This window comes from Ammoniphilus oxalaticus (assembly GCF_003609605.1).
Lineage (GTDB): Bacteria > Bacillota > Bacilli > Aneurinibacillales > RAOX-1 > Ammoniphilus > Ammoniphilus oxalaticus.
Window position 1 is genome coordinate 576,564 of record NZ_MCHY01000009.1, and the last position, 57,671, is coordinate 634,234.

Consider the following 57,671-nt stretch of genomic DNA (forward strand, 5'->3'; position numbering starts at 1 on the left):
GGGACTATAACATGGACCCAAATTTAATGCAGCCTGGAATTGATTTGAGCGAGGAGCCCGCCGAACGACCTGACGCCCAGACTGTCGATGCAACCGCAACAAACGATCAAGAAGCGAAGCCAGTGACTCAAACCGAGCAAAAAGCATTATCCTGGCCTGTAGCGGAGGAAACGGAAGTCGTGATCGTGATGGATTTCTATAATGACGAAGCGACGGAAGACGTCAAAGCGGCGGCGATGATCCAATACGAGGACACGTTCTACCCGCACAGTGGCGTGGACATGGCGAAAAAAGACGGGACTGCTTTTGAAGTCATCTCGGCTCTAGACGGAAAAGTGATTCGCGCTGAAAAAGACCCAATGACGGGGTACACCGTTGAAATCGAGCATGAAAATGGCCTGCAAACGGTCTATCAAAGTTTAGAAGATCTAAAAGTAAAAGTAGGCGATGAGGTCAAGAAAGGTGACGGGCTCGGACAATCGGGCCGCAACCTATTCGAAAAAGAGCTTGGCATCCATCTCCATTTTGAAGTGAAGGAAGAGGGACAATCCGTCTCCCCAGACAAGTACCTCAGCCAAGCCGACACCGAAAAACAAGCCCAATAATCTTATTTCCAGAACCCAACCCAAAAAACCTGTTCCTCTCTATTCATAGAGAGAGCAGGTTTTTTTGTAGTTTTTTTGGAGGCAAAAGGGGGGAGCGGGAGGCGCGCGGCCAGATAGGAATGAAGTGACGATTGAGGCTGAGGAAAGCGCGTTGAAGAGAACACCGCGTTGAAGAGAACATAAAGAAGGGAAACACATAGAGGCGGAAAAGATCAGGAGGAAATGGGCTCCGCCCATGGATTGAAGAGAAGACCCGTCGTCGGACCACTGCGCGGGCACGGGACTCGTTGTAACGGGAGTTTCGACCGTTGCAGCGCTTCCTTTCATATAATCCGCTCTGTAACGGCCTTTGAGACCGTTACATTCCCTCTCCGCTGTTTTTCCTTGGGTTATTGGTTTGCAACGGGAGTTTCGACCGTTGCGCGCGTGGGCCTAGACTCTTGTGCGGATCCGCCGCGCCTACCGCGCGGGCACAGGACTCGTTGTAACGGGAGAATCGACCGTTGCAGCGTTTCTTTTCATATAATCCGCTCTGTAACGGTCTTTGAGACCGTTACATTCCCTCTCCGCTGTTTATCCTCGGGTTATCGGTTTGCAACGGGAGCTCTGACCCTTACAGCCCAACCGATTTATTTGCTTCATCTGTAACGGGAGCTCTGACCTTTACAGCCCAACCGATTTACTCGCTTCATCTGTAACGGGAGTTTCGACCGTTGCGCGCGTGGGCCTAGACTCTTGTGCGGATCCGCCGCGCCCACCGCGCGCTTGCCTCCTAGGACCTCCCTCATAGTTGTCAAAAGTCCACCTATTCCCGCCCACCCACAATATTGTTTAGTAAAAGGGGGCCCCGCCGTCTTCAAAAGGGTGTGGTTCCCTCGCGCCCCTGCCCTCAGCCCCACCCGCCCCCACACCCATCGTCCGCCCTTTGCCCCCGCCAAATTAATTTAATCTCCCTGTTTCCCGCATATATACACATCTGCCTCAATATAATGTATCAGACTATTCGTAACAGGGAGGCGAAGGGAGTGCACGACTACATCAAAGAGCGCACCATCAAGATCGGTCGGTATATCGTGGAGACACGGAACACCGTCCGCAAGATTGCCAAGGAATTCGGCGTATCCAAGAGCACTGTGCACAAAGATCTGACCGAACGACTGCCCGAAATCAACCCCGAATTAGCGACCAAAGTTAAGGAGATACTAGAATACCATAAGAGTATTCGCCACCTGCGCGGCGGAGAAGCCACAAAAATCAAGTACAAGCGCAAAAATCAAAACAAAAAACTGAACGAACAGAAAGAATCACCCACATCTTCCACAACATCATCATCGTCAGAGGAACTAGCCTAATTCGGAGATCAACAAGAAAATTGTCGAACAGAAAAAAGGAATTCCTTGTTCCGCAGCGAAATGATTAAACCATAAGCATAGATATGAACCAGTACAGGGAGGACCTTGCATGTTAGGAAAGGACATCGGAATCGATTTAGGAACGGCAAACGTACTAATTTATGTAAAAGGACGCGGGGTTGTATTAGATGAACCGTCGGTGGTGGCAATCGATAGCGACTCAAAAAAGGTGCTTGCAGTAGGAAACGAAGCCTATATGATGGTTGGACGAACACCAGGAAACATCGTAGCCATGCGCCCAATGCGCGATGGCGTCATCGCAGATTTTGACATCACCGAAGCGATGCTGAAACACTTCATTGATAAAATCGGAGTAAAAGGTTTTATGGCCCGTCCCCGAATTTTGATCTGCTGTCCGACAAACATCACATCAGTAGAACAAAAAGCAATCAGAGAAGCGGCGGAACGCAGTGGAGCAAAAACGGTGTACTTAGAAGAGGAGCCAAAGATCGCCGCAGTAGGAGCAGGGATGGACATCTTTGCGCCAAGCGGCAATATGGTAGTAGATGTAGGCGGGGGGACGACAGACGTGGCTATTTTGTCCATGGGTTCGATCGTTACCGCCTCTTCTATTAAAGTCGCGGGGGACAAGTTCGACGCGGACATCATGCGCTACATTAAAAGGCAGTATAAACTGATGATCGGAGAAAGAACGTCGGAAGACATCAAAAAGACAATCGCTACCGTTTGTCCCGATGGTCGGGATGAAAAAATGGATATTCGCGGGCGCGACCTGGTCACAGGATTGCCGCAGACGATCACGATTACTTCGAAGGAAATCAAAGGGGCATTGTCCGAATCCGTTTCGCACATCGTGTTGGCCGCGAGAAGTGTGCTCGAACGGACACCGCCCGAACTCTCCGCGGACATTATCGATCGGGGCGTGATGCTGACAGGCGGCGGGGCGTTGCTCCATGGTTTGGACAAGCTACTCGCTCAAGAATTGAAACTTCCCGTACTCGTCGCGGAAGAACCGATGCATTGCGTTGCCCAAGGAACAGCGATGATGCTCGAAAATTTGGATCGAATCAAAGCGAATGCGCCAAAAAGAAGAAGTGTGTTAAAATAAGCGAGCATGGTCAAAAAGTGGGCTTGCTTTTGCAAAAGAGCGGCTGCTTTTAGTACTGAAAAAGTCTGGAACAGGGCACGCTAACAAAAAGGAAAAAGTATCCTACACCAGGTTTCGCATGTCATTTTTAATTCTTGAGATGCGGTAAGGAGCTGTCATTTCAGATGGAACAGAAAAAAGGAAGCAAACACGAAGAAACAATCATATACGATAAAACAACCGAACAGAAAACGAGGGAATTTCGCGTGGACCGTCGACAAGCAGCCAAAGAGGATGTAGCCGACGACGAGGGATCGAACTCTCCGGATCAGCCAGCCAGCGCCAACGCAGCTAGCCGGCCAGCCGCATTCTCTTCGGACGCCGCATCCTCGCTCACTGCCAACAGCAGCCAGGAACAGACCGTAGGACGGAGAGACGGAGAAGAAGACGTCGGTACGACTACGACTGACGGCGTCACCTCCATCGCTGGCGAGGAGACCCAATCCGAACCGTTATCGCGCAAAGGCAAGCGGGCCATCAAAAACTTACGCAAAGCGAGCCGCCGCAAGAAGGCAGCGATTGCGTTTGGGCTACTGATCGCATCGGGACTGTTCGGACTTGTGGTCGGTTATAGCGTTATCGGCAAAGGCTCGTTTCTCGACGCGTTCAATCCTGCTACTTACAAGCATATGTACAACTTGGTTTTTCAGCAGTAACACACACAGGAGGAAGTCTGAATCTCCCCGCGAATGCCGCGCTTGACCACAATAGCAAGGGGTGAGACGCGCCGCCCGCCAAGAATCACAGCGATGTGGTTCTCGGATGGACCCGCTCGCTCGAACCGCCGCTTGATGTGTGGTTGATGCAGTGGGGCTCGGTGGTGGATTAATCAGACTTCCTTTTTATATAAACCCGACTTTCTGACGAACCCATGCGGCTAAGGCTGCTGCGCCGTCACGTTTGTCTGGGTCTGTCGGGGTTGTTCTTAGTTTGGTACGCTGGCCTTGAAATATGACAGGAGAATCGAACCAATTTTATCGAGAAGCTCATCACATGATGATTAATATCAAAGCCGCCCAAATGGCGGATCAAATATGACCTACGCCATCGTAGCGTATAAGGAGAGGAACGATAAACATGTTAAATATCGAACAAATCAAAGAGATTATCCCGCACCGTTATCCTTTTTTACTCGTGGATCGCGTTTTAGAATTGGAGCCAGGCAAACGAGCGGTTGGCATCAAAAATGTGAGCGCCAATGAACCCTTTTTCCAAGGGCATTTCCCAGAGTACGCGGTGATGCCAGGGGTGCTGATCATTGAGGCCCTGGCCCAAGTCGGCGCGGTTGCGGCGTTAAGTTTAGAAGAGAACAAAGGCAAAATCGCCTTTTTCGCGGGTATCGACAAAGTCCGATTTCGCGAACAAGTCCGCCCAGGCGACACCCTCACGCTTGAGATCGAAATGAGCGCCATGCGCCGGGGCATTGGACGCGGCAAAGCGGTTGCTCGCATTGGGGAGAAAGTTGCAGCAGAGGGCGAATTGATGTTTGCGATTGGGAATGGATAGGAGGGAAAAATACCCATTCTCCGAAAATGTGGAAGAAATGTCATGAAAAAACTCAGCTCATGTCGTATAATAGTATCAGCAATTAAACGAATCTATTTTTATACCGATTCAATAATTATAAGAAATACATACAGATCAGGAGAATCCTATGGAAAATCAAGAAACAACGATTGAGCTGAGGGAACTTTTTGAGATTTTGAAAAAGCGGATGCTAATCATTATCCTTGTGCCCCTTATTGCCGCTCTAACAAGCGGCTTGGTTAGTTTTTTTGCGTTGACGCCGATTTATGAAGCTTCTACGCAAATCTTGGTCAATAAATCCCAGCATCAAGAGGCGGCGTCGCCCTCAATGAATGACATTCAATCCGATTTGAAGTTAATCGAAACATACAATGTCATTTTTAAAAGCCCGCGTATTCTAGAGCCGGCGATTCGAAACATGAGCCTGGATTTAACGCCGAACCAACTTAGCGGCAAGGTCAAGGTGAGCGCGGTGCAAGGCTCGCAGGTGATGGCGATTTCAGTCGAAGACCCTGATCCAGCAATGGCCGTCACGATAGCGAATGGGATAGCGGCGACATTCCAGCAAGAAATAAAACCGATCATGAACGTCGATAATGTGCAAATTTTATCCGAAGCGAAAGTAGCGGACAAGCCATCGCCGATTAAACCAAAATCGAGTTTGAACATTGCGATTGCGTTTGTTGTTGGCTTGATGACCGCTGTTGGGATCGCCTTCTTGCTGGAGTACTTGGATAATACGGTCAAGACAGAACAGGACGTGGAGCAAATTTTAGAATTGACGGTGCTAGCGAGTATTTCAACGGTGGACCCGAAGATGGAACAAAAGGCGCAAAACCAATCAACGTCTGTGATGGGAGGGAACCAACTTGAACTCTAATCCTCTCATGATGAAAAGATCGTTGATTACGTTAACGAATCCACGGTCCCCTGTATCTGAAGCGTATCGCACGCTGCGGACGAATTTACAGTTTTCGGGTATCGATCGCCAATTGAAGCGTTTGATGGTTACGAGTACTGGACCTGGAGAAGGGAAATCGACGACAATCGCCAACTTAGCGATTGTGACGGCGCAAACCGAGAAAAAGACCGTGTTAATTGACGCGGATTTGCGGAAGCCCACGGTGCATCATACGTTTGAAATTCCAAACCGACACGGATTGACAACAGTCATTACGGGACAAGCTTCCGCGCAGGAAGTCGTTCAATCGACGACGATCCCTCACCTTGACGTGATTACAGCGGGACCGATTCCGCCAAATCCCGCAGAACTGATCGGGTCTCAAGCGATGACGCGTTTTATTGAAGAAGTGGCAACGCTATATGATCAAGTTTTGTTTGACACGCCACCCGTATTGGCGGTGACAGATGCTCAAATTTTGGCGTCTAAATTAGATGGCGTGATCATGGTTGTTAATGCAGGCAAGACGAATAAAGAAATGGCCCTACGAGCGAAAGTTCAATTGGAGAATGTGCAGGCGAATATCGTCGGGGTTGTGTTAAACAATAAAAAGATGCAAGGAAACAGTGGTTATTATTATTACTATGGCCAAAATTAGATGGAAGAAAAAGGGTGAAATCGATAACGTATTGTGAGGAAAGGTACAGGACGTAGGCGTATTAGCCCTTTTTTTTATTCCCAAATTTGTGAATTATTAGGGACTAAAAACCCCTTTTTTAACAAACCATGCCAAAATATTACAAATCCATTGCCGGATTTTGTAGCTTGGCTTATAATTATATACAAGTTAAGGTAAAGTTGGCGGTTTCAAGGAGGGGAGAATATGATCGACATCCACTCGCATATTTTATATGGGCTCGATGATGGAGCGCAAACAAAAGAAGATACGTTAGCGATGGCGCGGCAGGCGGTTGAAGATGGGATCACGGTGATTGTGGCTACGCCGCATCACAATGACGGGCAACACGATAATTCGCCAGCGCGCATTATAGAAAGATGCAATCAAGTCCAAGCGTTGTTGGACGAGCATCAGATTCCAATACGCGTGCTGCCTGGGATGGAAATGCGCGTCAAGGGCGATGAAGTAGTCGCTTTAGAAATGAAACAACTTCTGACATACAATGATCTGCAACGTCATATCTTGTTAGAGTTGCCGCATGATCATGTCCCGCGCTACGTCGACCAGTTGATTTTTGATTTGCAATTGGCAGGTTATGTCCCCATTATCGCTCACCCGGAACGGAATCGGGAAATTGGGCGGGATCTTAATATATTGTATCGGATGGTGAAACGCGGGGCGTTAGCTCAGCTGACGGCTGCTAGCGTTTCGGGAAAGTTTGGGAAAAAATATCAGGGTATCTCATTTTCGATGATCAAACATCACATGGTTCATTTTGTAGCTACGGACGCCCATAATACGGGCAAGCGCGGCGTTCAGTTAAGTGAAGCGTATCAAGTGATCGATCGGAAGTTTGGGCCAGAATATTCTTTGATGTATCAAGAATTTGCGCTAAAGGTAACGAAAGGATTGGACTGTCCTGTACCGCCAGTCGAAAAGATTAGAAAAAAGTTATTCGGAATATTCTAATTAATTCGAATCAGGATAGAGAACACCCTTAGATTACTTGGAAATCAAAGCTTTCAGGTGACGTCTGCTAACCTTTATCAATGCAGGCACTCGGCTGCGCTGTGGGATTGATTCAACAGCCTTAGACTTGTATTGTCAAGGGCGTGGTGTGAGGGAGGGTTCGATGCCCTATACATAATTTACTTTATAAAAAGTTGTTGGAGATAGAGTTTCTTCCCAAACGAGTGAGCGTCGCTTGTTTTGGAAGAGATTCTATCTTTTCGGCGTGTCTAAATAAAAGGATAAGGATTTGGAAAAGGGGGAGTAGCAATTGTCATATGGCAAACGAATCGCCTCATTGATGTTAATTGACTCCATTGTCGTCATGACTTCTGTATTTATTAGTTACTTTATTTTAGTGCCTGATAAAAATATTTTTACAACGACGCTATGGGTCAGTTCATTAACTCTCTTAATTAGTCATCATCTATTAGCCTACTACTACAAGTTGTATAAGCGTGTTTGGAAGTATGCCAGTGTGGGAGAGTTGATCTCTGTGTTCAAGGCGGTCACGATCTCGATCCTGATTACGGGGGCCGCGCAATATGGGATGATCCAAACCGTGTACATCCGCACATTAGCGATTACATGGATGATGCATATTTTATTGATTGGCGGTGTTCGTTTTTCTTGGCGTTTATTCCGCGATAATTACGTAGCGACGAAGGCGGAGCTTGAAAATAAAAGGCATACATTAATTATCGGGGCAGGAGCGGCAGGGACGATGATTGCTCGCCAATTAAGACATAATCCGGATGTAGAGCTTTATCCCGTCGCTTTTATTGATGATGACCCGCATAAACATCATTTAGAAATCATGGGATTGCCCGTGATCGGGGGGCGAGAACAGATTGAACATACGGTTACTGAAATGCGGATTACAAATATCGTCATCGCGATTCCTTCATTGAGTAGAAAGGACCTCAGCTCAATCGTGCAATATTGTCATCAAACACAAGCAAAAACGCAGATTGTGCCGATGATCGAGGATATTATGACAGGGCGGATCTCCGTCAATGAATTCCGCGACGTGGAAGTGGAAGACTTGCTGGGTCGCGATCCTGTCGAATTAGATACACAATCGATCGCGGATTACATTACGGGAAGCGTTGTGCTTGTCACGGGCGCGGGAGGTTCGATCGGTTCGGAAGTGTGCCGTCAGATTTCTCACTTTTCGCCAAAAACTGTGATCTTATTAGGACACGGCGAGAACAGCATCTATTCCGTGGAAATGGAATTAAAAGAGCGTCACCAGGACCAAATTGAATACATAACTGAAATTGCCGATATTCAAGATCGGGAGAAAATGATGCAGATCATGCAACATCATCAACCGACCGTCGTGTTCCATGCCGCTGCTCATAAGCATGTGCCACTGATGGAACGGAACCCAGAGGAAGCGGTTAAAAACAACATGATGGGCACGAAAAATGTCGCCGAAGCCGCTGATTATGCAAAAGTGGACACGTTCGTGATGATCTCCACGGATAAAGCGGTCAATCCAACGAACGTGATGGGCTCAACCAAACGGTTAGCGGAAATGATCGTGCAAGATTTGAACAGTCGCAGCCAAACGAAATTCGTCGCGGTTCGTTTTGGAAACGTGCTGGGTAGTCGGGGCAGCGTGATCCCTTTGTTTAAAGCGCAACTGCAAAAAGGGGGACCACTTACTGTTACCGATCCCGAAATGGAACGTTATTTTATGACGATTCCAGAGGCATCACGTCTCGTGTTACAGGCTGGCGCCTTAGCGCAAGGCGGGGAAATCTTCGTGCTCGATATGGGAGATCCGGTTAAAATCGTGGACCTCGCCAGAAACCTAATCCGCTTATCCGGCTTTACGGAAGAGGAAATTGGCATCAAGTTCACAGGGATTCGTCCAGGCGAAAAACTATATGAAGAACTGTTAAATGATAACGAAGTCCATGAAAAGCAAGTGTATCCAAAAATTTATGTCGGTAGGACCGCCCATCTTTTTATAGACGAAATTCAAGAGATTGTAACAAATGTGAATGATATGAAGACAGAAGAGTTAAGAGAGAGACTGCTAGACTTAGCGAATAATAAAGTAGAGACAAAAGAACTAGCGACAGCAGCGAATTAAATAGAGGGGGAACTATACGTGAAAGTAAGAAAAGCGATTATTCCCGCGGCGGGATTAGGGACCCGATTCTTACCAGCAACAAAAGCGATGCCGAAAGAAATGCTGCCAATCGTCGATAAGCCAACCATTCAATACATCGTCGAAGAAGCAGTGGAGTCGGGGATTGAAGACATCATCATTGTGACGGGAAAAGGCAAACGAGCGATCGAAGATCATTTCGACCATTCGTTTGAACTGGAACAAAACCTATTAGAAAAAGGCAAGCTTGATCTTCTAAATGAAGTGCAGAAATCATCAAAGATGGTCGACATCCACTACATCCGACAGAAAGAACCGAAAGGGTTAGGCCATGCGATTTGGTGCGCCCGCAAGTTCATCGGCAACGAACCGTTCGCGGTTTTACTTGGTGATGATATCGTCAAAGGGGATAAGCCGTGCTTGCAACAAATGATCGAACACTATGATCGCTATCATTCCTCGATCATCGGCGTGCAACGTGTGCCAGATGAAGAAGTATCGCGATACGGCATCGTGGACGCGAAACAAATCGACGAACGACTGCACAGTGTCAGTAACTTAGTAGAAAAGCCGAATCTAGAAGATGCTCCATCTAATCTAGCAATCATGGGTCGCTATGTACTGAGCCCATCGATCTTTAGCATTTTGGACCATCAATCGCCTGGCGCTGGCGGTGAAATCCAACTTACCGACGCAATCGCGAATCTAAACAAGAGTGAGGCCGTCTACGCTTATGATTTCCAAGGCATTCGCTATGATGTCGGGGAAAAGATGGGTTTCATCCGCACACAAGTCGAATTTGCGTTGCAACGGGATGATCTAAGAGCGGAATTGCTGGAGTATTTGCATGGAGTAGTGGAAGGGAATTTGGTGAAGTAGAGTTGGGCCCTGCGGGCCCTTCTACATCGTTTAGTGGGTTAGTAGTTGATTAGAGGACTGTTACGATCTAGTTAAGCGCTAAGCTACTAAATAAAAAAAGTTCTTTATTGAGGTGTAATTATATGTACATGGTGGTCAAAAGGATGATAGATATATTGCTTTCATTGATTGGAATCATTATATTGTTTCCTTTTTTTATTTTACTCGTTTTAGCGATCAAACTAGATTCAAAAGGACCTGTATTTTTTAAACAGAAGCGAATTGGGATTAATAAGACACATTTTTACATTCTAAAGTTTCGGACGATGCGAACCGATACCCCTAAAGACATGCCGACTCATCTGCTGAAAGATCCGGATCAGTATATTACGAGAGTAGGCAAGTTTTTAAGGAAGACCAGCCTCGATGAACTACCGCAAATTTGGAACATCCTTGTTGGGCAAATGTCAATCATTGGACCACGACCCGCTTTGTGGAACCAATATGATCTCATTGAGGAAAGAGACAAGTATGGCGCCAACGACATTCCGCCAGGACTGACGGGATGGGCTCAAATTAATGGTAGAGATGAACTGCCAATTGAAGTAAAGGCTGGCTTAGACGGTGAATATGTCAAAAAGATTAGCTTTTGGATGGATGTGAAGTGTTTCTTCGGCACGATCACAAGTGTGTTGAAAAGTGATGGCGTCGTTGAAGGTGGAACGGGTGTCAAGAAAAAGGCTTCTGGCAATGAGGAGAGTATCAAAGGATGAAGCGAATCTTAATAACAGGGAAGAACAGCTATGTGGGAACAAACTTTCAAAGATGGTTGGAGAATGAACCTGATAAATATATGGTAGAATCGATCAGTGTAAGAGATGATGCTTGGAAGGAAAAGGACTTTTCCAAGTATGATGTGGTGTTACATGTGGCTGCAATGGTTCATAAAAAGGAACAACCTGAAATGGAACGTCTATATTTTGAAGTAAATAAGGAATTGCCATTACAGATTGCAATCAAGGCAAAAAAATCAGGAGTAAAACAATTTATTTTCATGAGTACAATGGCGGTTTACGGGGAAGAAGGGAAGGTTGATCGGGAGGTGATTATTACCAGGGGCACTCTACCGAACCCCAAGACTTTTTATGGTAAAAGCAAGTTAAGAGCCGAATATGAACTGAAAAAAATATCCGATGAATCTTTTAAAATAGCAATTCTTAGGCCTCCAATTATATATGGTCCCAATTGTCCCGGGAATTATAGTCGACTTGAATCATTAGCTAAGAAGGTACCGATCTTTCCGCTTATTGATAATAAAAGAAGTATGCTACACATTAAAAGTTTATGCAAAATGTTAGATGAATTAATTGAGGGTAAAAAAGAAGGTTTGTTTTTACCACAAGATGATGAGTATGTGAATACAAGCTTATTAGTAAAAGATTTGGGTAAACAAAGAGGTAGAAAGATATATCTTTCGCGTTTCGTGGGTTGGCTTATTAGATTAGTTGGAAAAAACAACAACTTAGTAAAAAAAGTTTTTGGAAATTTGGTTTACGAGAGATACTAGACAATATTAGAGGATGATAACATGGAGCCATTAGTAAGCGTAATAATCCCCACCTATAAACGGAGTGATTTTCTAATAAGAGCTATTGATTCAATTTTAAATCAAACGTATAAAAATGTAGAGGTTATTGTTGTAGATGATAATGATCCTGAATCTGAATATCGAATAAAAACTGAAATGAAGATTAAAGACTATATAAAGAAAAACCTGATTGTATATCATAAAAATGAAGAAAATTTAGGAGGAGCGTTGGCGAGGAATGAGGGGATAAATATTGCTTTAGGATTCTTCGTTACTTTTCTAGATGATGACGATGTTTATGAAGAAGAAAAAATTGAACACCAAGTAGGTTATATGTTAGATCATGATCTAGACGCTTCCTTTACAGATGTAAGAATTTTGAATATGTCGGGTAAACTTGTCGATTATCGTAAACATAAATATGTAACAGATTTATCAAACTCAGAATTATTAAAACAACATATCCTCCATCATTTAACTCCGACGAATACGTATATGTTCAAAAGAGAGAGGCTTATTGAGTTAGGCGGATTCGATAATGTGAGTATGGGACAAGAATTTAGACTTATGTTAAAGGCTATCGAGAATGATTTAAGTATAGGGTACTTACCTAGAGCCGATGTTATTCAATACATACATGATCGAGAGAGAATATCGATTGGGGACAACAAGATTGTTGCAGAAAATGAATTGTTCGAGTTTAAAAAGGGATATTTTTCCATTCTAAATAATGATCAGAAAAAATATGTTAGATTTAGACATTATGCTGTTTTATCTGTAGTCGGTCTAAGAAGTAAAATGTATATGTTTTTTTTGAAAAATTTGATCTGTTCACTCATAGTTTCTCCTAAATACTTCTCTTTTGAATTATTTCAAATGTTTAATTTAAGGTATAGACAATTACATAAAAAATAGATGTAGGGACTAAATAAAAGGTTGATTCAATATTATCTTTCAGTAATTTTAAGAGGATTTTATTGACGGAAATTAACCCCCAGTATTTACTGTTCGTTTATAGCTAGTTGTAATTAAATAAGCAAAACAATTGGAGTTGACCTTGAGTTTTGAAAATTTTATATATCTGTTCATTTTATCATCGAGCAATGATTTTTAAGGATTGTATGGATGCATTAACTAGAAGAGGAAATACTGTCCAGGTATATAATGCAACTTGGAAAGGTGATAGTGTTGAAAAAAAATATGTTCCTATAATGACCGATTCGGTAGTTCATAAGGAATGCTATTTTAAATGGGAGAGATATTTCTTCTTTACTAAGCAATATAAGATATATCGAAATTTGGTGAAAAACTTCGACCTTTTGAACTTTGATATTTTACATGCTCATAATCTTTTTAATGGTGGAGTTTCTGCTTATTATTGTAGTAAGAAAACAAATGTTCCTTTTATTGTTAGTATACGAGCCAGTGACATCACTGCATTTATGAATATCTCTTTTTTTAGAAAATTAGCTAAAAAAGTCTTGAAAAGTGCTGCAGGTATTCAATTCCTTTCTATAAGACATAGAGACGAGTTTTTAAATAATTATGTTGACTCGGGAGATCGTGATTTAATTGAGGCTAAATCATTTATTGCATTTAATGGTTTGGAGGAATTTTGGTTAAAAAATAGGCATAATCCAAAGACGTTGAAAAATAAAAAAAATATCACTCTTTTATTTGCGGGGAAAATAAACAAAAATAAAAATATATTAAAGATAGTGGAAGCAAGTAATCTTCTTATTAATAGAGGATACAATGTTAATCTAAGGATTGTTGGAAAGGTCCTTGATGGAGAGATAGGAAGAAGATTAAGGGAAATAGATTATGTAGAATTGATTGACTTTAAGCCAATGGATGAATTAATTAATCTATATCGAGAAAGTGATATTTTTATTATGCCATCTATACATGAAAGTTTTGGTCGCGTTTATGCGGAAGCTATGACACAAGGATTGCCTGTTATATATACAAAAGGACAAGGTTTTGATGGAATATTTTCGGATGGAGAAGTCGGTTACGCAGTACCAAGTGGGGATGCGGAATATATCTCGCAGTGTATTGAAAGAATTACAACAAAGTATGAACAAATTTCCAAAAATTGCATAGATAGATCACAAAAATTTGATTGGAAAAGAATTTCAAAAGATATTGATGAATTCTATAAAAAGGTTATAAGTTGAGGAGATTTTAAATATGAAAATCGGGTTGATTACATTTCATAATGCTCTAAACTACGGTGCATCATTACAGACATACGCTACTCAGAAATACCTGAATGAACTTGGTCACGAATGTGTAATAATAGATTATGTTAATGATAGCAGAAATAAGGCTTATGACATGAAGGCCCAAATAACTAATCAATTTAAAGAAAAACAATATAAAACAGCTATTCGAATGGCTGCTGGAAGTTTTTTAATGAATCTTAGAAGGAAAAGTTTTTTAGCGTTTTATTCTCAAAATACGATTAAAACAAATAAAATGTATAGAACAAATGAAGAAGCAAGGGAGTTAAATGGAAAATTTGATTATTTTATTGTGGGAAGTGATCAGGTTTGGAATCCGAATAATAATGGCTGGGATATGGCTTATTTATTGAATTTCGTTGACGAAAAAGAAAAAACTATCTCATATGCGTCAAGTTTTGGTGTAAGCAGCATACCAGATGAACTTACGGATCTCTATTCTGAGAACTTGAGGTTAATTAACCATTTGTCCACGCGAGAGGGTCTCGGTGTTGAGCTGATAAAGAACATGACAGGTAGAGATGCAAAATTAGTTTTGGATCCAGTATTCCTTTTGGATAGGGATAGGTGGATTAAACTGGCAAAGACAGCGAAAGATGAGAAGGGGGAATTTCTGTTTGTATATACAAATAGAAGCAATCAGTTTGAAAGAATGGTAAAAACAACTGATTTTGATGTAACTCCATACAAGATACATAAAATAAGTCGTTTCTTGACGCCATGGGATTTTATAAATTCAAATGTCAAAGTGGATTATTTTATACCGCCTCAAAAATTTTTGTCTAATATTTTGAATGCCAGTTTAGTAGCTACAGCATCTTTTCACTGCGTAGCTTTTGCAATATTATTTCAAAAAAAGTTTGTAGCATTTCTTACAGGAGATGAAGGTAGGGACGAAAGAATAACTAATCTACTACATATCACAGGTTTATCTCATAGGATTTACAATGAAAATATGACATCTAGAGATATTGAAGAAGAAATAGACTACGCAAATGTGGAAAGAAGGTTACAAAAATATGTAGCTGATTCTCAAGAATTCTTAAATAATATATTTACTTAGTTCTTTAAACATGTAAGTGTTTCTTTGGAATTTACATATTAAGTAATTCCAACCTACGGACTTTATGGAACTCAGTACATTTTTTATTAAAGGTTGAAGGAGGGTTAGGAGTGCAGATATTAGAAAATGAATCTTTGAAAAAATATACTACAATCAAGATTGGCGGAAATGCAAAACATTTATATATTCCTGAAAGTATAGATGATTTGGTAAATTTAATGGAAAGAATTAAAAATGATAAATATTATATCATTGGTGGTGGTTCAAATATCCTAATGAATGACCAAAAAACATATGAAAATGTGATTTGCTTGACTGCGATGGATAATAATATAAAAAGCTTAGGAAACGGTACTTACTATGTCGGCGCATCTGTTAGGGTGCAGGAATTAATCAATCATATAAACAAAGATGGTTTTTGTGGAATAGAATATCTATATTCAGTTCCGGCATTAATTGGAGGGGCTATTGTAATGAATGCTGGCAGAGGAAGGGGACACGGACTTTCTATTAGCGACTTTATTGAAGAGGTTCATATATGGGATGGGGGCTCTATTAAAGTCGTTAAGAACGATAAATGTGGTTTTGAGTATAGAAAGTCTAATTTTAAAAACAGTAAAGTCATAGTATTGGGTGGGAAATTTACCTTTGATAAAATTATTAATGATGGATCAAGAATGACAAAGCAAGATAGAATAAATTATAGCAAAAAAGTTCAGGACTACAGTGGCCCAAGCTTCGGTTCAGTATTCTGTCAACATGATCGGAAAATAATGCAAATAGTAAGAATACTCTCTCCTGGTTTTAAAAATGGAATATCATTTTCTAATAAAACTTCTAATTGGTTAACAAATAGAGGAGAGGGGACTTACTTACAAGCTGTAAGTCTAATAAACAGGGTAAAGAGATATCACAAAATAATTGGAAGAAAGGCTGTTCCTGAAGTGATAATCTGGGAATGATAGTATAGCATAGGTGAACATAAACCCTTTATTTTAATATAAAGATTAATTGTTTTAAACGTTTTTATCGATTTCATCTTAAGGAGGTGGAATTTTAATTGTTGTCTATTGTTATTCCACATTACAATTCAGTGGACATGTTGAAGAAATTAATTAACTCAATACCAAAACAATCTGATGTTCAGATTATAGTTGTAGATGATAAAAGTAACAAGGATATAGAATCACTTAATTCGCTAATGTCGGATAATAGGTACGATCATGTATTATTTTTAAAGAATGAAACAAATAAAAAAGGAGCTGGTGTATGTAGAAATATAGGTTTAAAAAAAGTAAAAGGTGAGTGGGTTCTATTTGCCGATGCTGATGATTTTTTCACTGACGATTTTTATTCAATTGTAAGGAAATACTTTAATTCTGACAATGATGTAATATTCTTTACTCCGACTAGTATTGAATTAGAAACGGGGAAAAAGTCCAATAGGCATGATGTATATGAAAAAAAGATAGTTGATTATATTCAGAACAATAATATTAAGTCGGAACTTTCCCTAAGATATGAGTTTACCGTTCCATGGTCTAAATTGATAAAGGTTAATTTATTGAAAGAAAACAACATATGTTTTGACGAAGTAATAGCTTCTAATGATATGATGTTTTCTGCAAAGGTTGGTTTATATATGGAAAAATTTGATGTGTCGGATAAAGTAATCTATTGCGTTACAAAGAGTAAAGGTAGTTTAACTACTAAAATAAATGAAACTATATTTGATACAAGATTAATGGTACGTATAAATTATTGTCAGTTCCTTAAATATAATTTGAGTTCAAAAGAATTAAAAATGATAAATCTTAGTGGAAGGGGAATGATCTATAATTCAATAATACATGGCCATGGTTTAAAAAAAGTTTTTTCAACATACATTAAATTGAGAAGAAATGGTATAGAAGTTTTTAATCTTAAGTTTTTAAATCCTATTTTTTTAATAAAAAAGGTTAGTCGTCATTATAAAATTTATAGTGAAAACAAAAGATATCTAAGTAAGTAATGGTAAATTTCATTAAATTGGGGAAAAGGAACTGAAAGGAGTTAACGGTAGACTTTTCTTATTAAGTAGTTAGACCTCCTCGAGAAGTGTATTTTGTGAAAAATTAAAAGCAGTGCGTATTTTAGAATATAAGTGAGAGAAAAGGATTTTAAATCAGTAGTTTTTCAAAAATTATTTTCATTTGATTCACAGAGAAATTGGGGATTTCAGGATTATGAAAGACCTTGTAGAGTGGCCTTATATTGTAAATTTTATTTAAAGGGAGTAACTATGACTTCGTTTTCCAAAGCCAAAATAAATGCAGGTCTATTAGCATTTTTTATGTTTATACCATCGTTAACTATACCTATAAAGATGTTCTTGCAAAATGGTGTAATTGTCTGGTTATTGAATCTAATATTATTAGTATTTTCAATATATAAAAATGGAATAAATAAGAAGTTTTTTGGGGTATTTCTATCACTTAATCTTTTGTTTTTATTAAATATTTTAGTTGTTACCCATAAGAATGAAGTTCTTTCTATTTATATGGAGTTTTTAAAAATTTCTACTATCGCACTAATTTTAACTCTAAAAGAAATTGATTACGGGAAGTTTTATAGGGTTTGGTATATATTGGGTGTGGCTAATGTTTTTGTATGGACATTTTACATAAATCAATTAATATCATCTGATATTGGCTATATGTTTTTTGGGACAAGCATGACGTATAGTTTTTCTATTATACTTTACAGGTTTCTTGATAAGAAAAATATTTTAGACCTATTATTATTAATACTAACTTTTGTTTTCGTTGCTGTTTTTGCTAATAGGGGGGCTATATTAGCATGTAGTATTCTAATTCCAGTGTTGTTATATTTAAAGGTCAAGAAACATAGAATATTGTTAATATTTAGTACTATCCCTTTAACATTTTTTTATCTTATCTCAGACATTAAATTAAATTTAATCAATTTTATAATGTATATTAATAATATATTGCTCGATAATGATATAAAATCATATGCACTAATTAAACTTTCGAATATGTTTATACACGGGCTTGTTGAAAGTTCTTCTGGTAGAGATGGAATTTTTCATCAATCTTTTGAGCTAATAAAAGATGGATTTCTCCCACGTGGAGTAGGATACTTTCAATATGTTACAGGTCTTGTTTATCCTCATAATCTTTTATTAGACATATTTATTGTTTTTGGTATATTAGGCATACCTCTGATTGTATTAATAACTATACATATCATTAAATTTTTTAAGATTGAAAGGAATTTCAGAAAAAAGGATATTGTAATTATTCTTTTAATAATGAGTTTGACTAGGCTCTCACTAAGTTCTACATTTTTGTATGATACTACGTTTTGGGTTTTAGTAGGGGTTGTTTTAAGTACGAATGTCTATAAAATTAGAGGCTAGAAACTAGAAGACTATCTAGTTATCCTGTTATGGATTGAGAGAAGGAGGAAATAGTGCGGGAACTCACTACAATAAATACCATTGGAGTTAGTATAGATATATGGACACTGGTTAAATCTTCACTATGGCAATTAGAGATGGCCTCTCGGGGACGTTTTACAAGAAAATAACAGACAGGGAGATCATTGATCAAATCGACCAGGAGAGAGATTACCATACAATTCAAATGATGTGTCAAGTGTTGGTAGTACTTAAAAATATGTGTTATCAATTGATATACAGGTTAAAGTCATTGTATAAAATTGATAATGAAGCTGGTTTGAGAGAGTGAATTTTTTTGGAACGGAATTTTACAATAATAAAAACAATAGGAAGCGGATGAGTGGTGTTATTTACCCACTCTTTTTAAGCGTGCACGCTAATAAAGGGTTAGGTTATTCACTTGTAAAGTCAAAGACAATCGAACTGGGGCTTCAGGTCCTTAGTAATGCCAATTAAGTCCAGCATCCGAAGTAGGGACTTATTTTTGCATACCGATTTAAGCAGCCAGTAAGCGTTTCTACAAAGACTTAACTTTTTGTATCCCTAGATTCAAGTTCAAGGATATGTTTATAACAGTAAATATAGGCTAGAGGTGCTGTGAAATGGTAGATTTGAAACCAGAGAATGGAATTATTAAGTCATGGAAAGGAAATATAAAAAATCCAAAAGTGAGTATTTGTTGTATAACATTTAATCACGAATCATATATCGAAAATGCAATTAAAAGTTTCTTAATGCAAGAAACAGATTTTCCATTCGAAATCCTTATTCATGATGATGCCTCAACAGATGGTACACAAGACATCATACGAAAGTATGAAATGATGTATCCTAAAATAATAAAACCTATATATCAGACGGAAAATCAATTTTCCAAAGGGATAAGAATGATTTTTACATACAATTATTCAAGAGCATTAGGAGAATATATTGCTTTGTGTGAAGGAGATGATTATTGGACGGATAGAAAAAAGATACAAAAACAAGTGAGGATATTGGAAGAAAACAATGGAATTACTTTATGTATACATTCGACCGGAGTATTTAGTTTACCTAAGAATTCCCTGGATTCAAATGAAATTAGACTTAAAAATGGAGATGAAATTTATAATGCAAGTCAAGTTATCTTAGGAGGAGGTATGTTTGGACATACTTCCTCATTTGTTTTTCGTAGAAAAGTAATTGAAAATCTTCCCGAGTGGTTTTTTGACTCCCCATCGGGAGATACACCATTAAGATTATTGAGTGCTAGCCTTGGAGATGTTTATTATATAGATCAGGAAATGTCTGTATATAGAAAAGGTATAGGTGGCTCTTGGACTAGTAGGATGCAAGAAAATAAAATATTTATAACCCATTGGGAGAAAAGCATTAAAATGTATGAAGAGTATAATGAGTATACTGACTACAGATATTCACAAGCAATAAAGAAAAGAATTAGCCAAATTTCATACACTTTGATTTTAAGATTTATTTCACATATGAATGCAAAAAAACAATTAAAAGGATTCTACTCACGTCTAGTTGTTATAGATAAATTGAAATTGAAAATTAAAGTACTCTTATTGTCCATCTCAGACATAAAAAAAGAATATTGATGTCAAAAAGTGTGTTCAAAATAGATAAGGAGTATTTTAATCGAATTCCAGGTTTCAAGATGATGGACGATAATTAATCTATAGAAGTAGTCGTGATCAAAATAATGAAAATGGTTAAAAATATAAAAAGGTGCACATTTTATGATGGGATTTTTTACAGATAATATAATAAATAAAGAGGAATTATATGGGTGATAATGGACAGTTAAAAAAAGATACTATCAGGGGGCTTTTCTGGACCTTTGCAGACTTCTTTTCCTCTAGAGGAATTGGATTTATAATACAATTGTTATTAGCCCGACTTCTTTTACCAGTTCATTTTGGGCTGATGGGGATGATCTTAATTGTAATCGCAGTTTCTCAAACAATAGTTGACAGTGGAATGCAAAATGCATTAATTCGTGAAAAGGATTCTACCCAGGAAGATTACTCAACAGTTTTTTATTTTAATTTAGTTATTTCATTCTTGCTTTATAGCGTTATTTTTGGAATAGCACCGTATGTAAGTCTATTTTATGATGAACCAATTTTAACTGCATTACTACGAGTGTTGGGGATAATCGTAATTATTAATGCATTTAGTATTGTACAGAGAACAATTCTAACAAAAAATATTGATTTTAAAACCCAGACAATAATAAACATTATCTCTACGTTTTTTTCTGGTATTATTTCGATTGGGCTTGCTTTTTATGGGTTTGGAGTATGGAGTTTAGTTATTCAAAATGTTGTGGGACAACTTTTACAGTCAATTCTTTTAACAGTGCACAATCGATGGCTACCATCGTTAATTTTTAGTGTTGCGTCTTTTAAAAGATTATTTGGATTTGGATGGAAATTGCTCATATCAAGTCTTATAGATACCAGCTATCAAAATTTTTACAATGTTATCATTGGTAGGACTTATTCCACAATTCCATTAGGGTATTATACACAAGCTCTTATGTTAAGAGATGTTGCGTCAAAATCAATCACATCAGCTGTTCAAAAAGTAACATATCCCGTTTTAAGTAAAATGCAAGAGAATGAGGAACAGTTAAAACGTGGTTATCGTACTTTAATCAAGAGCTCAGTTTTTATCACGTTTCCTGTGATGATAGGACTTTCCGCTATTTCTGGAACGTTAATCCCGTTGTTATTTGGTGAAAAGTGGGCAGGGACTGTGCCCTTTTTCCAAATTTTATGTCTGGCTGGGATGCTCTATCCTTTACAGTCTATTAATTTAAATATTCTTCAAGTTAAAGGTCGATCTGACTTGTTTTTAAAACTGGAAATAATAAAAAAAACATTTGGAATAAGTTTGATTACAATAACTATAGTACTGAAACTTGGGATGTTCGTATTAGTATGGACATTAGTTATTTCTGCAGTAATCAGTTACTTTATTAATTCATATTATTCTGGGAAATTATTAAATTACAGCACTAAACAACAAATTAAAGATATAACTAAGACAATGATATCCACCCTTATCATGGGTATATCAGTCATAATGCTTGGTTCACAATTAGATATGCTTAATAATTTGTTTTCACTAATTTTACAAATCATGTTGGGTTTCAGTGTGTTTGTTGGGATGTCATTAATTTTAAAATCTAATGAATTAAATTATTTTATAAAAACATTGAAAACTCTTTTGAATAAGAAAGTGAAAAATCAAACTGAGATTGAGAAGGTGAGTAATAATCAGTGAAAAAAAACATTATAGCAACGCCGATTCAACCTATGAATTATAGTGACGGAAGTAATCATTACTACATAAAACGTGATGATTTACTTCCGTTTTCATTTGGAGGGAATAAAGTCAGGATTGCAGAGCAGTATTTTCATGATATGAAGAATAAAAACTGTGATTGTATCATTGCTTATGGCAACAGCCGATCCAACCTTTGTCGAGTCATTGCAAATATGAGTAAATCACTTAAAATACCTTGCTTTGTAATTTCTCCATCTGATGACTCGGGGGGGCACATTGAGACAAACAATAGTAGAATTGTAAAGGCTTTGGGAGCCAAGATGGTATATTGCAATAAAAAGAATATCTCACAAACGGTTAAAAAAGTTATGGATGATTGTATACAGAAGGGCCTGAATCCTTATTACATTTATGGAAATATTTTTGGAAAGGGAAACGAAAAGGTAGCTGTTGAGGCATATGCCACAGCTTACGATGAAATAAATGAATTCGAATCAGAAAGCGGTGTCACTTTTGATTATATATTCCATGCATCAGGTACGGGTACAACACAGGCTGGATTAATTTGTGGAAGTCTTCTATATGGAGATAATAAAAAGATTGTCGGGATCTCAGTTGCTCGGAATGCAAGCGATAATAAAGAAATAATTAAACATAATATATCAGAATACATGAACGGAAAAGTATATCGCGAAAAAGATATCTATTTTGAAGATAAATATGTCCTTGGCGGGTATGGGAATTATAATAATGAAATTATCAATGTTATAAATGAAATGCTTAGCCATGATGGTATATCGCTAGACCCTACTTATACCGGTAAAGCATTCTGGGGAATGACTGAATATTTGAAGGAAAACTCAATTGGAGGTAAAAAGATCCTCTTTATTCATACAGGTGGACTTCCATTGTTTTTTGATAACATAAATTTAATTTAAGCAAGAGGGGTTATTATGAATATACTATTAACTTCAGTAGGCAGACGCAGTTATCTCGTTAAATATTTTAAAGATGCTTTGGGGAATAGTGGTGAAGTACACGTTTCAAACAGCAGCGCTATTACCCCTGCTTTCACTTTCGCTGACAAATGTATAGTAACACCTCTTATTTATGATGAGAATTATATTCCCTTTTTATTAGATTATTGCGAACAGAATAATATTAAAGCCGTCATATCTCTTTTTGATATCGATCTTCCAGTTTTATCAGCCAATAAGCATGCTTTTTTGGAAATAGGGACACAAGTAATTGTTTCGAATAAGTCAGTCATTAATATTTGTAATGATAAGTTTGAAACATATAAATTTTTAATAAATAATGGATTCAATGCACCGAAAACTCTCATTTCCCTTTATTCTGCACTGGATGCTATACAGTCAAAATCACTAGAATATCCCCTAATCATCAAACCTCGTTGGGGAATGGGTTCGATAGGGGTGTTTGAGGCTCATAATGAAGATGAGTTGGGTGTTTTTTATAATAAAGTCATTTCAGAAATAAAAGGCAGTTATCTGAAGTATGAAATACAAGGAAAGTTGGAAGAAAGTGTTCTAATACAAGAAAAATTGCCCGGACAGGAGTATGGATTAGATATTATTAATAATCTTGATGGGGAATATCAAAATACAGTTGTTAAGAGGAAGTATGCAATGCGTTCAGGGGAAACTGATAGTGCCGAAACAGTGGACAATTCATTGTTAAAGGATATAGGCGAAAATATTAGCAAAAGTCTTCAACATATTGCAAATCTCGATGTAGATGTTTTCTTAAAAGACAATATTCCATATATCTTAGAAATGAACGCAAGGTTTGGTGGAGGGTATCCCTTTAGTCACATGGCGGGGGTTAATTTACCGTTAGCCATTGTGAAATGGTTAGATGGTCAACAAATTGATAGCACATTGCTTACAGAGAGAATCGGAGTTTTAGCGCATAAAGATATAGAAATAGTCCATATTCAGAATGAGGTTGATGATTATAAGATTATCAGACTTGAAACAAGCGAAGAAATATGTAATGTGCTCACTTCTTTTGATTATGTATTTCAGCCGTCGATATCACAGCGGATTGAGAATCTAAATCAATATGCGCAAAAGTTAAAAGATAATGCCCTTGTATATGCGGCAAAGGATACCAATAATCAAATTATTGGTTTTGTGGTTTTTTATGTAAATGATATGGAAACAAAAACAGGATATGTAACCTTTCTTGCAGTACAGCCGTATGCCCGAAGAAGAAAGCTGGGCGAAAAACTTTTAGATTTTTGTATAAATGAATCAAGAGAAAATGAGATGTCTTCTCTAAAATTAGAAGTCCGCAAGCATAATGAGAAGGCTATACGATTATATGAGAAAAACGGTTTTGAATATTGTGATGAGGCTTCTGGGGATTCAGTGTATATGATTAAGAAATTGTAGCAGAGGAGAAGATTATGAAACCTATTCAAGTAACTCAATCCTCAATGCCCAACTTTAATGATTATATAGAGGAAATCAGGGATCTGTGGGATAGTCGATGGTTAACAAATATGGGGGTAAAACATAATCAATTAGAAAAAGAATTATCACATTATTTAAATACCCCTTACGTTAATCTTTTTACTAACGGACATCTTGCGTTGGAATGTGCGATAGCAGCTTTTAATCTCAAAGGAGAAGTTATAACAACGCCATTCACATTTGTGTCAACAACACATGCAATAGTACGAAATGGTTTAAAGCCTGTCTTCTGTGACATCAATTTGGATAATTATAATATTGATACAAGTAAGCTGGAAAGTCTTATAACGGATAAGACTTCGGCAATTATCCCTGTCCATGTCTATGGGAATATTTGCAATGTTGAAGAGATCGATAGGATAGCTAAAAAGTATGATCTTAAGGTAATCTATGATGCTGCGCACGCATTTGGTGTAACGGTAGATGGTGTTGGTGTTGGGAACTTTGGGGATGCTTCCATGTTTAGTTTCCATGCGACAAAAGTATTTAATACAATCGAAGGAGGAGCAGTAACCTTTAGGAATTCAAATCTAAAAGAAACGTTAAATAGTATAAAGAACTTTGGTATTAAAGGTCGAGAGACTATTGAATATGTTAGTGGTAACGCAAAAATGAATGAATTTCAAGCTGCCATGGGGCTTTGTAATTTACGTCATGTTGAAGATGAAATAAATAAGCGTAAATTGGTAGTGAATAGATATAAAGAAAGGCTTAGTAATATAAAAGGGATAAGACTGCTTCAACTTCAAAAAGGCGTTAAAAGTAATTTTGCATATTTTCCTGTTGTTTTTGATGGTTATAAAATGAATCGTGATGAGATAGCTGAATCCTTGGCAATTAAAAATATTTTTGCAAGAAAATATTTTTATCCATTAACAAATAGTCTTGACTGTTATGAACAAAAATATGATGTTGATTTAACCCCAGTAGCCAAATTTGTTTCGCAAAATGTATTAACTTTGCCGCTTTATGCGGATCTGTCTTTAGATGATGTTGATTTAATATGCGACACCGTTTTAGGGACTTAAAGGAGATGGGTTGGTTTATAGTGGCTGCGAGACTCTAGATCTATATTTTCTAAAAGGAGAGATCATTGTGAAAGGGATAATATTAGCAGGTGGTTCGGGTACTCGCCTTTATCCATTAACTAAGGCTGTTTCAAAGCAAATATTACCTGTTTATGATAAACCTATGATTTATTATCCGTTGTCTGTTTTAATGTTGGCAGGAATAAGAGAAATTTTGATTATTTCTACACCTAGAGATGTGGACGTATTTAAGGAGTTGCTAGGTGATGGCAGCAAACTGGGAGTTAAGTTTGAATATGCGATTCAAGAAGAACCTAATGGTCTAGCGGAGGCTTTTATTATTGGGAAAGATTTTATCGGTGATTCAGCAGTTTCGTTAGTCTTAGGAGATAATATTTTCTATGGCTCTGATTTTGGAAATCGCTTAAAAAGGGCTGCAACTTTACAAAGTGGCGGAATTATATTCGGATGTTATGTTAAGGATCCAAGAGCTTATGGTGTAGTAGAAGTTGATGAGAATATGAATGCAATATCAATCGAAGAAAAACCTGAAGATCCGAAATCATCTTATGCGGTTCCAGGTTTATACTTTTTCGATAATAAGGTAGTGGATATTGCAAAGAATGTAAGCCCATCAGAGCGGGGTGAAGTTGAAATCACGTCAGTGATAGAAGAGTACCTCAAAAGGGGGGAATTAAAAGTACAACTAACTGGGCGGGGTTTGGCCTGGCTTGATACAGGAACGCACGAATCTCTACTTGAAGCATCTAATTTTGTTGAAGCTATACAAAACCGCCAAGGGTTATATGTCGCTTGTATCGAAGAAATAGCTTATCGAAGGGGATATATAGATAAAGAACAATTACTTGCTCTCGCACAACCACTGTTAAAAACAGATTATGGACAGTATTTAGTTGAGGTAGCCCTTCAATCACAACATACGGAATTAACGATGGTATAGAACTATATAATGGGACGTAAATTTGAATGAGAGTGGAAGGGTGAAATAAATGACAATAAAGAAAGTGCTTGTTACTGGTGGAGCAGGTTTTATTGGTGGTAACTTTGTAAGGTACATGGCTGATAAATATAGTGATTATCAAATTTATAACTTAGATTTATTAACGTATGCCGGTGATTTAACAAAACATCGAGATATTGAGAACAAAGCCAATTACCACTTTATTAAAGCTGATATCGCCAATCGAGACGAAATCAAGCCTCTTTTTGAAAAAGAGAGGTTTGATTATGTTATTCATTTTGCTGCAGAGAGTCATGTTGATCGTTCCATTACCGATCCAGAGATATTCATCCGTACCAATGTGTTAGGAACCCAAGTTTTATTAGATGCTGCAAGAGAATTTGCGGTTACAAAATTTGTGCATGTTTCTACGGATGAAGTATATGGAGAACTAGATTTTGATCCGAACACATTTTTCACAGAGGATACACCTTTACAGCCGAATAGTCCATACAGCGCGAGTAAAGCGTCATCGGACTTTTTAGTTCGCTCCTATTATGAGACCTATGGATTACCAATGAATATAACACGTTGTTCTAACAATTATGGACCCTATCATTTTCCCGAAAAATTGATACCTTTAACTATTTCTCGTGTGCTGAATGATCAGAAGGTACCAGTCTATGGGGATGGGAAAAATATACGTGATTGGTTACATGTGATAGACCATTGCGCGGCCATAGATTTAGTCATGCATAAAGCGCCAAGTGGTGAGGTTTATAATATTGGCGGACATAATGAACGTACAAACTTAGAAGTAGTAAAAACAATTATTCATGCTTTGGGTAAATCGGAAGATCTGATTGAATTTGTAGAGGATCGACTAGGCCATGATAAGCGCTATGCGATTGATCCGACTAAACTAGAACAACTTGGCTGGAAACCTACATATACTTTCGAGACTGGAATAGCTCAAACCATTCAGTGGTATCTGGATAATAAAGAATGGTGGGAGCAAATTATCAGTGGAGAGTACCAAAAATATTTTGAAAAGCAGTATGCTATGTAAATTCTAAATGTTAAGCCGTCTGAGTCTACAGAGTAGACTCAGACGGCTTTGTTTTTTTATTTTCTATAATTTTTATTTTCTATAAATAGAGGAGTGTGTAGAGATGAAAATAACAGTAGCAGGTACAGGCTATGTCGGGTTATCCAATGCCGTTTTATTAGCCCAGCATAATGAAGTGATAGCTTTGGATATTATTCAAGAGAAGGTGGACTTGATCAACAATAAAAAATCGCCGATTGCCGATCGCGAGATTGAAGATTTTTTGGCAACGAAACAATTGAATTTAACGGCAACGACTGATCAGGAAAAGGCGTTCAGTGAAGCCGAGTACGTCATTATATCCACGCCGACGGATTATGACCCCGATGCGAATTATTTCGATACAAAGAGCGTGGAGGCGGTTATAGCGAGTGTTTTATCGATTAACCCTGATGCGGTCATGATCATTAAGTCAACGATTCCTGTTGGTTATACGGAACGAATCAAGGAACAGTTTGAAACGGACAATATCATTTTCTCACCCGAATTTTTAAGAGAAGGCAACGCCCTGTATGATAACTTGCACCCTTCCAGAATCATTGTTGGGGAACAATCCGAACGGGCGAAAGTATTTGCCAATCTACTGATGCAAGGGGCGGTCAAAGAGGATATCCCTGTCCTTTTTACAAACTCCACTGAAGCGGAAGCGATTAAACTCTTTTCAAACACATACCTTGCGATGCGCGTCGCTTTTTTTAATGAGCTCGATTCGTATGCAGAAGTAAGGGGACTAGACACGAAACAAATCATTGAGGGCGTTGGATTGGATCCACGGATTGGGAGTCACTACAACAACCCATCTTTTGGCTATGGCGGCTACTGCCTACCGAAAGATACGAAGCAAATGTTAGCGAACTACGCGGATATTCCAAACAACATTATGACCGCGATCGTGGATGCCAACCGCACCAGAAAGGATCACGTCGCCGATCAAATCATTAACAAAGATCCAAAAATCGTCGGAATCTATCGTCTAACAATGAAAACAGACTCCGATAACTTTAGACAGTCGGCCATTCAAGGTGTCATGAAGCGTATTAAAGGGAAAGGCATTGAAGTTGTCATCTACGAACCTACGCTGAATGAAGAGACATTTTATAATTCACGAGTTATCAATGACTTTGATACGTTCAAACAGGAGTGTGACGTCATCATCGCCAACCGCCTATCCGATGATTTGAAAGACGTTGCGGACAAGGTGTATACGCGGGATGTGTTTAGTCGGGACTAGTTTTGTTTCGTTATAAACATGTAAGTCTGATGAATAGAAGTTGTTTCGATAAAGGAGTGGATGAACCATGGGAAAATATTTTGGTACGGATGGCGTCAGAGGAGTAGTGAACGAAGAGTTAACGCCCGAGTTGGCTTTTAAGCTAGGTCGATGCGGTGGGTATGTCCTCACAAAGGATCTTCAGGGTAAAAGGCCGAGGGTGCTGATTGGAAAGGATACACGGATTTCTGGGTGTATGTTGGAGGCTTCCTTGGTTGCGGGCTTGCTTTCGATTGGGGTAGACGTCATGCGATTAGGGGTGATCTCAACGCCAGGGGTTGCGTACTTAACCCGATCACTCGAAGCCGATGCGGGCGTGATGATCTCCGCTTCACACAATCCGTTTCAGGATAATGGCATTAAGTTTTTTGGCGGGGACGGATTTAAACTTTCAGATGAACAAGAGGCGGAAATAGAGGACTTGATCGATCGCAAAGAGGATCAACTGCCTCGTCCCATAGCGGATGAAGTCGGAACTGTGATGGAATTTCGTGAGGGTGGACAAAAATACATATCCTATTTAAAAACAACGGTGAAGAACGAGTTCAACGGTTTAAAAGTCGTTTTAGATTGCGCCCATGGAGCAGCCTATTCACTCGCCCCTCAATTGTTCCGAGACTTAGGGGCGGAGACGGTCATCTTGGCCAATCAACCGGACGGATTGAATATCAATCAAGCATGCGGATCCACCCATCCAGAATCGTTACAAAAAGCGGTGATCGAGCATCAAGCGGATGTGGGACTTGCTTTTGACGGGGATGCGGATCGACTCATTGCTGTCGATGAAAATGGGGAGATTGTGGATGGAGATCAGATCATGTTTATCTTAGCTGCGGCAATGGCAAAAGATCTTCGTCTCAATCAAAAAACAGTCGTATCTACGGTAATGAGCAACATCGGCTTTTATAAGGGGATACAGGAGCAAGGATTAATGGCGAAACAAACACAAGTAGGCGATCGCTATGTCATGGAAGAGATGCGTAGAGAGGGTTATAATCTAGGTGGAGAACAGTCAGGTCATCTCATCCTGCTCGATTATAATACGACAGGGGATGGGATGCTATCGGGACTTCAATTGCTAGACATCATCAGATCGGAAGGCAAACCATTGTCTGAATTGGCCGCGCAGATGAACAAGTTTCCTCAAATCCTCGTTAACGTCCGGGTCGAAGATAAAACAGGCTGGGATACGAACGATCGGATTCAAGAGGCGATCCGTAGCGTAGAAGACAAGCTAGGCGAAAATGGACGGGTGCTTGTTCGACCATCCGGCACGGAACCGCTGATCCGCGTCATGGCGGAGGGGCCAGATGAAACGGAACTAGAACAATACGTGAACGCTATTGCAGAAGCGATTAAAGAAGAACTGAAGAGCGGGATTTTAGTGTAGGGTCTATGTATGATGCATGTTGGAAAAGAAAGCTAATACAAGGAGCGCGCTCGAAACATGCAGACTGATAAAAGTCGATTGAAGCGCTATCAGAAGACCCGAAGGAGAAAACGGAAATGGGTGAGACGTTTCCTGTTTGCATCGATTTTCATGTCGCTTTTCTTGTTTGCTGGCGTATTCCTCGTCGTTAACGAACAACCAAAAGCAGCGGATGCGGTTATCGTTTTGAGTGGAGGTTCTGGTCGGATAGAGCATGGTTTGGAGTTAATGAATGAAGGGTATGCTGATCATCTGATTCTCTCCAACGGATTAAGCTCGGACCTAAAAAAGAAAGCGAATAACGTTCTTTCCTCCTCATCGATCGTGATCGAAGACCAGGCCTCTAGTACGTTGGAAAACGCAATGTTTACAAAGGAAATCATGATGAAGAGAAACTGGCGCTCCGCGATCGTTGTTTCATCCGATTATCATATGAGGCGAGTCAAGTACCTGTTTGATCGAACCTATCGAGGATCTGACATTGAACTAACGTTTGTAGCTAGCAAAAGTCGGCATCCTCACCCACTTAAATGGTGGACAACGAAAGCAAGCAGAAAAGCGACAGTCAATGAATATCTAAAGCTAACTGGCAACACGTTTGGTATGCATGGCGAGAAGGCGAAAGCCGAGTTGAGGAAGATCAATCGATTGTTGTTTTAAGATAAACATATAGGCGGTGAAATAGAGCATGAAGAAGTGGATGTGGGTTTCGTTAATCGCAGTGGCTGTTTTAATCGGTGTTGGTTTTGCAGGATATAACTACGCGCTTAACTTAGCGGCGGAGAAACTCTCTCAGGAACTCAGCAGCAACGAAGAACTATTGAAAGAAATTGAAGATCTTGCTGTTTTGACGCCTGTTCCCGTACAGGATGGGGATACTATGCCAGAGACGATAACAGAAAATGATGCTGAAGTCGATACAACCCAAGTGGGTGAATCAGAGGAACCTGTTTTGGACCAGACAAAGCAAGAAAATAAAGTCCAATTTGAAAACAAACAAGAAGCTGTTAAATTTACAATGAGCCGCTTCTCCGCTTCGGAAATCGCTAAGTTAAGTAAAATGAACGCCTCCGATCTAACACCCGAGGAGAAAAAAGAATTAAAATCCCTCGCGTTTTCTAAATTTTCACCCGCTGAAATCGAGGCGGTAAGGCAAGCTGTTACACAATAGGGGGTCAGACCCCGGTCGAATTTTGTCGAATGTCGGGAGGCAATCACCGGACGTCGCTGATCGTGAGATTTAAATTTTTCAAGTCAAAAATATTGGATTAGAAAGAGCTGCTGTCCTGCTCCAAAGTGGCAGCTTTTTTTGGTAATATACATACACCTACATGTACCTGTAATAATAGAGAAGTGAATGCAGTTTGAGCCAGTCATTCGATTTAATAATTCACTGTTTCGGGCTAGCTGGGATAGATCCTTAGCCATTACAATGTTCTATCAAGACAGCAATTGGCTGGCAATGAAGTAATGTAAAGTGGATGAGTAGTTGTACGGATAAAAATAGTATGAAAAGAGGGGACCATGGCGTTGAATAGTGATGATCGATTAAGACGAATTCAACAGATTACGAGATTTGTATCTAATAATCATTTGCTCGAGCGGATAGAATCTCGTTTAAACGAATTTAACCCGTTTCGCGTATTACAAATCACACACTATGAAATCCGTCATTCTACTATGTTAGGATGGCTCATGAACCCGCAGGAAAGTCACCTATTACGAGATTATTTCCTCAAAAAAGTAATGAGTGAAGTTCTGTGTGGTGATGTGATACAGCAGAATCATCAACTGCAAGTCACCGATATGATGATGAATGATTTTAGTGATGCCGAGGTCTATCGGGAGTGGAAAAACGTGGATCTTGTCGTTGTTTCCAAGAAAAATCAGCTCGTATTATTTTTTGAAAATAAAATCCAAGCTGCGCTCGCTGATCATCAGTTGGAAACGTATTTGAGAAGAATAAAAGAAACTTTTCCCGGCTATCATACCATCCCCGTTTTTTTAACCCTACAAGGTGATGAGGCGTTCCATGATGAATACTATAATCTCAGCCATGTACAGATTCTTGATATTTTGAAACTCGTTCTAGAGATGTATGAAGACAGAATCAATACAAAGATTTTCGACTTTATCACTTACTATGTTGAAACATTGGAGGAGCTTACGATGCAAGACGATCAATTAATTGCGCTATGCAGGGATATATACAGGCATCATAAAGATGCAATCAATGCGATCATTAAGTATGGGATGGTCACGACCTATCATTTTGACGAAGCGATCGAGGAACTAAAAATCGATGTTCTTCGAGACATCATCGATCACGTAACAGAACCTCGTTTTGCCAAAAACGATAAAGAGCATTGGTTTATCCCAGCCCAATTATCTGCGATCCTACCTACACTATCTAATCGATGGAGATCGCCGTATCCGATAACCTATTTTTTTGAACGATATGACAATAGACTTCGTTTAATATTAGAAGTGGGCCCCATCCTTGATGGACAATTACGTTTGGATCTCCTTAATAAAATAGTGGACCATGAGTGTGGGTTGTTCTCCGCAAGAAGTTCCGCGCTATCCAACATGAATGGATCCTATACGAGAATACGAACAAGCGCCATTGATATCACAGATTGGGATGACACCGAATACATGAAAGAAAGAATCATACACTTGCTAAGCAATGAATTCAAATTTGAAACGGTCAATCAAACGCTAGCGGAAATAATCCAAAACTTCGAGCAACTTAAAGGGAGTCAAGAAGTTTAGCTCTGGTGGTAGGGGTCAGACCCCTGTCGAAAATTGCCGAGCCCGACTCGGTCTAATGGGTGGATAGACTGAAAAGGATAGATTTGCTAGAATAGAGTGGCAATTACATAAAGCGAGGTGGCGGCTGAACTCCCCAAAAAGGGGGTGAGGCTTATGACGACATTCGAAGCATTTAGTTTAATCGCTCAGTTTAGTTTAGTGCTAATTGCATTACTAACACTGGTCGTAAGTATTGTCGTCTATTTAAACAAACAGAAATAGCCACCTCTGCTCGCCAAAGTAAGGTGACTATTTCAGTTACAATTTAAATTTGGTCAGCCGCTATCTATGCGGCATGTAGTTGCTCAGTCAGGCGGTCCAACGCCTGACTATTTTAATTTATCCAATAGTGTATTAATTTATACATTTAATTTTAGCATGACTGTATGACGTTGACAATAAATTTCTTCGCATTGGGCGCGACAGCTCTCACATCAGTCGGCATATGACCCTATCGCCTCCTCGGAAATACCTCCTTTGGTAGGGAGATGCCCCTAGCGGATAAATCTGATCATTTTGAGCGTCTATTTGCCCCGATCCCTTCCGATCGTTTCAACCTGCTATCGTGTATATTTCATCGTTTCAAGCTGAAAGGAGCGCTTTTCCCCGTAGTATTTACAACTAGAAATTAAGTGGAGTAGAATGAGGGTTGAAATACCTTTTAGGCCTTCTGTCCATTTTTTTGCTTAACTTATAAGGGAGGTTTCTATGGCGCGCAAACATCGGATCTGGTACCCGGGGGCTTCTTATCATATCATGTGTCGCGGCAACCGCCGTCATGATATTTTTCGGGATGATGAAGATCGTGAGTATTATTTGTCTATCCTTCTTCACGTTCAGAGCAAGTTCCCCCATCTATTACACTCCTACTGTTTAATGACGAACCACGTTCATCTTCAAATTCAAACGAAGGATGATTCCATCAGTAAAATTATGAAAAGAATTAACATGCTGTATTCAATTTATGTTAATCGGAAGTACAATGTTGTCGGTTATTTGTTCCAGGGGCGTTATCGTTCGGAACTGATCGATTCCGATGCGTATCAGCTAGAAACAAGTCGGTACATTCATCTCAATCCTTGGTTACGGTCGATCATATCTTGGGTTACTTTACTCAACCAAGAGCTCAGCGGTATCGTTGGTATGTTGAATCTGGAATGTAGGGGGTCTGATCCCTAGCTGATTCTAGGAAAGTCGCCTATACCTCGAAAAACTCGCCCATAATCGTCGCCTCGCAAAATCGGCCCTCGCGCTCGCCAACTTTTCCCCATGACGACTCCCTGCCCGCCTCTGATCTAACCCCCAGGAGGAAAAAGAATTAAAATCTCTCGCCTATTCCAAGTTTTCACCTGCTGAAATTGAGGCGGTAGGAAAGGAGTGGTGGGTGGTTTTATCTATGTCTGAATGCATTAAACAAACCTGATTTATTTTCCGATAGTAAAGTAGAGGATCAACTAAAAAATAATGGGGGTATGAATTATGGAAGAGTTATTGAGTGTGCTTGTGGATATTAGGAATAGTATAGACAATTTAAATTCAAATATTATAGAGTTAAAAGATTCAGTTAAAGAACTAAGAGGGGACGGATTATATAACTCCATCACAGATGTTTGCGATAAATTGGACACATTAAATAGTATTGACTCGCATTTGTTTTCTATTGACATGAATACTAACAATTTATAAAGAACCGTTTGAACTGAACCAACATTCGGCTGTTTTTAAAGAGATGCGAAGGGACGGAGGACATATGAGGGGATGGGAAGAGGTGAAAGGAGAACGCGATGTGCGAACAAATAAAGAAAGAAAATCCGCAGGCTCAGGTCTCCCCTAAAGCCAATTTTCTAAAGTCAGCTCTTGTTTTTTTCTTGGGGGCAGTGACTGCGGCTATAGTGGTCGTTCCGCTCATGTGGTTTTTTCTAAAGCCAATCGAAAAGGAAACGGAAAAACTTATTTCCAATTCTAATTTACTTTACGAGCATCCGTTTGGAAGCATTTATCATTTGACTTCTGAAAGCGTGATGAAACGATTTAAATCGGTGAATCGGTCAACCATAGATCGTACTTTTATTTTCTCGGATAGTTCCTTGCATTCTTTAAAAGAGGGATTAGGCGTTTTAGAAGCTGCAACTTCCGATTTTGGGGCGGAGTTAACAAATCTCAATATCTTTTTGATTCCGGCTGAATTTAAGTTGAACTCGACTGAATCGGACTTTTACACTCGCGCGTATGTTAAACCTCAGTTGGGGAATGAAAATGTTTTCTTTTCAAAAAATAATCCGAACAAGGATGTGCTCTACCATGAGGTAGCGCACTTTTTTTGGACGAGATATTTTAAAGGCAGCAAGTATGAGGATGAGTACCTGACCTTGCGGGATTTGGACGATCGGTTTTCTTTCGGGGGAGCATGGGATTACAACATAGAAGAGGTTTTTGCTGAGGACCTGGGCTTTATTTTGTCTGGGGAGGATTATGCAGATTATCCGGAGGGCTATCCTGACTGGTTACGGGCTAGAACCCCACGCATTTACACAGCCGCCCCTCAACTAACCAAGGAACGAGCTGATTTATTGGAACAACTTTTTCGATCGGCGGTCCAAGCGGCTTCTTAGGGAAAAGTTATTGCTGAACAAGGGGAGGATTCATTCATAATAGAAGAAGGGGATGTTTTTAGCCCGAATGCAAGCGTTCCACACATTGTTAAAAATATAGGTAATGAGCCAGCTGTGGTATTATTTTACATTTATACAGATGTCAACTTAAATGATACTTAAACTAGAAAAGCTGTGATCAGGGGCGCATATCGATCACAGCTTTAACATTTCATTTAGAATTCTTCAGCAACCTTTGCAACATTCTCCAAACCGTCAGCAATGATGTCTTGCGCGCGATCAGAATACTGATTATGGCCTTCGATTACTACGATTTCAGGATTTTTAATACCCCAAAAGGCAAGGACATTTTTCACATAATTTACGCCCATTTCCATTGGCGCCATTTGTTCAGAAGAGTAGTCAGATCCGCGGGCGTTTAATAAGGCAACTTTTTTGTCACCAGCCAATCCAACTAGTCCTTTATCTGTATATTTGAATGTTTTGCCGGCTTGGAAAAGGTAAGAAATATACGTAATTAACGGAGCAGGTACTGTTAAGTTCCACAAAGGGAAAGCAAACACAACCTTTTTGGCGGCTAAGAATTGGTTTAAGTATTGCTCAACGATATTCACAGCTTTTTCTTCTTCGGCAGTTAACTCTAGACCTTGGCTCCGTTTGTAACCTCCTGTAATAGCTGTATTACCAAAGTACGGAAGATCCAGATTAAAAAGATCTAGTTCAGTAATATCCTCATTTGAATTGGCTTCTTTATAAGTGGTGATAAAAGTTTCATACATTTTTGAACTAATGGCTTGGTCGGCTGGACGATCATTTGCTTTAATAAATAGTATTTTTGACATGATTTTACTCTCCCCTAAATTTTGTCTACTACTATACTTTTAATTAAATAGCTAATTACTTTATGTAAGCTATTTTAGTTTAATAATTATATTTTGTCAACAGGTTGTTAATGAATTCGCATCTTTTCTCCTATAGAAAAGAATCGTATGGGACTCAATGGAAATGGAGATTGTTAATTTGGAAAGATAAGTGTTGATTAAAGAGGAACAAACCAGCCATCGACTGGTTTGTCCTTTTATTCTACCCAAATATCGGCCCACTTTTCGCATTCATCCATCATAGGTTTCAAGGATTTCCCTTTTTCTGTTAATTCGTATTCAATTCGAATCGGCGTTTCAGGGTATACATTTCTTTTGATGATTCCGGCCTCTTCCAATTGTTTAAATCGTTCTGAAAGTACCCGATCGCTAAGATTTGGGATCAAATTGGATACTTCCTTGAATCTTGTCGGACCATTCAACAACACACGGATAATTAAGCCTGTCCATCGTTTGCCCAGTAACTCAAAAGCGGATTCAAATTTAGGGCATATTGTAAAATCCTTCAGTCTAAACAACCTCCAATCTCCAAATTTTTAAATAGTTGCTTGACATAGGTTAGTATAACATAGCAAAGCGCTTGTTAAGAGTAAGTTTATATATAAATACAATCTACCAATAAAATGTAAGCCATTGAGACGTCATCATGTACTATGGCCATTGGTGTAGCACTCATTGGAGCAGGCACACATTCGATTACGTTCGGCAGTGGATTAGCGTTATGATGTTACTATAAAATTCCCTGCAAATGATGCATATGAGCTTTTAAGGGGGGCTTCAATCGGCTATGGCATATGAATGGTAATGGACGCCCTTGAACAATATCCCTCGAGTAGGGGAACCAGATGACAAGATGAATGACTTAAAGGAACATGCAGAACTCTTTCCGTGAAGATCTTATCCGGGTTTATAGGCATGTTTCTACGAAAATCGTATTTTCCGTCTATCAATTTTTGTATTCAATAAGGGTCTATTGTATGATGGCAAGAACAATCGCGCATGTTACGCTAAAATGAATCGGATTTACCAAAAAATACTACGATATGGAAGGATTAATAGAGTTATGCGTAAAATTTATTCGATAGCTTCTTGCTGCATGGTAGGCGTCACCATTGGTCTATTTCCTTTGATCACAAAGCCGAAGGTAGTGCCTGCAATGAGTACCGTCAGATCAGCGCCAACAGAATCTATACCAAATGAGACTGTGGACGACCCTGAGGATCAAATAGAAGAGGAAGAAACATCTAGTGTTTCACCCGGTCAACTAGATGACGTTTCCACGACACCCCCTGTTTCAAAGGAAGAGGAAGCCCCCGCACCAACACCGACACCAACGCCTCAACCTGCGCGGGAGAGGGCTACTGTGGAAACTTCGGTAACAGAAAAGGAAAAAGTAGCGCCGATTCCTGCCCCAGCGCCGAAGAAAGAAGCGGTAAAGGCGCCCTCGCCACCGCCGCCCCCACCACCTGCGCCGATACAAGAGAAGAAAGAACCCGTTATTCCACCGGTTGCCCCACCCACACCTGTGAATCCAAGTTCAGCTGATAAACCGGTTACGAATCCACAGGAGGAACCTGTCGTCATTCCGCCGAATGAACCAAAAGGCAATGCGCCAGTCACTCCAAATACTCCAAAGCAGGATGGAAACGCTCAACGGATCCCACCCGCATCTCATCAAGGAGAAATGCCGCCAGAGCCACCTTCTGTGGAATCAATGGAGGGTAATTAAACTATGAATAAAGCGCTAATGAGGCACAATCTGGATTAGGTCTCGTTGATAAGGTAGATGTCTTTTTCACAAGGATCCCAAAAACCCATAAAGATGCTCAATTCCCTTATAACCATAAATGTTCCTGTCATTGAAGATGAACACATGGAGAAGGGCTACATCATTCTCGGAATCAACGTCTGTCCCGCTGAAATGGTTTTAATATTCAGTTATCATTTTGAAGGTTGTTATTTAAGTGGGAATAATGTACTATTTTGAAGGAAGAATTCCGCGTAGATTCCAGTGGATTGAGACATAAGAGGGATGGTTGAGCGGGGAAAGAGGGGGGTATTCTGTGAGTTTAGTCATAAGGAAATATCTAATTCAACTATGTTTAGTGATACCTATTGCTTTTTTAGGCGGTTGTTCCATAGGGACTTCGGGTGGCAAACTGGAAACAAAGGATCTGCCTCCGATCCTTTGGATGACAAAGACGCTTCCCAATGACCCGGGAAAAGGACTAGTGGATCTTTATGCGAAAAGAAAAGATGAACCTGAACCGGAAAAGTTAGCTAGTAATATCATTCATTATAGTATTGAAGTCTCTGAGGATCATCAGAAGCTGCTGGCGATGGACCAGGAGGAAAATGTAGCGCTTTTTCACGGCGAGGAAAGGGAAAAGATCGGCTCCGATTTATATGCATATGAGTTTTCGTTGGATATGGAACGAGTCATCTATGTAAGCGAAGATCACGGATTTTACGTGAAACAAATAGGCGGCGAAAAAGATAAGTTGTTGAGCAATGTCATCAGCTTTGAGCAGTCGTACATCGGAGGACCGCTTTATGTCTTAACGGATGAAGATGATCTATATCGCATTTCCGACTCAGGGGAGAAGCAAAAAATTGCTTTTGATGTTACGGATTACTACGTGAAAAATCAGGGGAAAACCGTTTTTGCGGGTATGAAAGATGGATCAATCTACGCGATTGAGGATGGCGAAGAGAGAAAAAAGATGATCGATGGCGATACTCAAGTGAATCCTTATTGGATCGACGTATCTCCAACAGGACAATACGTGACTTACGTGGAAACAGTAGTCCATTACGAAGATGGAAGAGGCGAGCTATACATAGTTGATAGGAGTAGCGGTGAAAGGAAAAAAGTTGCCTCGGATGTCATTATTGACGAGCGGTTTTTCGACCAAAAAGGAGAATTCATTTATTACCGAAATACCGATCATGTACTGAACAGTTACCAGATCAAGACAGGCGACAAAGAAAAACTGGCGGAAGGTGTTCAAACATTTCGTTATGAGGCGGCGTCAGATACGCTTACCTATTTAACGAAAAGCGATGAGCTATATGGCGGCTCGCCGGGGAAAGCGATCGAGAAGATTACGGAAGACACTTACTCCTTCGATGTAGCAAAAAATGGCGTGATCTGTTTTGTCACAGCTGATGGCGACTTACGAACGAAGACACCGGGCAAAGAAGCGCTTACCGTCGCGCAAGAGGTCGAATCGTTTGAGTTGCAAAACAATCATCTCTTTTATGTTACAAAAGAAAATAAAGTTTGGTACCGTCACGCGGGGGACACGGAGAGTGTCGTTTACTTAGATAATCTAGAAAACTATTCAAAAGCAAATACCGAATTTAAACATCATTATGGAGATTTTACTTATTTGTATGAACAAGAAGCCAAACTAGCCGATGTTGAAGGGTATTGGACTGATCATACGGATTATCTGAAATTCGAAGCGCTAACAGAGGATGTATTGAAAGTTTCTATCCTAGACAACGGAAGTTCAGAATGGATCGAATCTGTAGATCTCTATCATCAATATAGTAGAGAAGATCAACTGTTTTTTGAAGACGCCCTGTTTACCATCGATTCTACTCATGTGATTAAAGTGGAAGAAGGCGTACAATCTTTTGTTCTCTATCGGATGAGTCAAGGGGAAATGGATGAAATCGTCTCAAGACAATAATGCCTCGGGGGAATTACCCCCTCGGGTAGGGGTCTGACCCTAGTCGAATTTTGTCGATTCTCGGGTAGGGGTCCGACCCCACTCGCCTCGGGATAATGTTGTTAAATCCACTGGCCCTGCCGCGTTTCAACTTACTTTGAAAGTCGATGTCCTTCGAGACACAATGGACCGTATGCTCTTTTCTTATTAAAATAACCGTAATCATGAATTTTCCCAATCAAAGATATCGACTGGCGAGTTTAAGATTGTTCCTTTCAGATCGTCCCATTCGGAGCAACCCGATACATGTAAATAAACAGCGTCCGCCGCGTCTATTGGGTTCGTATAGGTCCGACAAATCATATTTCTAATTGATAATACAAACCAATTGTTCCGTGAATCAAAGTGAATTTCCATTGTCACCTTTTCACTTTTATAAATAAAAATAGGATTCACCACCTTTCATCTAGCGTTTTCAAAACTACTCGCTATCTAAAAGATTAAAATCAGTGATGAATGGTTATAACAATGACCGGTTAGGTCTAAGATGAAGATGATTCTTTAATCAGGTCTACTAGGGTTCATTTACTTTTGTGAAGTTATGTTTATAGCGTGGATGTTTTGATTAAGAGTACCCATTTTAACTTTTAACTGTCATTGCCTATTAAAACTACAAGCATAATCGCGGGGGATAAAGCGATAAGTAATGTAATATAAGGCATGGCTCCTCCTTTCTATTAATCTATCGTGATATCTCTTGGTAATCATTGGGGATAATATTAATATAACAAGATTCTATACAGTATTAATAGTACCAAATTATAAATAAGTCATTCGGACTATCCATGATCCAAGAACATCTCAGTATAGGATGGACAAGCAACGATATCGGTCGATTAATAAGTTGAATCAAACATTCACCTGCCCCTCTATTAGACGATTAAAAGTAATAGAGATGTTTGTTCTATCTATGGTTCTGAATAATCTAAACTTTCAAAAATAGGGGAAGTGTTGTATAGTTAGATTATTACCACAAAATATGGTAATAGTCTCCATCTTATTTTATGAGAGGGTGAATAGGATGAACAAGGCGCAAACAGTCAATACCATCTGTAGTTTTTGTGGAACAGGTTGTGGTCTTTCAGTACAAGTTGAAGCGGGTCGAATCACTAGAGTTAGAGGACAAAAAGAAAACCCATCCAGCCACGGAGAAACGTGTGTGAAAGGATCGTTGGGTTGGCGGTATGTCTATAGTGATCGAAGACTAACCGAACCTTTGGTCCGAAAAGATGGTAAACTCGTACCTGTTTCCTGGGAAGAAGCTTTAAGCGTCATTGCTGATCGATTTTCTTCAATCAAGGCAAAACATGGTCCCGATGTCTTAGGGTGCTTTAGTTCATCACGATCAACCAACGAATTAAACTATTTAGCTCAAAAATTTATGCGCGCGGTCATTGGTTCGAACAATGTGGACAGCTGCAATCGAACTTGACACGCCCCTAGTGTCACCGGTCTGGTGACTGTTTTCGGACAAGGCGCCTCAACCACATCTTACGATGAATTGGAAGAGACAGACCTCATCATTGCATGGGGAAGCAATACGCAAGAATGTCACCCCATTATCTTCAATCATATGCGAAGAGGGATACGAAACGGGGCAAAAATGATTGTGATTGATCCACGTGAGATTACACAGACAAAATTAGCCCATAAATGGCTCCCTGTTCGTGTTGGATCTGATATCGCTTTAGCCAATGCAATGGCCCATGTCATTATTGAAGAAGGCTTGTATAACGAAGCATTCATCAACCGAGCAACCCTCGACTTTGAAACTTATCGCAAACAAATGAAAGCGTATACACCTGAGCGAGCTGAACAGTTAACAGGTGTTTCTGCAACGGATATCCGTGAAGTCGCCCGACTCTATGCGAAAGCGGATAAAGCGATCATTTGTTGGACATTAGGAATTACCGAACATCAAAATGGGACAGATAACGTTTTTTCATTGATAAACTTAGCGTTATTGACAGGACATATCGGAAAATATGGATCAGGACTTAATCCACTGCGCGGACAAAATAATGTTCAAGGCAGTGGAGATATGGGGGCTTTGCCCAATCGCCTAGTTGGCGGGTGGAGCTATGATGATCCGATCGGAAGAAAACTCCATGAAGACATATGGGGAGTTCCTGTTCCAAACACGATCGGGTTAAATCTAACTGAAATGCAAGATGCGATGGTTCGTAAAGAGCTGAAAGCTTTATATGTAATCGGAGAAAATCCGATGCAATCTGAAGCGGATGCAAACTTTGCGAAACAAGCATTTGAAAATTTAGAGTTTCTCGTTGTTCAAGATATCTTAATGACTAAAACCGCCCAAATGGCGGATGTCGTACTTCCTGCGGCTGGTTGGGCAGAAAATGATGGAACAATCACGAATTCGGAACGCCGCGTCCAACGAGTTCGTCCCGCGATTACACCTCCTGGCGTGGCCAAAAAAGATCACATCATTGTACAAGACATCGCCAACAGGCTTGGAGCAAACTGGAATTACCAGTCCGCAGAAGAGGTATGGGATGAAATTAGAAAACTGGCTCCCCAGTTTGCGGGAATCAGCTATCAAAGATTAGATCAAGAGGGAATCCAATGGCCTTGCCTAGATGAATCACATAACGGTACAACATTCTTGCATGATCGTCTCTGGGAGGATGAGGTAGCGGCTAAAGCGCCCTTTATACCTACAGATTATCAACCCCCAGCCGAGCCTCCTGACGAAGATTTTCCATTGCAACTCACAACGGGAAGACGTTTAGAATTTTACAATACGGGTGTGCAAACATCCGATTATGAGAAAATTCGAAATGCGGAGGAGGGGTTGGAAATTCATGCGGAAGATGCGGAGGCTTATCAATTTAACGATGGTGATCCGGTCAAAGTTAGTTCTCGACGCGGACAAGTCCTAACCAAAATCAAGATAAGCAAAAAAGTTCCGCGTGGTCTCGTTTTTATGACTTTTCATTTTCCAGATCAAACCCCAACAAACGAACTTACGATTAACGCAACCGATCCCTTGTCAGGCACAGCTGAATTTAAATCAAGCGCCGTTAGAATTGAACACGTAAAATAAAACACACGCTAGTAAAAAGGGACACTGTTATCAGTGTCCCTTTTTACTGTTGCAACATCGTCAAAGAGTAGCTAGGTGAGTAATCCTTAAGCTACTCTTTGACATAAATCCAATTCATATTTCATTTACTACTTTTGTTTGCTACGATTTTGCTCATTGACTAAAGCAGTAAGTAATTTCATCCTCATCCCATCGGATAATCGACTCCACAACCTGACACTTATCTTCATTGGCTGCCTCCTTGTTCATTCCTAGCCCAGTATTAGATCAGTCAATGTGAATTTTTCAAATTAGACAAGTTTCTGCATTGAATCTAACTACCATATTGATAGCTGTCGTCATGTAGGGTACTAACTATCCGCGATGAGCGCAATTACCTTCAATCATCAATCTAGTCAAAATAATAATCTAGTCCGACCTACCCTTTGAACATTCTGAAATTTACATCAGTAAGGTTCTGCTTAGACACAAGTATTTTGCAAAACGTCTGATCATGTACTTCCTTTTATCCAACCCCTCCCCTTGAATATTTTTCCATTTATTATATATCGTAAATCATTTATTTTCAATATCAAACTATGAATCTAACTGAATCAGCGGTTGAGGAGAACGTTGGGTGTATCTTGAATGATTGATCATTCTTGGGTTCACTAGCCTCCTTAAACTCGCCCATAAGCTGCGCCGACGCGAGTTCCGCCTCCGCTTTCGCATCCCCACAACCCCCACCCACAAAAACAAAAATAGTCACCGCTCCTTTTTCAGAAAAAGGTGTAGTGACTATTTGTTTCCGCTCGCGCTATTCAATTACTAACTCATGACCGGGTAGGCCATGACTTCTCCGTTGATTTTCAGTCCGATGGGTTCGCCTGGTTGATAATGGTGTGTGCCGAGTAGGCGCACTTGAATTTCGTGACCGCCGAGGTGGTCGTCTAATTGTAAATGGACCAGTGAATCGTGACCGAAAAATGTGGTTTTGAGCACGCGACCCGAGACGGTGCCGTTTGCTGGTTTACCGATTACGAATTGTTCAGGGCGGATCATGATGACCGCTTTATCACAGTTTTTCAGGCAAGTTTCCGCGACGGGGAGCAGGTCTCCGAGTGGACATTCAACGATGTTTCCATCGCAAACGGCCGCTTCAAGAATGGTCGCTTCCCCAATAAATGTCGCCACGTCAATGTCGGCCGGATACTTATACAGCGTGACGGGGTCTGACGTTTGGATGCAGGCCCCACTGCGCATGACCGCGATCACGTCCGCCATCGAGAGGGCCTCTTCCTGATCGTGGGTGACAAGCACAGCCGTTGCGTTGATTTCTTTTAGGGCGGTTTTTACATCCTCGCGTAAAGTCGCTCGCAAGCCCGCGTCTAAGGCGCTGAATGGTTCATCGAGCAGCACCAACGATGGAGAGGGGGCCAAAGCTCGGGCTAAGGCGACCCTTTGTTGCTGGCCACCGGATAGTTCATGCGGCATCCGCTCGCCTAATCCAGGAAGTCCAACCAATTCCAGCATTTCATCGATCCGTTTGGACCGCTTTTCCCTGCGCGGCAAGCCGAAGGCGATGTTTTGGGCTACCGTAATATGCGGGAATAACGCTCCTTCTTGCGGCACGTAACCGACACGTCTTTTTTCAGGGGGAAGATTCAAGCCGTCTCCAAACACCTTTTTCCCGCCAAGTCGTATTTCTCCGCTGTCGGGAATTTCAAACCCAGCAATACACCGCAGCAATGTCGTTTTTCCGCACCCCGATGGACCTAACACGGCAAGCATATGGCCTGCGCTCACCTCTAAGTTAACCTGATGCAGCGCCTGCACATTCTGAAATGTTTTATTAAGATTTGAAATTTGAAGCTCAAACATGATCAACCCTCTTTTCTATTCGTAAATGAACGCATCGTCAGCAAGTAAACAGGCAACCCTGAAATTAAAATTAACAACGCGGCGTACGGAGCTGAAGCGGCAAATTCGGCATTGGCCGTATGTTCCCAAATCGCGACCGCTAACGTGTTCACGCCAGTAGGGCGCAGCAATAGGGTTGCAGTCAGCTCTTTCATAATTTGTAAAAAAACGAGCGCGGCTCCCGCCCCAACCCCCGGGGTAATCAGCGGCAGCGTGACTTTGAAGAAAACCGTAATCGGCTTTTTTCCCAACGTGCGGGCTACTTCCTCCAACCGCTCAGGCGCTTGTTCCATCGCTCCGCGGATCGATGATTGGGCAAGCGGCAAGTAAAGCATCGCGTAGGCGATCAACAGGAGGGGAGTCGTTTGATATAACGGATTCACGTACCGAACCGCGAAAAAGACAAACGTTAAACCGATCACAAGGCCAGGTAAGCAATGTATAAAATAGGGTAACCGATCCGCTAAAGATGGGAAAAATCCGCGATAGCGAATGGATAAGATCACTAAAGGTAACGCAAATAAAATGGTGATTAAGGCCCCGCTAAATCCAAACGTGAGCGTGGAATATAAAGCGGACCAAATTTCATTTGTCGGAAAAGAGACCGATGTCCCCGTGATGAGCCAGTAGGCGAGTGTGCCAAAGGGAACAGCCACGCCTAAAATCCCCAAAATCGTTAAGCCGAGCAAGACAAATGGTTTACTCCATCCGAGTTTGAGCAATGTTTGAGCCCGCGGCGCCCCTTTTCCAATACTTACATAACGGGATTTTCCGCGAACAATTAACTCCATAGCTAATATTATCACACATAGTAACAGTAAAACAGACGTTAACATGGCCGCCGACGCGCTGTTGAAGACGACGTTGTACTGATCAAAGATCGCTGTTGTGAACGTATCAAAGCGTAACAAGGACAGTGAGCCAAACTCTGCCAACATATGGAGCGCAATCAGTAATGCCCCGCCGAGCAGAGATGGTCGTAATTGCGGCAAAATCACACGCCAAAACGTACGCCATTTGCCAAGTCCGAGCGAGTGCGCCGTTTCTTCAAGGGCTGGGTCCATCCCGCGTAACGCGGCGGAAACGGGCAGGTAAACAAGTGGATAATTGGATAAGGTCAAAATCAGCACCGCCCCGCCAAACCCTTCAAGCTTCGAGCTAATCGAAATCCAACTGTAACTGCTCACAAAAGCGGGCACGACAAACGGCAAAGTGACGATAATGTTCCACACTTTTCTGCCTGGTAAGTCGGTCCGTTCAATAAACCACGCCGCTGACACGCCGATCAAAACGCATAGAATTGTTACACTGATATCGAGTTTCAACGTGTTAATGAGTAATTCGTAAACGCGAGGCCGAAAAATCAAATCGAGCGCTTGCTTCCAGCCCGCTTCTTTGGCTCGCAAAATGACATATAGGATAGGCAAGGAAGAAAGGACAATTAAGATAAATACGGGAAAAAGGAGCCACGTCGGACGTTTCTTCCGTGACCCCTTTTGTTTCTTCCCGAATAATGGCCGTTTTACTGATTGACTGGCCATTTTATAGCAAGCCGACCTCTTGCAATAGGTCCAGCGTCGCTTCACCATTACTGAACTCGCCTAAATCGAGCGTGCCGTTTGGCGGTGTTAATTCAGAAAATGGCTTTAACCCGTGTGTGTCCACCTTTTGGTTAAGTGGGTATTGCGCGCTGACGTCTGTTAAAACTTGTTGTCCTGCCTCACCTGTCGCAAATTCAATAAACTTTTGCGCTGCTTCCTTATGTTTACTGGATTTGAGAATCGCTACCCCCGATACAGAAACCATATCGCCAATGTCATGCGTTCCAAAGAAATACAACTTTGAATTCATGTTCTCCGCGCCTTTTTCGCGCGCTTCCTGATCCCAATAGTAGTTATTGATCAAAGCGACCGCAATTTCACCGCGTTCAACGGCTTCGAGCGCCATCTTATTTTTCTTATAAATCTTACCGTGTTCTTTTAAACCTTCCAAATACGCTTTTGCCGTCTCTTTGCCTTCTGTCTTAATCAAAGCCGATAACTGCATTTGGAATGCCCCGCTCGATGGCACAAAAGCGACTTTATCTTTCCATTCGGGTTTCGCAAAATCAAGCGCCGACTTCGGTAAATCCGCTTCATCGATCAATTCCGGGTTGTATGCAACCACACGCGAACGGGCGAGTAATCCCGTCCAGTTGCCATTCGGATCGCGGTATTCCGCTGGAATCGGTTCAAGCGCTGGATCATCGATTTTTTCAAGCAAATCTCTTTCCGCTAACATGAACAGAGGCGTTGTTTCCTCGGTATAAATGAGGTCCGCTGGCGATTTATCGCCTTCTTCCACGATCTGGTGAGCAAGCTCATTGCTGGACCCTTCACGTGACACAACTTTAATGCCCGTTTCTTTCTCGAAAGCTTCTATTAAAGCGATCGTAGCGTCCTTATGCTGCCCATTGTAGAGGGTGAGCGTGGTTTGTTCCTCTGAAGTTGCGCCGTCGCTGTTTCCATCTTTGTTGCCTTGTTGATCCGCATTGCCGCCACCGCACGCAGTAAGAGAAGTAACGAATAAGACCGCTAAAATGCTGGCAAAAATGCTTGATCGGGTGAATTTAAATGCCTTCATGATAATCCCCTTCCAATCAACATTGATAATTATTATCATTCTTAATTACAATTAAACTAGTTGTACACTCATCTGTCAACAACTTTTTACACAAAAACTACATTAAACTTATTGTTAGCGTTATCAGTGTCGTTATTCGATAAAATCTGGATTGATTGGCCGTGGAAATGGGGGCGGGGTGTGTGGGTCAGGGGATGTGCGTGTGAGCGGGGACAAGGGCGGTTTGATGGGGGGCGGGGGATTGATGCGCGGTGGGAAAAGGTGATTTGATGTGCAGTGGGAAAAGGTGATTTGATGTGCAGGGGAGAGTGTTATTGGGGGGAAGATTGGAATCATGTTCGGTGGGAAAGGTGATTTGATGGGGGCGGACGTGTACCCTTTTTGGTGGCGGGTGAGGTGAGCGTCGTTGGGAGGCGGTTCGGTTGGAGTCGTGTTTGGTGGGCGATCAGTTTGTAGGCGGACAGTCATTGTTAGGCGGTGGAAGACGTTGGGGAGAACGGCTACTTTTGCAAGGGGGCGGGACTATCTCTGGGAGAGGGCGGGTAGCCTTTTTAGTGGTGGGGACGTCTAGGTTTTTAAAGTGGGTCAATTTCGAGGCATCATCTTACCTCTTTTACTAAATGATGTTGTGGGTGGATTTGGAGAGGTTACCGTAGTTGACGAAAGTCCACGTATTGCAGGGTAGGCATTCAAACCTTGGGTGCATAGTTGTCAAAAGTCCACTTAACATGTGGGAGATCAGTGCGAAATCAGCGGTTGCGTGTTCTGTAAGGGTCGTACCTCCCGTTCCAGCGTTCACCCGCAACGATCCTCGTCTGTAGAGGTCAAAACTCCCGTTAGGAGTGTTGAATCGATCGAAATCAGCGGTTGCGTGTTCTGTAAGGGTCGTACCTCCCGTTCCAGCGTTCACCCGCAACGATCCTCGTCTGTAGAGGTCAAAACTCCCGCTAGGAGTGTTGAATCGATCGGAATCAGGGGTTGCGTGTTCTGTAAGGGTCGCATCTCCCGTTCCAGCGTTCGCTCCGCAACGATCCTCATCTGTAAAGGTCAAAACTCCCGTTAGGAGTGTTGAATCGATCGGAATCAGGGGTTGCGTGTTCTGTAAGGGTCGCATCTCCCGTTCCAGCGTTCGCCCCGCAACGATCCGCATCTGTAAAGGTCAAAACTCCCGTTAGAAGTGTTGAATCGATCGAAATCAGGGATTGCGTGTTCTGTAAGGGTCGTACCTCCCGTTCCAGCGTTCGCCCGCAACGATCCTCATCTATAAAGGTCAAAACTCCCGTTAGGAGTGTTGAATCGATCGGAATCAGGGGTTGCGTGTTCTGTAAGGGTCGCATCTCCCGTTCCAGCGTTCGCCCCGCAACGATCCGCATCTGTAAAGGTCAAAACTCCCGTTAGAAGTGTTGAATCGATCGAAATCAGGGATTGCGTGTTCTGTAAGGGTCGCATCTCCCTTTCCAGCGTTCGCCCCGCAACGATCCGCATCTGTAAAGGCCTCAACTCCCGTTCCAGCCACCACCCTAGCTCCTCGTCCAAGTCTTCGGCCCTCGGCCCAGGTCCAGCGTCCCAGCCGCGGCTTCTGCCTCCGATCAGCCGACCGCCCAATCGCTTGTCCTTCCATCTCAACCCGCCCCGCCCCGCCTCGCAGCCCTTCCCCCAAGCCTCCCAGTCTTAATCGGGCATCCTTCCCCTGGCCACGCGTCCCTATTTTGGACACAACAAAGCCACCATTTTCATCAGTAAGCGATGTGGGAGGTGAAAACGATGGCTTACGTTTATTTAACCATAGATAGAGGCATAGTGGAAGTGACAAATTTGCGAAGAAGGGGTCGCATGACGATGCAATCTACGCAATTGCAGCATTATTTACCGATGATCCGAAGCTTACCGAATGAGATTGAAAAAAGCGATCTAATCAATGCGAGATTTCTAATGGAAAGAAGTGGTCCGCTTGAGATGTATTATGCGCCGCACAATGAATACGTGAATCGTGGGGCTCGGCTGGTAATTGTGGGGATTACGCCGGGCTGGACTCAGATGAAAGCCGCTTTTGAGCAGGCAAAACGGTCAATCGAAAAGGGGGCGTCTACCACTGAAATTGAAATCTTGAAAAACTCCAAGCGAGCGGCTCGTTTTTCGGGAACAATGCGCAATAACCTTATCGAGATGCTCGATCAATGCGGGGTCCAGACTCCTTTCCAGCTGGGAACAAGCGCGCAATTATTCAACGATGAATTGCCCCTTTTACATACGACATCCCTCATTAAGTACCCCGTTTTCATCGATGGAAAAAACTACAACGGTCACGCCCCCAAAATTGAGCAATCTTCATTATTGATTGAATATGCTTTTCATCACTTTCCGCAAGAGATCGCGCAGCTCAGTAAACAGGATCCATTATTGATCGTTCCGCTAGGCAAAACGGTGAGCGCGACGCTGCAAACGTTAATCGCTCAGGGGAAAATTGGCTCACATCACTTTTGTTTGTACGGTTTTCCGCATCCATCGGGGGCCAACGGTCACCGTAAAAAGCAGTTTTCGGAGGCAAAACAGCGTTTGCAACAGATCGTCCAAAACTACTCGTCTAAGGCATTAAGGTGAACAGGTGATCACGAGTATCCGAATTGTAGCTCCCCAGTATATAAAAAACAGCCCTAAACCTCGACTAGCGTTTTTTAGGGCTATTTTTGTTCTTGGTAAAATTGATATTGATTTTTCCCTTTTAACTTGGCATTGGCTAAAGCGATGTCGGCGTGTTTGTACAACATTTCCGCGTCGACGCCGTGTTCTGGCGCGAAGGCGATCCCGATACTGACGGTGACCTTCGCTCCGTTCAGAAGATTAAAGTTTTGTTCTTCGCAATACGCTTGCAACTTTTCGATAAAACTGGCCGCTAGCTTTTCCGCTTGTTGTGGTGTGGCGGAAGGGAGGATGACTGCAAATTCATCTCCGCCCCAACGGAACACCGACTCCTTTTTACTAATGAGTGACTTCATGCGGGCCGCAACCCCTTTTAACAAATCATCTCCAACCTGGTGTCCGAACGTATCGTTAATCAATTTAAAATTGTCAAAATCAAGTAACAGCAAGGCTGTTGTCCCCTGATTTTCGCCCAGTGTGGAGGAGAGTGTTTCATTAAAAGCAGTCTTATTTTTTAACCCGGTTAAATTATCGTGAAAAGCGAGATAGATGAGTTCCGTGACCCGCTTGGATATTAAATGGGATAAGCCGATCGTGATCAACAAAATAATCGTCAAACGAAGCAAAAACATTTTTTTATTATCATTTAAAATAGCGAGCAATTCTTTTTTGTTGTGTACAATTTCCAACACTTTGTTGCGGGTGGTCCCATTGTCGAGTTCAGATACATAATGAGAATATCGGTATGTAGCCGGTTCGCCGCGCCAGTTTTCTTTTACTTCCGTTGTCTCTTTGGTGGCCAGCGTCTGTTCGAAAGCTTCTCTCCTTTGCGGGGACAGCTTGTTTTGCTCAGTGTCTGGTTGACCGAACGCAATTCCGCCAATATTTAAAATATGAATGCTATTAATCGATGGATACTTTCTTTTCCACCTCTCCAAATTTCCCAAAAGATTAAATTCCGTAAAAATAGGGGTATCCTCGAGTGAAAGGCTAAGTTGAATTAAATATTTTTTATCGGCTGTCGCCATGTAGCTGTACTTTTTTACTTTTCCTGAACTTTGTTCGATATCCAGCATGTCCGTAAAAAAGCCGCCCGCCGCTCTTCTTTCATCTAGAGTTCGGGCCAATTTTTGGCAGCAATCGTTGAAATCGAGGCCGATATCTGTCGCGTGGCTACTATGTGTGATGATATTCCGTCGATTGATCATATAAATATCAAAGCCAAACTCATTTTTTAGTTGGTCAAAATCCCATCGGTCCAGCTCCGAATTTTGGTCATATCGCGTAGCGAGATCGCGGGAAACGATTTCCATTTCTTCGGCCATTTTTTCTCCAAATAAAAAATATGATTTTTCGACGGTTTGAATGGAGTATTTTATAATCGCTTCCATACTTTCGATTTGGAACTCGTTGCTTGTAATCTCTTGTTGCCTCAATTTAAAATAGTCCATCGTCGCTACGGTAAAAGAAATGAGAACTGCAAACAGGATCATGATCATAGATAATCTAAATCTTACGCGTGATTTCACCGAACTCACCCCTTTGACGATGATCTTCAACTAGACTCATAGGGCCTTTTGGACTAATCCTAATGCACTAAGGATGGCCCCTTTATTCTATTCGATTTAAAAGGTTTGTCAAGGGGGAATGGTGTTAAAATTTATCGTGTCAACAAGCTGTTTCTAGGACGTAGCGTCCTGAAAATTTTAGGTTGTAATTGTCGTTTTTAAGGAGTTTTGTTATCCCAAATTTTATAGCAGTTGATGGAGAGGGGACTCCTTCATATAAAAAGGATGTTTTCAGTTTTAGCGATGAGTTAGGTCAAAATTTATTTGCAATGTGGGTTGTTCGTTGTAAGATGAGAATAATGGCGTTATAGTTAGTCAATTTTGTTGATAGGCGGTGAAAAATACGGTGAAAAAGTGGTTGTGGGGGTTGATGATTACCCTCGTCATCGTTTTGGGCGCGGGTTTTGCGGGCTATAACTTTTTCATGGAAAAGGCGGCGGAAAAACTATCCCGAGAATTGTCGAGTAACGAGAATCTGATGAAGGATATTGAAAAATTTGGCGTCGCGGCTGGATCGTTGAGTGAGGATGAACAATCGAAGGAACAGACAGGAAACGAGGGTAGCGGGGAACCCGATTCGGACCAAGTGGACGCGGATGGCGGGGCGAGTGGACCTGACGATCAATCAGCTCCAAATCCAGCATCATCGACATCGGATCCGAACAGTGAAAAATCGAATGCGAGCAAAACGGGTAACAGTGGCGCAGGTAAAAACGCCAGCGGTGGCGGGCTGCAATTTAAAAGTAAGCAAGAGGCGGTAAAGTTTGTGATGACCCGTTTCTCGGCTTCGGAAGTTAGTCGATTAAGCAAAATGTCCGTTTCCGATCTAACCCCTGCGGAAAAACAGGAATTGAAGGCGCTCGCCTATTCCAAATTCTCTCCCGCCGAAATTGAAGCCGTGCGAAAAGCCGTTTCCCAATAAGCAACACCGATTAGACGTAGGCAACACGAAAAAAGGGAATCTTGGCCCATGTTAGCCATAGGCTCACGTGAAGCGCTAACTTCATGGAGACGTGGCGGGGGCGACGAGCAACGCGGGTATTTTTTACCCGCCCGCTCCCAGGGGATCCAGCTGTCGTTCGGGGGGGGCCCGCCGCCCGCCATCCGTTTTTGTAACGGGAGTCTGGACCCTTACAGCGCGACAATCCTGTAAACATAGATCTATAACGGGAGCTGGGCCCCTTACAGCCAAGTTATCCATTGAATCCGCGATTTCATTCGCGCGTAGAGGTCAAAAATCCCTTTACAGCGCTCAATTCCACCTCCCTCTATTTGTAACGGGACTTGCGACCTTTACAGCTCTGCGCCCACAACTTGGTTTAGTAAAAGTCGAGGGTAGGGGGAGCTCATGCGGAAAATCGGGACCGCCGCGTCCATAGTTGTCAAAAGTCCATCTAAGTCGTTGCGTGTAGGCCAGTCCGCCCTAGTTAGTTGACGCAAGTCCACTTAACCCCCCCATCCAGAATCCCTCTCTTCATCAATCCTCTCCTCTTCCTGCGCCAATCGGCGTCATGCATGGCCCGCAAGAATCCCCGACTCGTCCCCAGCGAACCATCGACCTTCCTCAATTCCCCCTTTCCGCTTTTCGCAAAAGATGGGTATAATAAAAAATAGCATGATCGTCAAAACGGCAGGCAATCAGAAAGTAGAGGGAGTGTGCGTGTTGGAGACAGTTTACATAGGCAAGACGAAAGATGTGTACCGCAAAGAAGATGGGAATTTTCTATTGAAGTTTAAAGATGATGTAACCGGAACGGATGGCGTTTTTGATCCGGGGGCGAATACGGTTGGTCTAACGATCGAAGGAGCGGGCCAAGCGGGGCTGCGGCTCACGCAATTTTTCTTTGAAAAAATCAATGCGGCGGGCATTCCAACGCACTATATCGATGCGGACATCGAGCAGGCGACGATGACGGTGAAGCCGGCTCAAATGTTTGGCGAAGGTGTTGAAGTGATTTTGCGTTATCGGGCGGTCGGCAGTTTTCATAGACGTTATGCAAAATATTGTAATGAGGGCGACGCGCTCGCTGGCTACGTGGAAGTCACCTTGAAAGATGACGATCGAAATGACCCGCTGATCACGGCGGACGGCCTTGAGATGCTGGGTATCATGACCAAACAAGAGTATCAAACGTTAGTGGAGTTTACGAAGCAAATAGGGGAGATTGTAAAAGGGGAGTTAGCTAAAAAGGAGCTCGAGCTGTACGACATAAAATTTGAATTTGGCCGCGTTGGCGAAGACAATCATGTTGCCCTGATCGATGAAATTTCGGGGGGAAATATGCGCGTCTATCGCAATGGGGAATATATCGAACCGCTTCAGTTGGAAAAGTTAATGTTTTAATTCTAGATAAACGGAAAAAAGCCTATCGCATATAAAATGATAGGCTTTTTCGCGCTTGGTCTGCTCACAACAAATGTTAAGCTTTAAACGTAATCGGAAACGCTTTGACCCCATATACAAACGGGCTCTCGATAAACTCCAAATTTGCTTCGGGAGCTAATTGAATATCTTGTAGCCGTTCGAGGATCGCGCGAATAGCATGCAGTCCTTCTAAACGAGCGAGCGGCGCCCCAAGGCAAAAGTGGATGCCAAAGCCAAACGAGAGGTGGTTGTTCGGTTTGCGATCGATGATGAATGTATTTGGATCGGTAAATTGAGCTTCGTCGCGGTTGGCGGAAGCGACCCAGTTCACGACTTGTTCACCGGCCATAATCTGTTTGCCGCCTATTTGAATATCTTCGGTGGCGATGCGGCTAACCGCTTGAATCGGCGGGTAGAAGCGCAAGGCCTCCTCAATAAAGTTTTTAATTTGCGTGGGATCGTTTCGTAACTGTTGTTGCAAAGCTAGATCTTCTGTTAGTCGGCGTACGGAGTTGGTGATCAAGTTTGTCGTCGTTTCGTTGCCTGCCGCCAACAATAGAATGGAAAATCCGAGAATTTCCTCGTCGCTCAATTTTTCCCCTTCAATCTCCGCTGAAAGGAGCACTGAAATTAAATCATCTTTTGGCTGGCTGCGGCGTTGTCCGATAATTTTTGCAAAATAGGCCCCCAGTTCCTTGGTCGCTTTATCCTTTTCCATCATCACACGCTCAAACGCCTCGGCAGAACTGTCCGCGCTCCCTTTAACGAGCGCATCCGACCACTCTTTAAACAGCTGTCGATCCTCAGCTGGGACACCCAATAATTCGGCGATGATGATCACCGGCAACGGAGTTGCTAGATCATGGACCATGTCCATTTGCCCTTTCCCTTGTACAGCAGCGAGCAGCTCGCTGGTAATCGATTCGATGCGCGGGGCTAAATCATTCACCATTTTCGGCGTAAAGGCCTTGTTCACCAATGCTCGCATCTGGCTGTGGCGCGGCGGGTCCATCGTCAAAATGGTGACCGTATTTCCGCGTTCTAAGCTGCGTTTTGAGGAAAAGGTGGCAGGATCTTTTAAAATACGGTGTACATCTTCATAGCGAAAAATATCCCAACAGCCACGTGTTTCGTCGTAACGAACCGGAGTCGTCTGGCGTAATCGTTCGTAAATCGAAAAAGGATTTGCCCGATCTTCTGGCGATTGTAATTCTGGCATAGGAATTAGCGTTCTAGTCAACGTCGTTTGCATCGTATAGTCTCCTTTGTTTGGTAGTCGTCACTAGTAGGTTATCCCAATCTTGAGCATTTCATCGGACAACGGTAAAACTTTGCTTTTAAAATTAACATCAACTTCTCACAACATGTGGCAGACGACGTCGCGCGAGCCCCTTGTCATCGTAAAAAGTTGATCACTGCTAGTTTCATCAACTTTGGCGGGAGAAAAGTGGTATGATAGATTGAACAATTTTTTTGAAAAAAAGTGAGGGGTTGTCGTTGATTAAAGGGATTGAACATGTCGGAATTTTGGTGCCTAATATGGACCAGGCCATTGCTTTTTATCAGGAGGCGTTTGGATTGTCATTACGTAGGCGGGAGAGCCTCAACGCGGAGGTCGAATTGGCCTTTCTCACGTTTGCCGACCAGCCAAATGTGGAAGTCGAACTGATCGCGGGACCTGGAGTTGAACATAACGGAGCCGGGTTGATCGATCATCTGGCGTTTCGCGTGGAGGGAATCGAGTTAGAAATTGAACGTTTGAAAAAACTCGGGGCAGAACCAATTGACCTCGAACCACGCGTCATCCTTGGTGACGTAAAAATTGCCTTTTTAAAAGGACCGCATGGTGAAAAACTAGAATTAGTGGAAAGAAGTTAACGCAATGGAACCCATTTTTGAATAAAGAGGGGCGCAAGGTATATGACAAAAGTAGCATCACGTACTGCCGCCGCAAAAATCGTATCATGGACCGTCGTGTTTTTGTGGATGGCCCTCATCTTCTTTTTATCGCGCCAACCTGGGACGGAATCGGGTGAACTCAGCCGCGGAATAACCGCTTTTATTATAGATATTGCCAGAAAAGTAGCGCCCCAGTTTGATCTCGAAACGAGCAATTTCCACTTTTTCATACGGAAAAACGCTCACTTTTTCGCTTACTTCATCCTCGGTGTCTTCGTGATGAACGCCATGCGGACAAGCCGTATCGTTGGATTTCGTCGTTTCGCCTGGACCATCGTAATCTGCGTCCTGTACGCGATTTCCGATGAAACCCATCAGCTCTTTATTCCCGGCCGCTCCGGTGAAGTGAGGGATGTTTTGATCGACACTGCCGGCGCAGCCACAGGCATCGGCTTTTATTTATTGATAAGTTGGTTTTTTAGTAAGAGAAGCCGTTACAGCAAAAAAGTCCATGAAGCCGATTCTATTCACGCGCGCCAACGATTTTGAATACTGAACGTTGAATATGAAGGCCGCTTGTCAAAGAAATTTTGATTTCAAATTAAATCATTCCGATCCACCATTCTAGGGGCAAAACTAAGGGGCGCGCTCCCTTTTTTGATGTGGCTTGGATCGCGCGCGGCCTTTATTATCGAATATTGTGGACGGTATATCAGCGCGTTTTTCTCAGGATGTAGTTCCTTGCATGGGAATACTTTCCTCACCTTACTTCGACTGTGATCTCCTAGAATTCAACCACCTTATGCGAGTCAATCGTAAATTCGTCGTTTGCAGACAATACGACCAAGAAGCGGCTATTTCTGAAAAGCATACCCCGAGAAACTACTGCAACGGTCAAAATTCCCTTTAGAAAACGGATCCGCATCTATCTTGATGTGTAGTGGTCTTTGAGGCCCTTGCAATTGGAATTTTTAAAAAAACAAGGGCGCAAACGAGCTGCAAGGGCCAGATCGACCATTGCATGCTTAATTTTATCCATCTGTCTTTTGTAATGGTCGCAAATACTCTTAGAGCAATTAACCATCTATCCCACGCGGTCCTCTTACCTCAGTCCATAATGAGTTCCCTTCCCCCACCCGCCAAATCGCAAAGCGCCCATGATGATCCACAACATTCGATAACTATATTAGGAATTGGAAGGCGCCTTCTCGAAATCTCCAATGTGTAGCATCCACAATATTCGATAAAAAAGAGTGCCGCCCTTCGCCCCCGATCCGCCGCGGCCCGCATCTCCGAAAATTCCCCCCAACTCCATCCACAATATTCGATAATAAAGCGCGCCACCGTCCTTCCCTGACCATGCCTGTGTATCTAGGAGGAAACATGAGGACCCGATAGG

General features: G+C 41.6%; 51 protein-coding genes and 1 pseudogene (1 of these 52 only partly in view). 44 read left to right on the top strand and 8 right to left on the bottom strand.

The window, feature by feature from the left end; all coding sequences use genetic code 11:
* From BEP19_RS14280 to BEP19_RS18010, 34 genes are all read left to right on the top strand, one after another.
* Positions 1-605: the 3' portion of a M23 family metallopeptidase gene (locus BEP19_RS14280; RefSeq protein ID WP_120190581.1), read on the top strand. 154 nt of this gene lie to the left of the window's left edge; only the last 605 of its 759 coding nucleotides appear in the window; its start codon lies beyond the left edge, outside the window; its stop codon occupies positions 603-605.
* Positions 606-1,630: 1,025 nt separating this feature from the next.
* Complete coding sequence (spoIIID, locus tag BEP19_RS14290) at positions 1,631-1,957, top strand: sporulation transcriptional regulator SpoIIID (protein WP_120190583.1); 327 nt, start codon at positions 1,631-1,633, stop codon at positions 1,955-1,957.
* A 109-nt stretch (positions 1,958-2,066) separates the two neighbouring features.
* Positions 2,067-3,086, top strand: coding sequence for a rod shape-determining protein (gene mreB, locus BEP19_RS14295; RefSeq protein WP_120190584.1), 1,020 nt, complete (start codon positions 2,067-2,069; stop codon positions 3,084-3,086).
* 164 nt (positions 3,087-3,250) lie between these two features.
* On the top strand, positions 3,251-3,781 hold the full coding sequence (locus BEP19_RS14300; protein ID WP_120190585.1) for a DNA-directed RNA polymerase subunit beta: 531 nt from the start codon (positions 3,251-3,253) through the stop codon (positions 3,779-3,781).
* Between the two features lie 421 nt (positions 3,782-4,202).
* Positions 4,203-4,631 carry a 3-hydroxyacyl-ACP dehydratase FabZ gene (fabZ, locus tag BEP19_RS14305; RefSeq protein ID WP_120190586.1) on the top strand — a complete coding sequence of 143 codons (429 nt, stop codon included), beginning with the start codon at positions 4,203-4,205 and terminating at the stop codon, positions 4,629-4,631.
* 148 nt (positions 4,632-4,779) lie between these two features.
* The gene (locus tag BEP19_RS14310; protein WP_120190587.1) at positions 4,780-5,532 is read left to right on the top strand and encodes a YveK family protein; all 753 of its coding nucleotides are present in this window, start codon (positions 4,780-4,782) and stop codon (positions 5,530-5,532) included.
* A 7-nt stretch (positions 5,533-5,539) separates the two neighbouring features.
* On the top strand, positions 5,540-6,211 hold the full coding sequence (locus BEP19_RS14315; protein WP_120190722.1) for a CpsD/CapB family tyrosine-protein kinase: 672 nt from the start codon (positions 5,540-5,542) through the stop codon (positions 6,209-6,211).
* 225 nt (positions 6,212-6,436) lie between these two features.
* Complete coding sequence (locus tag BEP19_RS14320) at positions 6,437-7,201, top strand: tyrosine-protein phosphatase (protein ID WP_120190588.1); 765 nt, start codon at positions 6,437-6,439, stop codon at positions 7,199-7,201.
* Positions 7,202-7,511: 310 nt separating this feature from the next.
* Positions 7,512-9,344: a polysaccharide biosynthesis protein gene (locus tag BEP19_RS14325; protein WP_120190589.1), complete on the top strand. Its 1,833-nt coding sequence runs from the start codon at positions 7,512-7,514 to the stop codon at positions 9,342-9,344.
* 18 nt (positions 9,345-9,362) lie between these two features.
* A complete protein-coding gene (gene galU, locus BEP19_RS14330; RefSeq protein ID WP_120190590.1) occupies positions 9,363-10,241 on the top strand; it encodes a UTP--glucose-1-phosphate uridylyltransferase GalU in 879 nt (292 codons plus the stop codon).
* A 122-nt stretch (positions 10,242-10,363) separates the two neighbouring features.
* Complete coding sequence (locus BEP19_RS14335; RefSeq protein ID WP_120190591.1) at positions 10,364-10,993, top strand: sugar transferase; 630 nt, start codon at positions 10,364-10,366, stop codon at positions 10,991-10,993.
* On the top strand, positions 10,990-11,787 hold the full coding sequence (locus BEP19_RS14340) for an NAD-dependent epimerase/dehydratase family protein (RefSeq protein ID WP_120190592.1): 798 nt from the start codon (positions 10,990-10,992) through the stop codon (positions 11,785-11,787). Before BEP19_RS14335 ends, BEP19_RS14340 begins: the two co-directional genes overlap by 4 nt.
* Before the next feature lie 21 nt (positions 11,788-11,808).
* Entirely contained in the window at positions 11,809-12,723 is a 915-nt protein-coding gene (locus BEP19_RS14345) for a glycosyltransferase family 2 protein (protein WP_120190593.1), read from the top strand.
* 149 nt (positions 12,724-12,872) lie between these two features.
* Complete coding sequence (locus tag BEP19_RS14350) at positions 12,873-13,988, top strand: glycosyltransferase family 4 protein (RefSeq protein WP_120190594.1); 1,116 nt, start codon at positions 12,873-12,875, stop codon at positions 13,986-13,988.
* A 13-nt stretch (positions 13,989-14,001) separates the two neighbouring features.
* On the top strand, positions 14,002-15,117 hold the full coding sequence (locus BEP19_RS14355) for a polysaccharide pyruvyl transferase family protein (protein ID WP_120190595.1): 1,116 nt from the start codon (positions 14,002-14,004) through the stop codon (positions 15,115-15,117).
* 110 nt (positions 15,118-15,227) lie between these two features.
* Positions 15,228-16,079, top strand: a complete 852-nt coding sequence (locus BEP19_RS14360; protein ID WP_120190596.1) for an FAD-binding protein — start codon at positions 15,228-15,230, stop codon at positions 16,077-16,079.
* A 101-nt stretch (positions 16,080-16,180) separates the two neighbouring features.
* On the top strand, positions 16,181-17,128 hold the full coding sequence (locus tag BEP19_RS14365; RefSeq protein WP_147393804.1) for a glycosyltransferase family 2 protein: 948 nt from the start codon (positions 16,181-16,183) through the stop codon (positions 17,126-17,128).
* A gap of 270 nt (positions 17,129-17,398) precedes the next feature.
* Positions 17,399-18,538: a hypothetical protein gene (locus BEP19_RS14370; protein WP_120190598.1), complete on the top strand. Its 1,140-nt coding sequence runs from the start codon at positions 17,399-17,401 to the stop codon at positions 18,536-18,538.
* 644 nt (positions 18,539-19,182) lie between these two features.
* Positions 19,183-20,178: a glycosyltransferase gene (locus BEP19_RS14380; RefSeq protein ID WP_120190600.1), complete on the top strand. Its 996-nt coding sequence runs from the start codon at positions 19,183-19,185 to the stop codon at positions 20,176-20,178.
* Between the two features lie 187 nt (positions 20,179-20,365).
* Positions 20,366-21,871: a lipopolysaccharide biosynthesis protein gene (locus tag BEP19_RS14385; protein ID WP_120190601.1), complete on the top strand. Its 1,506-nt coding sequence runs from the start codon at positions 20,366-20,368 to the stop codon at positions 21,869-21,871.
* On the top strand, positions 21,868-22,812 hold the full coding sequence (locus BEP19_RS14390; protein WP_120190602.1) for a 1-aminocyclopropane-1-carboxylate deaminase/D-cysteine desulfhydrase: 945 nt from the start codon (positions 21,868-21,870) through the stop codon (positions 22,810-22,812). The genes BEP19_RS14385 and BEP19_RS14390 overlap by 4 nt, the downstream gene beginning before the upstream one ends.
* Before the next feature lie 15 nt (positions 22,813-22,827).
* Positions 22,828-24,291, top strand: a complete 1,464-nt coding sequence (locus BEP19_RS14395) for a GNAT family N-acetyltransferase (RefSeq protein ID WP_170145380.1) — start codon at positions 22,828-22,830, stop codon at positions 24,289-24,291.
* A gap of 14 nt (positions 24,292-24,305) precedes the next feature.
* Entirely contained in the window at positions 24,306-25,400 is a 1,095-nt protein-coding gene (locus tag BEP19_RS14400; protein WP_120190603.1) for a DegT/DnrJ/EryC1/StrS family aminotransferase, read from the top strand.
* A 67-nt stretch (positions 25,401-25,467) separates the two neighbouring features.
* Entirely contained in the window at positions 25,468-26,361 is an 894-nt protein-coding gene (gene rfbA, locus BEP19_RS14405) for a glucose-1-phosphate thymidylyltransferase RfbA (protein WP_120190604.1), read from the top strand.
* A gap of 49 nt (positions 26,362-26,410) precedes the next feature.
* Entirely contained in the window at positions 26,411-27,430 is a 1,020-nt protein-coding gene (rfbB, locus tag BEP19_RS14410) for a dTDP-glucose 4,6-dehydratase (protein WP_211329349.1), read from the top strand.
* 103 nt (positions 27,431-27,533) lie between these two features.
* Positions 27,534-28,700, top strand: coding sequence for a nucleotide sugar dehydrogenase (locus BEP19_RS14415; protein WP_120190605.1), 1,167 nt, complete (start codon positions 27,534-27,536; stop codon positions 28,698-28,700).
* A 67-nt stretch (positions 28,701-28,767) separates the two neighbouring features.
* The gene (gene glmM / locus BEP19_RS14420) at positions 28,768-30,129 is read left to right on the top strand and encodes a phosphoglucosamine mutase (protein WP_120190606.1); all 1,362 of its coding nucleotides are present in this window, start codon (positions 28,768-28,770) and stop codon (positions 30,127-30,129) included.
* Positions 30,130-30,186: 57 nt separating this feature from the next.
* The gene (locus BEP19_RS14425) at positions 30,187-30,828 is read left to right on the top strand and encodes a YdcF family protein (protein ID WP_120190607.1); all 642 of its coding nucleotides are present in this window, start codon (positions 30,187-30,189) and stop codon (positions 30,826-30,828) included.
* 28 nt (positions 30,829-30,856) lie between these two features.
* The gene (locus BEP19_RS14430; RefSeq protein WP_120190608.1) at positions 30,857-31,339 is read left to right on the top strand and encodes a hypothetical protein; all 483 of its coding nucleotides are present in this window, start codon (positions 30,857-30,859) and stop codon (positions 31,337-31,339) included.
* A gap of 353 nt (positions 31,340-31,692) precedes the next feature.
* Positions 31,693-32,943 carry a PDDEXK-like family protein gene (locus tag BEP19_RS14435; protein WP_120190609.1) on the top strand — a complete coding sequence of 417 codons (1,251 nt, stop codon included), beginning with the start codon at positions 31,693-31,695 and terminating at the stop codon, positions 32,941-32,943.
* Between the two features lie 153 nt (positions 32,944-33,096).
* Positions 33,097-33,204: a putative holin-like toxin gene (locus BEP19_RS18005; protein WP_245983574.1), complete on the top strand. Its 108-nt coding sequence runs from the start codon at positions 33,097-33,099 to the stop codon at positions 33,202-33,204.
* 486 nt (positions 33,205-33,690) lie between these two features.
* Positions 33,691-34,161 (top strand): transposase, encoded by a 471-nt coding sequence (locus BEP19_RS14440; RefSeq protein ID WP_245983580.1) that lies wholly within the window; start codon positions 33,691-33,693, stop codon positions 34,159-34,161.
* Positions 34,162-34,859: 698 nt separating this feature from the next.
* Positions 34,860-35,594 carry a hypothetical protein gene (locus tag BEP19_RS14450; RefSeq protein ID WP_147393805.1) on the top strand — a complete coding sequence of 245 codons (735 nt, stop codon included), beginning with the start codon at positions 34,860-34,862 and terminating at the stop codon, positions 35,592-35,594.
* A gap of 9 nt (positions 35,595-35,603) precedes the next feature.
* A complete protein-coding gene (locus tag BEP19_RS18010; RefSeq protein ID WP_342767425.1) occupies positions 35,604-35,756 on the top strand; it encodes a cupin domain-containing protein in 153 nt (50 codons plus the stop codon).
* A 53-nt stretch (positions 35,757-35,809) separates the two neighbouring features.
* Here the strand turns inward: BEP19_RS18010 and BEP19_RS14460 are convergent, their stop codons facing one another.
* Entirely contained in the window at positions 35,810-36,436 is a 627-nt protein-coding gene (locus BEP19_RS14460; protein WP_120190612.1) for an FMN-dependent NADH-azoreductase, read from the bottom strand.
* A 236-nt stretch (positions 36,437-36,672) separates the two neighbouring features.
* Positions 36,673-36,984, bottom strand: a complete 312-nt coding sequence (locus tag BEP19_RS14465) for a winged helix-turn-helix transcriptional regulator (protein WP_120190724.1) — start codon at positions 36,982-36,984, stop codon at positions 36,673-36,675.
* A 647-nt stretch (positions 36,985-37,631) separates the two neighbouring features.
* Between BEP19_RS14465 and BEP19_RS14470 the strand changes: the two genes are divergently transcribed.
* The 4 genes and pseudogenes from BEP19_RS14470 (at position 37,632) to fdhF (ending at position 43,279) form a co-directional block, all read left to right on the top strand.
* Positions 37,632-38,204, top strand: a complete 573-nt coding sequence (locus tag BEP19_RS14470) for a hypothetical protein (RefSeq protein ID WP_147393806.1) — start codon at positions 37,632-37,634, stop codon at positions 38,202-38,204.
* A 334-nt stretch (positions 38,205-38,538) separates the two neighbouring features.
* Positions 38,539-40,173: a hypothetical protein gene (locus BEP19_RS14480; protein WP_120190615.1), complete on the top strand. Its 1,635-nt coding sequence runs from the start codon at positions 38,539-38,541 to the stop codon at positions 40,171-40,173.
* 1,060 nt (positions 40,174-41,233) lie between these two features.
* Positions 41,234-41,395: pseudogene (locus BEP19_RS18185) on the top strand (hypothetical protein); the annotation flags it as partial.
* Positions 41,372-43,279 carry a formate dehydrogenase subunit alpha gene (gene fdhF, locus BEP19_RS18190; RefSeq protein ID WP_281269304.1) on the top strand — a complete coding sequence of 636 codons (1,908 nt, stop codon included), beginning with the start codon at positions 41,372-41,374 and terminating at the stop codon, positions 43,277-43,279. The pseudogene BEP19_RS18185 and the gene fdhF, both read left to right, overlap by 24 nt.
* Positions 43,280-44,086: 807 nt before the next feature.
* Here the strand turns inward: fdhF and BEP19_RS14495 are convergent.
* The 3 genes from BEP19_RS14495 to BEP19_RS14505 are packed head-to-tail and all read right to left on the bottom strand — an operon-like array spanning position 44,087 to position 47,800.
* Entirely contained in the window at positions 44,087-45,139 is a 1,053-nt protein-coding gene (locus BEP19_RS14495; protein ID WP_120190617.1) for an ABC transporter ATP-binding protein, read from the bottom strand.
* A 2-nt stretch (positions 45,140-45,141) separates the two neighbouring features.
* Positions 45,142-46,767 carry an ABC transporter permease gene (locus BEP19_RS14500; RefSeq protein ID WP_245983582.1) on the bottom strand — a complete coding sequence of 542 codons (1,626 nt, stop codon included), beginning with the start codon at positions 46,765-46,767 and terminating at the stop codon, positions 45,142-45,144.
* A complete protein-coding gene (locus BEP19_RS14505; protein ID WP_120190619.1) occupies positions 46,721-47,800 on the bottom strand; it encodes an extracellular solute-binding protein in 1,080 nt (359 codons plus the stop codon). Before BEP19_RS14505 ends, BEP19_RS14500 begins: the two co-directional genes overlap by 47 nt.
* A 422-nt stretch (positions 47,801-48,222) precedes the next feature.
* On the opposite strand from BEP19_RS14505, the gene BEP19_RS14510 reads away from it, so the two are divergent.
* Positions 48,223-48,420: a hypothetical protein gene (locus BEP19_RS14510; RefSeq protein ID WP_120190620.1), complete on the top strand. Its 198-nt coding sequence runs from the start codon at positions 48,223-48,225 to the stop codon at positions 48,418-48,420.
* Positions 48,421-49,057: 637 nt separating this feature from the next.
* Here BEP19_RS14510 and BEP19_RS14520 read toward each other — a convergent pair.
* Positions 49,058-49,426 carry a hypothetical protein gene (locus BEP19_RS14520; RefSeq protein ID WP_147393807.1) on the bottom strand — a complete coding sequence of 123 codons (369 nt, stop codon included), beginning with the start codon at positions 49,424-49,426 and terminating at the stop codon, positions 49,058-49,060.
* Between the two features lie 138 nt (positions 49,427-49,564).
* Between BEP19_RS14520 and BEP19_RS14525 the strand changes: the two genes are divergently transcribed.
* Positions 49,565-50,401, top strand: a complete 837-nt coding sequence (locus BEP19_RS14525) for a hypothetical protein (RefSeq protein WP_245983584.1) — start codon at positions 49,565-49,567, stop codon at positions 50,399-50,401.
* A gap of 80 nt (positions 50,402-50,481) precedes the next feature.
* Here the strand turns inward: BEP19_RS14525 and BEP19_RS14530 are convergent, their stop codons facing one another.
* Positions 50,482-51,969, bottom strand: coding sequence for a GGDEF domain-containing protein (locus tag BEP19_RS14530; RefSeq protein WP_120190623.1), 1,488 nt, complete (start codon positions 51,967-51,969; stop codon positions 50,482-50,484).
* 385 nt (positions 51,970-52,354) lie between these two features.
* Between BEP19_RS14530 and BEP19_RS14535 the strand changes: the two genes are divergently transcribed.
* Entirely contained in the window at positions 52,355-52,930 is a 576-nt protein-coding gene (locus BEP19_RS14535) for a hypothetical protein (RefSeq protein ID WP_120190624.1), read from the top strand.
* A gap of 741 nt (positions 52,931-53,671) precedes the next feature.
* Complete coding sequence (locus BEP19_RS14540; RefSeq protein ID WP_120190727.1) at positions 53,672-54,352, top strand: phosphoribosylaminoimidazolesuccinocarboxamide synthase; 681 nt, start codon at positions 53,672-53,674, stop codon at positions 54,350-54,352.
* 76 nt (positions 54,353-54,428) lie between these two features.
* Here the strand turns inward: BEP19_RS14540 and BEP19_RS14545 are convergent, their stop codons facing one another.
* Positions 54,429-55,625 (bottom strand): cytochrome P450, encoded by a 1,197-nt coding sequence (locus BEP19_RS14545; protein WP_120190625.1) that lies wholly within the window; start codon positions 55,623-55,625, stop codon positions 54,429-54,431.
* A 245-nt stretch (positions 55,626-55,870) separates the two neighbouring features.
* Between BEP19_RS14545 and BEP19_RS14550 the strand changes: the two genes are divergently transcribed.
* Together BEP19_RS14550 and BEP19_RS14555 are read left to right on the top strand one after the other, a co-directional pair.
* Positions 55,871-56,251 carry a VOC family protein gene (locus BEP19_RS14550; RefSeq protein WP_120190626.1) on the top strand — a complete coding sequence of 127 codons (381 nt, stop codon included), beginning with the start codon at positions 55,871-55,873 and terminating at the stop codon, positions 56,249-56,251.
* Between the two features lie 42 nt (positions 56,252-56,293).
* The gene (locus BEP19_RS14555; RefSeq protein ID WP_120190627.1) at positions 56,294-56,821 is read left to right on the top strand and encodes a VanZ family protein; all 528 of its coding nucleotides are present in this window, start codon (positions 56,294-56,296) and stop codon (positions 56,819-56,821) included.
* Positions 56,822-57,671: the final 850 nt, after the last annotated feature.

What these genes read in the sequence shown, in the direction of transcription:
- mreB (WP_120190584.1), top strand. Translation starts at nt 2,067, where the DNA reads ATGTTAGGAAAGGACATCGGAATCGATTTAGGAACGGCAAACGTACTA.
- BEP19_RS14300 (WP_120190585.1), top strand. Translation starts at nt 3,251, where the DNA reads ATGGAACAGAAAAAAGGAAGCAAACACGAAGAAACAATCATATACGAT.
- fabZ (WP_120190586.1), top strand. Translation starts at nt 4,203, where the DNA reads ATGTTAAATATCGAACAAATCAAAGAGATTATCCCGCACCGTTATCCT.
- BEP19_RS14310 (WP_120190587.1), top strand. Translation starts at nt 4,780, where the DNA reads ATGGAAAATCAAGAAACAACGATTGAGCTGAGGGAACTTTTTGAGATT.
- BEP19_RS14315 (WP_120190722.1), top strand. Translation starts at nt 5,540, where the DNA reads ATGATGAAAAGATCGTTGATTACGTTAACGAATCCACGGTCCCCTGTA.
- BEP19_RS14320 (WP_120190588.1), top strand. Translation starts at nt 6,437, where the DNA reads ATGATCGACATCCACTCGCATATTTTATATGGGCTCGATGATGGAGCG.
- BEP19_RS14335 (WP_120190591.1), top strand. Translation starts at nt 10,364, where the DNA reads ATGTACATGGTGGTCAAAAGGATGATAGATATATTGCTTTCATTGATT.
- BEP19_RS14340 (WP_120190592.1), top strand. Translation starts at nt 10,990, where the DNA reads ATGAAGCGAATCTTAATAACAGGGAAGAACAGCTATGTGGGAACAAAC.
- BEP19_RS14345 (WP_120190593.1), top strand. Translation starts at nt 11,809, where the DNA reads ATGGAGCCATTAGTAAGCGTAATAATCCCCACCTATAAACGGAGTGAT.
- BEP19_RS14355 (WP_120190595.1), top strand. Translation starts at nt 14,002, where the DNA reads ATGAAAATCGGGTTGATTACATTTCATAATGCTCTAAACTACGGTGCA.
- BEP19_RS14370 (WP_120190598.1), top strand. Translation starts at nt 17,399, where the DNA reads ATGACTTCGTTTTCCAAAGCCAAAATAAATGCAGGTCTATTAGCATTT.
- BEP19_RS14380 (WP_120190600.1), top strand. Translation starts at nt 19,183, where the DNA reads ATGGTAGATTTGAAACCAGAGAATGGAATTATTAAGTCATGGAAAGGA.
- BEP19_RS14385 (WP_120190601.1), top strand. Translation starts at nt 20,366, where the DNA reads ATGGGTGATAATGGACAGTTAAAAAAAGATACTATCAGGGGGCTTTTC.
- BEP19_RS14395 (WP_170145380.1), top strand. Translation starts at nt 22,828, where the DNA reads ATGAATATACTATTAACTTCAGTAGGCAGACGCAGTTATCTCGTTAAA.
- BEP19_RS14400 (WP_120190603.1), top strand. Translation starts at nt 24,306, where the DNA reads ATGAAACCTATTCAAGTAACTCAATCCTCAATGCCCAACTTTAATGAT.
- rfbB (WP_211329349.1), top strand. Translation starts at nt 26,411, where the DNA reads ATGACAATAAAGAAAGTGCTTGTTACTGGTGGAGCAGGTTTTATTGGT.
- BEP19_RS14415 (WP_120190605.1), top strand. Translation starts at nt 27,534, where the DNA reads ATGAAAATAACAGTAGCAGGTACAGGCTATGTCGGGTTATCCAATGCC.
- glmM (WP_120190606.1), top strand. Translation starts at nt 28,768, where the DNA reads ATGGGAAAATATTTTGGTACGGATGGCGTCAGAGGAGTAGTGAACGAA.
- BEP19_RS14425 (WP_120190607.1), top strand. Translation starts at nt 30,187, where the DNA reads ATGCAGACTGATAAAAGTCGATTGAAGCGCTATCAGAAGACCCGAAGG.
- BEP19_RS14430 (WP_120190608.1), top strand. Translation starts at nt 30,857, where the DNA reads ATGAAGAAGTGGATGTGGGTTTCGTTAATCGCAGTGGCTGTTTTAATC.
- BEP19_RS14435 (WP_120190609.1), top strand. Translation starts at nt 31,693, where the DNA reads ATGGCGTTGAATAGTGATGATCGATTAAGACGAATTCAACAGATTACG.
- BEP19_RS18005 (WP_245983574.1), top strand. Translation starts at nt 33,097, where the DNA reads ATGACGACATTCGAAGCATTTAGTTTAATCGCTCAGTTTAGTTTAGTG.
- BEP19_RS14440 (WP_245983580.1), top strand. Translation starts at nt 33,691, where the DNA reads ATGGCGCGCAAACATCGGATCTGGTACCCGGGGGCTTCTTATCATATC.
- BEP19_RS14460 (WP_120190612.1), bottom strand. Translation starts at nt 36,436, where the DNA reads ATGTCAAAAATACTATTTATTAAAGCAAATGATCGTCCAGCCGACCAA.
- BEP19_RS14470 (WP_147393806.1), top strand. Translation starts at nt 37,632, where the DNA reads ATGAGTACCGTCAGATCAGCGCCAACAGAATCTATACCAAATGAGACT.
- BEP19_RS14495 (WP_120190617.1), bottom strand. Translation starts at nt 45,139, where the DNA reads ATGTTTGAGCTTCAAATTTCAAATCTTAATAAAACATTTCAGAATGTG.
- BEP19_RS14500 (WP_245983582.1), bottom strand. Translation starts at nt 46,767, where the DNA reads ATGGTGAAGCGACGCTGGACCTATTGCAAGAGGTCGGCTTGCTATAAA.
- BEP19_RS14505 (WP_120190619.1), bottom strand. Translation starts at nt 47,800, where the DNA reads ATGAAGGCATTTAAATTCACCCGATCAAGCATTTTTGCCAGCATTTTA.
- BEP19_RS14525 (WP_245983584.1), top strand. Translation starts at nt 49,565, where the DNA reads ATGGCTTACGTTTATTTAACCATAGATAGAGGCATAGTGGAAGTGACA.
- BEP19_RS14545 (WP_120190625.1), bottom strand. Translation starts at nt 55,625, where the DNA reads ATGCAAACGACGTTGACTAGAACGCTAATTCCTATGCCAGAATTACAA.
- BEP19_RS14555 (WP_120190627.1), top strand. Translation starts at nt 56,294, where the DNA reads ATGACAAAAGTAGCATCACGTACTGCCGCCGCAAAAATCGTATCATGG.